The organism is Nodosilinea sp. LEGE 07088, from assembly GCF_015207395.1.
Classification (GTDB): domain Bacteria; phylum Cyanobacteriota; class Cyanobacteriia; order Phormidesmidales; family Phormidesmidaceae; genus Nodosilinea.
This window is the reverse complement of sequence record NZ_JADEWX010000021.1, coordinates 1-55,446: the sequence shown is the minus strand read 5'-3', so window position 1 is coordinate 55,446 and position 55,446 is coordinate 1. Positions and strand designations below refer to the sequence as shown.

At 54.9% G+C, this 55,446-nt stretch carries 47 protein-coding genes; 31 read left to right on the top strand and 16 right to left on the bottom strand.

Translation table 11 applies throughout. The features are described from left to right. From nuoF to IQ254_RS07750, 7 genes are all read left to right on the top strand, one after another. Positions 1-1,254, top strand: a 1,254-nt coding sequence (gene nuoF / locus IQ254_RS07780) for an NADH-quinone oxidoreductase subunit NuoF (RefSeq protein ID WP_193965605.1), incomplete at its 5' end; no start/stop codon positions are given. A 579-nt stretch (positions 1,255-1,833) separates the two neighbouring features. Beyond that, positions 1,834-4,530, top strand: coding sequence for a PAS domain S-box protein (locus tag IQ254_RS07775; protein WP_193965604.1), 2,697 nt, complete (start codon positions 1,834-1,836; stop codon positions 4,528-4,530). Positions 4,531-4,676: 146 nt separating this feature from the next. Continuing rightward, positions 4,677-5,144 (top strand): Hsp20/alpha crystallin family protein, encoded by a 468-nt coding sequence (locus IQ254_RS07770; RefSeq protein ID WP_193965603.1) that lies wholly within the window; start codon positions 4,677-4,679, stop codon positions 5,142-5,144. A 2-nt stretch (positions 5,145-5,146) separates the two neighbouring features. Then, positions 5,147-5,881: a bidirectional hydrogenase complex protein HoxU gene (gene hoxU, locus IQ254_RS07765; RefSeq protein ID WP_193965602.1), complete on the top strand. Its 735-nt coding sequence runs from the start codon at positions 5,147-5,149 to the stop codon at positions 5,879-5,881. A 29-nt stretch (positions 5,882-5,910) separates the two neighbouring features. Then, complete coding sequence (locus tag IQ254_RS07760; protein WP_193965601.1) at positions 5,911-6,453, top strand: oxidoreductase; 543 nt, start codon at positions 5,911-5,913, stop codon at positions 6,451-6,453. A 173-nt stretch (positions 6,454-6,626) separates the two neighbouring features. Beyond that, a complete protein-coding gene (locus IQ254_RS07755) occupies positions 6,627-7,385 on the top strand; it encodes a VOC family protein (RefSeq protein ID WP_193965600.1) in 759 nt (252 codons plus the stop codon). Between the two features lie 123 nt (positions 7,386-7,508). Further along, positions 7,509-8,333 carry a CPBP family intramembrane glutamic endopeptidase gene (locus IQ254_RS07750; RefSeq protein ID WP_193965599.1) on the top strand — a complete coding sequence of 275 codons (825 nt, stop codon included), beginning with the start codon at positions 7,509-7,511 and terminating at the stop codon, positions 8,331-8,333. 14 nt (positions 8,334-8,347) lie between these two features. Here IQ254_RS07750 and IQ254_RS07745 read toward each other — a convergent pair whose 3' ends face one another. The 3 genes from IQ254_RS07745 to IQ254_RS07735 all read right to left on the bottom strand — a co-directional run bounded on the left by IQ254_RS07745 (position 8,348) and on the right by IQ254_RS07735 (position 14,326). Next, complete coding sequence (locus tag IQ254_RS07745; RefSeq protein ID WP_369011296.1) at positions 8,348-11,044, bottom strand: cation-transporting P-type ATPase; 2,697 nt, start codon at positions 11,042-11,044, stop codon at positions 8,348-8,350. 234 nt (positions 11,045-11,278) lie between these two features. Beyond that, positions 11,279-11,440 (bottom strand): hypothetical protein, encoded by a 162-nt coding sequence (locus IQ254_RS07740; RefSeq protein WP_193965598.1) that lies wholly within the window; start codon positions 11,438-11,440, stop codon positions 11,279-11,281. Between the two features lie 48 nt (positions 11,441-11,488). Further along, entirely contained in the window at positions 11,489-14,326 is a 2,838-nt protein-coding gene (locus IQ254_RS07735; RefSeq protein WP_193965597.1) for a hypothetical protein, read from the bottom strand. A gap of 939 nt (positions 14,327-15,265) precedes the next feature. On the opposite strand from IQ254_RS07735, the gene IQ254_RS07730 reads away from it, so the two are divergent. The 8 genes from IQ254_RS07730 to IQ254_RS07695 all read left to right on the top strand — a co-directional run bounded on the left by IQ254_RS07730 (position 15,266) and on the right by IQ254_RS07695 (position 22,272). Then, positions 15,266-15,796 (top strand): CBS domain-containing protein, encoded by a 531-nt coding sequence (locus IQ254_RS07730; protein ID WP_193965596.1) that lies wholly within the window; start codon positions 15,266-15,268, stop codon positions 15,794-15,796. Between the two features lie 32 nt (positions 15,797-15,828). After that, positions 15,829-17,271 (top strand): Ni/Fe hydrogenase subunit alpha, encoded by a 1,443-nt coding sequence (locus IQ254_RS07725; RefSeq protein WP_193965595.1) that lies wholly within the window; start codon positions 15,829-15,831, stop codon positions 17,269-17,271. Positions 17,272-17,359: 88 nt separating this feature from the next. Continuing rightward, positions 17,360-17,899, top strand: a complete 540-nt coding sequence (locus IQ254_RS07720) for a hydrogenase maturation protease (protein ID WP_313887396.1) — start codon at positions 17,360-17,362, stop codon at positions 17,897-17,899. After that, the gene (gene hypA, locus IQ254_RS07715) at positions 17,881-18,222 is read left to right on the top strand and encodes a hydrogenase maturation nickel metallochaperone HypA (RefSeq protein ID WP_193965593.1); all 342 of its coding nucleotides are present in this window, start codon (positions 17,881-17,883) and stop codon (positions 18,220-18,222) included. The genes IQ254_RS07720 and hypA overlap by 19 nt, the downstream gene beginning before the upstream one ends. A gap of 2 nt (positions 18,223-18,224) precedes the next feature. Continuing rightward, positions 18,225-18,995: a hydrogenase nickel incorporation protein HypB gene (hypB, locus tag IQ254_RS07710; protein ID WP_193965592.1), complete on the top strand. Its 771-nt coding sequence runs from the start codon at positions 18,225-18,227 to the stop codon at positions 18,993-18,995. Positions 18,996-19,086: 91 nt separating this feature from the next. Next, a complete protein-coding gene (locus IQ254_RS07705; protein WP_193965591.1) occupies positions 19,087-19,572 on the top strand; it encodes an adenosine-specific kinase in 486 nt (161 codons plus the stop codon). 20 nt (positions 19,573-19,592) lie between these two features. Continuing rightward, complete coding sequence (gene hypF / locus IQ254_RS07700; RefSeq protein WP_193965590.1) at positions 19,593-22,022, top strand: carbamoyltransferase HypF; 2,430 nt, start codon at positions 19,593-19,595, stop codon at positions 22,020-22,022. Positions 22,023-22,032: 10 nt separating this feature from the next. After that, entirely contained in the window at positions 22,033-22,272 is a 240-nt protein-coding gene (locus IQ254_RS07695; protein ID WP_193965589.1) for a HypC/HybG/HupF family hydrogenase formation chaperone, read from the top strand. A gap of 215 nt (positions 22,273-22,487) precedes the next feature. Here IQ254_RS07695 and IQ254_RS07690 read toward each other — a convergent pair whose 3' ends face one another. The 3 genes from IQ254_RS07690 to IQ254_RS07680 all read right to left on the bottom strand — a co-directional run bounded on the left by IQ254_RS07690 (position 22,488) and on the right by IQ254_RS07680 (position 25,949). Then, positions 22,488-23,084, bottom strand: coding sequence for an HNH endonuclease (locus IQ254_RS07690; RefSeq protein WP_193965588.1), 597 nt, complete (start codon positions 23,082-23,084; stop codon positions 22,488-22,490). Between the two features lie 12 nt (positions 23,085-23,096). Further along, positions 23,097-24,056, bottom strand: coding sequence for a DNA cytosine methyltransferase (locus tag IQ254_RS07685; RefSeq protein ID WP_193965587.1), 960 nt, complete (start codon positions 24,054-24,056; stop codon positions 23,097-23,099). A 330-nt stretch (positions 24,057-24,386) separates the two neighbouring features. Beyond that, a complete protein-coding gene (locus IQ254_RS07680) occupies positions 24,387-25,949 on the bottom strand; it encodes an NAD(P)/FAD-dependent oxidoreductase (RefSeq protein WP_193965586.1) in 1,563 nt (520 codons plus the stop codon). 222 nt (positions 25,950-26,171) lie between these two features. Here IQ254_RS07680 and IQ254_RS07675 point away from each other — a divergent pair, with 222 nt between their 5' ends. Continuing rightward, complete coding sequence (locus IQ254_RS07675) at positions 26,172-26,405, top strand: DUF4327 family protein (RefSeq protein WP_193965585.1); 234 nt, start codon at positions 26,172-26,174, stop codon at positions 26,403-26,405. On the opposite strand, the gene pta is transcribed toward IQ254_RS07675, so the two are convergent. Together pta and IQ254_RS07665 are read right to left on the bottom strand one after the other, a co-directional pair. Beyond that, complete coding sequence (gene pta / locus IQ254_RS07670) at positions 26,365-28,536, bottom strand: phosphate acetyltransferase (RefSeq protein WP_193965584.1); 2,172 nt, start codon at positions 28,534-28,536, stop codon at positions 26,365-26,367. The genes IQ254_RS07675 and pta overlap by 41 nt on opposite strands. Before the next feature lie 227 nt (positions 28,537-28,763). Continuing rightward, positions 28,764-30,956 carry a tetratricopeptide repeat protein gene (locus IQ254_RS07665; protein ID WP_193965583.1) on the bottom strand — a complete coding sequence of 731 codons (2,193 nt, stop codon included), beginning with the start codon at positions 30,954-30,956 and terminating at the stop codon, positions 28,764-28,766. Positions 30,957-31,139: 183 nt separating this feature from the next. On the opposite strand from IQ254_RS07665, the gene IQ254_RS07660 reads away from it, so the two are divergent. The 4 genes from IQ254_RS07660 to IQ254_RS07645 all read left to right on the top strand — a co-directional run bounded on the left by IQ254_RS07660 (position 31,140) and on the right by IQ254_RS07645 (position 33,255). After that, positions 31,140-31,511 carry a DUF4342 domain-containing protein gene (locus tag IQ254_RS07660; RefSeq protein WP_193965582.1) on the top strand — a complete coding sequence of 124 codons (372 nt, stop codon included), beginning with the start codon at positions 31,140-31,142 and terminating at the stop codon, positions 31,509-31,511. A gap of 31 nt (positions 31,512-31,542) precedes the next feature. Further along, positions 31,543-32,016 (top strand): hypothetical protein, encoded by a 474-nt coding sequence (locus IQ254_RS07655; RefSeq protein ID WP_193965581.1) that lies wholly within the window; start codon positions 31,543-31,545, stop codon positions 32,014-32,016. A gap of 69 nt (positions 32,017-32,085) precedes the next feature. Next, entirely contained in the window at positions 32,086-32,904 is an 819-nt protein-coding gene (locus IQ254_RS07650) for a linear amide C-N hydrolase (RefSeq protein WP_193965580.1), read from the top strand. Between the two features lie 21 nt (positions 32,905-32,925). Beyond that, positions 32,926-33,255 (top strand): hypothetical protein, encoded by a 330-nt coding sequence (locus IQ254_RS07645; RefSeq protein WP_193965579.1) that lies wholly within the window; start codon positions 32,926-32,928, stop codon positions 33,253-33,255. A gap of 19 nt (positions 33,256-33,274) precedes the next feature. Here the strand turns inward: IQ254_RS07645 and IQ254_RS07640 are convergent, their stop codons facing one another. The 4 genes from IQ254_RS07640 to IQ254_RS07625 all read right to left on the bottom strand — a co-directional run bounded on the left by IQ254_RS07640 (position 33,275) and on the right by IQ254_RS07625 (position 36,943). After that, a complete protein-coding gene (locus IQ254_RS07640) occupies positions 33,275-34,237 on the bottom strand; it encodes a M23 family metallopeptidase (RefSeq protein WP_193965578.1) in 963 nt (320 codons plus the stop codon). A gap of 197 nt (positions 34,238-34,434) precedes the next feature. Further along, a complete protein-coding gene (locus IQ254_RS07635) occupies positions 34,435-35,304 on the bottom strand; it encodes a CPBP family intramembrane glutamic endopeptidase (RefSeq protein ID WP_193965577.1) in 870 nt (289 codons plus the stop codon). 189 nt (positions 35,305-35,493) lie between these two features. Beyond that, positions 35,494-36,270, bottom strand: coding sequence for a ComEC/Rec2 family competence protein (locus IQ254_RS07630; protein ID WP_193965576.1), 777 nt, complete (start codon positions 36,268-36,270; stop codon positions 35,494-35,496). 22 nt (positions 36,271-36,292) lie between these two features. Next, a complete protein-coding gene (locus IQ254_RS07625) occupies positions 36,293-36,943 on the bottom strand; it encodes a hypothetical protein (protein ID WP_193965575.1) in 651 nt (216 codons plus the stop codon). A 1,234-nt stretch (positions 36,944-38,177) separates the two neighbouring features. On the opposite strand from IQ254_RS07625, the gene IQ254_RS07620 reads away from it, so the two are divergent. The 7 genes from IQ254_RS07620 (at position 38,178) to IQ254_RS33510 (ending at position 46,332) form a co-directional block, all read left to right on the top strand. Further along, positions 38,178-38,846 (top strand): isoprenylcysteine carboxylmethyltransferase family protein, encoded by a 669-nt coding sequence (locus IQ254_RS07620; RefSeq protein WP_193965574.1) that lies wholly within the window; start codon positions 38,178-38,180, stop codon positions 38,844-38,846. A gap of 12 nt (positions 38,847-38,858) precedes the next feature. Next, positions 38,859-41,549, top strand: coding sequence for an HAD-IC family P-type ATPase (locus IQ254_RS07615; protein WP_193965573.1), 2,691 nt, complete (start codon positions 38,859-38,861; stop codon positions 41,547-41,549). A gap of 293 nt (positions 41,550-41,842) precedes the next feature. Further along, on the top strand, positions 41,843-42,883 hold the full coding sequence (locus IQ254_RS07610; RefSeq protein WP_313887395.1) for a nitroreductase family protein: 1,041 nt from the start codon (positions 41,843-41,845) through the stop codon (positions 42,881-42,883). Positions 42,884-42,931: 48 nt separating this feature from the next. Continuing rightward, positions 42,932-43,141, top strand: a complete 210-nt coding sequence (locus IQ254_RS07605; protein WP_193965571.1) for a hypothetical protein — start codon at positions 42,932-42,934, stop codon at positions 43,139-43,141. Positions 43,142-43,481: 340 nt separating this feature from the next. Continuing rightward, positions 43,482-44,855, top strand: coding sequence for an AAA family ATPase (locus IQ254_RS07600; protein ID WP_193965570.1), 1,374 nt, complete (start codon positions 43,482-43,484; stop codon positions 44,853-44,855). Then, positions 44,852-45,721 (top strand): DUF4435 domain-containing protein, encoded by an 870-nt coding sequence (locus IQ254_RS07595; protein ID WP_193965569.1) that lies wholly within the window; start codon positions 44,852-44,854, stop codon positions 45,719-45,721. The genes IQ254_RS07600 and IQ254_RS07595 overlap by 4 nt, the downstream gene beginning before the upstream one ends. 281 nt (positions 45,722-46,002) lie before the next feature. After that, positions 46,003-46,332, top strand: coding sequence for a site-specific integrase (locus tag IQ254_RS33510; protein ID WP_193965606.1), 330 nt, complete (start codon positions 46,003-46,005; stop codon positions 46,330-46,332). Here the strand turns inward: IQ254_RS33510 and IQ254_RS07585 are convergent. After that, on the bottom strand, positions 46,326-46,652 hold the full coding sequence (locus tag IQ254_RS07585; RefSeq protein WP_193965568.1) for a hypothetical protein: 327 nt from the start codon (positions 46,650-46,652) through the stop codon (positions 46,326-46,328). The genes IQ254_RS33510 and IQ254_RS07585 overlap by 7 nt on opposite strands. Next, the gene (locus IQ254_RS07580; RefSeq protein ID WP_193965567.1) at positions 46,639-46,863 is read right to left on the bottom strand and encodes a hypothetical protein; all 225 of its coding nucleotides are present in this window, start codon (positions 46,861-46,863) and stop codon (positions 46,639-46,641) included. The genes IQ254_RS07585 and IQ254_RS07580 overlap by 14 nt, the downstream gene beginning before the upstream one ends. A 328-nt stretch (positions 46,864-47,191) precedes the next feature. Here IQ254_RS07580 and IQ254_RS07575 point away from each other — a divergent pair, with 328 nt between their 5' ends. Then, on the top strand, positions 47,192-48,226 hold the full coding sequence (locus tag IQ254_RS07575; protein ID WP_193965566.1) for an aldo/keto reductase: 1,035 nt from the start codon (positions 47,192-47,194) through the stop codon (positions 48,224-48,226). 28 nt (positions 48,227-48,254) lie between these two features. On the opposite strand, the gene IQ254_RS07570 is transcribed toward IQ254_RS07575, so the two are convergent. Beyond that, positions 48,255-48,791 (bottom strand): hypothetical protein, encoded by a 537-nt coding sequence (locus tag IQ254_RS07570; RefSeq protein ID WP_193965565.1) that lies wholly within the window; start codon positions 48,789-48,791, stop codon positions 48,255-48,257. 134 nt (positions 48,792-48,925) lie between these two features. Continuing rightward, entirely contained in the window at positions 48,926-49,474 is a 549-nt protein-coding gene (locus IQ254_RS07565; RefSeq protein ID WP_193965564.1) for a hypothetical protein, read from the bottom strand. On the opposite strand from IQ254_RS07565, the gene nifJ reads away from it, so the two are divergent. The 3 genes from nifJ (at position 49,461) to IQ254_RS07550 (ending at position 55,412) form a co-directional block, all read left to right on the top strand. Then, positions 49,461-53,165, top strand: coding sequence for a pyruvate:ferredoxin (flavodoxin) oxidoreductase (gene nifJ / locus IQ254_RS07560; RefSeq protein WP_193965563.1), 3,705 nt, complete (start codon positions 49,461-49,463; stop codon positions 53,163-53,165). The genes IQ254_RS07565 and nifJ overlap by 14 nt on opposite strands. A gap of 255 nt (positions 53,166-53,420) precedes the next feature. Next, a complete protein-coding gene (locus IQ254_RS07555) occupies positions 53,421-54,323 on the top strand; it encodes a hypothetical protein (protein ID WP_193965562.1) in 903 nt (300 codons plus the stop codon). Positions 54,324-54,380: 57 nt separating this feature from the next. Then, complete coding sequence (locus IQ254_RS07550) at positions 54,381-55,412, top strand: dihydroorotate dehydrogenase-like protein (protein WP_193965561.1); 1,032 nt, start codon at positions 54,381-54,383, stop codon at positions 55,410-55,412. Positions 55,413-55,446 lie beyond the last annotated feature (34 nt).

Genomic DNA, 55,446 nt, shown 5'->3' with positions numbered 1-55,446 from the left:
CGCCAGTACCGCATCGTGCTCGAAAACAGCGGTCTGATCGATCCAGAAAAGATTGAGGACTACCTGGCTGCCCAGGGCTACGAGGCGCTGCGCCAGAGCCTGCGCGACATGCAGCCAGAGGCGGTGATCGATGTGATTACCCGCAGCGGCTTGCGGGGGCGGGGGGGCGCAGGCTACCCCACCGGCCTGAAATGGGCCACCGTGGGTAAAATGCCGCCGGGCCAAAAATACGTGGTGTGCAATGCCGATGAGGGCGATCCGGGGGCTTACATGGATCGCAGCGTGTTGGAGAGCGACCCCCACCGGGTGCTGGAGGGAATGGCGATCGCGGCCTATGCGATCGGGGCCAACCAGGGCTACATCTACGTTCGCGGCGAATATCCCCTGGCCATTAGCCACCTGCAAACCGCCATCCATCAGGCCAAGCGCCACGGCGTGCTGGGCAGCCAAATTTTTGACTCTCCCTTCGACTTTCGGGTCGATCTTCGCATTGGGGCGGGGGCGTTTGTCTGCGGCGAAGAAACCGCCTTGATGGCCTCCATCGAAGGTAAGCGCGGCATTCCCCGACCGCGACCGCCCTACCCGGCGGAGTCTGGCCTGTGGGGTTGCCCAACCCTGATCAACAACGTCGAAACCTTTGCCAACATTGCCCCCATCATCCGCAATGGAGCCGACTGGTTCGCCGCCATCGGCACCGAACACAGTAAAGGAACTAAGGTTTTCTCGCTCACCGGCAAGGTGCAGAATGCTGGATTAATCGAAGTGCCCATGGGCATAACCCTGCGCGACATTATCGAAGACATGGGCCAGGGAGCCCCCGATGGCGCTCAAGTAAAAGCCGTGCAAACCGGTGGCCCGTCTGGCGGCTGCGTGCCAACTGCTGCCTTTGACACCCCGGTAGATTACGAATCGTTGAAAGCCCTCGGCTCGGTCATGGGCTCTGGCGGCATGATTGTGATGGATGAACACACCCGCATGGTCGATGTGGCCCAGTTTTTCATGGAGTTTTGCATGGACGAATCCTGCGGCAAGTGCATTCCCTGCCGGGCCGGTACCGTTCAGCTCTACCAACTGCTGGCCAAGTTCAAGCACCACCAGGCGACCGCCAGCGATCTCGAGCAGCTCGAAACCCTCTGCGATATGGTTAAGCACACCAGCCTTTGCGGTCTCGGCCAGGCGGCTCCAAATCCGGTGTTAAGCACCCTCCGCTACTTCCGCGATGAGTACTTAGCCGCTATGGTTGAGCCGACTTAAAAAATCGCGCTGCAATCATCCTTGGGTGCCGAATGATGCCCTCAAGACTACGGGCTAACTACAAAGAACTCGTGAGGTACCTTTGGCGGTTGGCGACGGGTTCATCCTGACAGATAGCCATTGATCAAGCGATTTTTATTTTGAAATCAAAGTTAACACTACGACATGATTCCCTAGACATAGGTATACAATCAGGTAATATTCTGAGAATAACAATTCGACTACGGGTTTTACGTCAGTAAAATCTTAGATCGTATATAAACAACTTTACACCTCTGTTGAGGCACAGTCTCAGGGCTTGACACTTCAGAGATTCCTTTAAATGTAGGATTTTCGAAAACGGTTTGACCTGGCTTCCCAGCCCTCTTTCAAATGGTGTGGGTCGGCTTAGAAATTCCTCAGCATAGTGAGGCTAAAAGACTGTCGGGCAGGCCAAGCAAAAGGAACTTTGCATCAATTCTGAGCTAGTTAGCTATTGATTTGATGCGGCTTGGCTGACGGAACCTGTTGTTCCAACCCACCCACGTACGGAATTTTTGTCAGTCATTCAGGTCCTGCACTCATTAGGTGAATGCTATAGTGACTTACCCGTGCTGCAATATCAGCGATCGCGATCATAGCCCCACCAGTGCCAATGGTAATGAGGCACAGCTCAGAACCATCGTCGATGCTCTGCCCGCCTGCATTTCCTACGTTGACGCAGACCTGCGCTATCGATTTGTCAATCGAACCTATGAGTCGTGGTTCCATCTCGATCGCCGGGCGATTGATGGCCGCTACGTTTGGGATGTCATCGGTCAGGCCGCCTATCAAAAAGCCAAGCCCTACATTGAGCGGGTTTTTCAAGAGGGTATACAGGTTGCCTTTGAGATGATCATCCCCTACGCCCAGGGCAGCCGTCACGTTAGCGGCACGCTGATACCCGACATCAACGGCCATTCCCAAGTCCAGGGCTATTACGCCCTCATCGTCGATATCAGCGACTACAAGCGCACCGAGATGCAGCTTCGCCGCAGCGAAGCCGCCCTGGCCAAAGCCCAGGAAATTGCCCAGATCGGCAGCTGGGAGTTTGATGTGACCACCCAAACCTTTGACTGCTCTGCCGAGATGTTCCGGCTGTTTGGCCTCGACCCCAGTGCCCCACCCCCCAGCCTGAGCCAGATCGCTCAGTTTTTCCCGACTGACGACTGGGCTCAGGTGCAGCGGGCGGCTCGACAGCTCATGGCCACCGGAGAGCCCCAGCCCTTTGCTGGACACATCACGCTACCCAATGGCGAGAGCCGCTACCTAGAAGGCAGCAGCGAAGCCTTTAAAGATGACCAGGGCGCGGTGGTGAGACTGCTGGGCACGGCCATGGACGCGACCGAGCACAAGCAGCGCATCGATCAGCTGCGGCTGCTGGAGTCCGTCATTCTCCACGCCAACGACGCCGTGTTAATTACCGCAGCCGACCCCATCGACTCCCCCGGCCCGCGCATTATCTATGCCAACCCGGCCTTTACCAAAATGACAGGCTACAGTAGTGCCGAGGTGATTGGCCAAACCCCTCGAATTTTGCAAGGCCCCAAAACCAGTCGCCTTAGCCTCGACCGAATTCGGACTGCGCTTAAAACCAAACGGCAAATCCGAATTGAGTTGCTCAACTATCGCAAAGACGGCAGCGAGTTTTGGGTTGAGATGGAGCTGGTGCCGGTGACCAATGCAACTGGGCAGGTAACGCATTTTGTCGCGTTTCAGCGGGATGTCAGCCGTCGCAAACGCGATGAGCACAAGTTAAAGGAGCAGGCCAAACTGATCGACATTGCCACCGATGCCTTTCTGGTGCGCGATCTCAACAGTCAGCTGCTGTTTTGGAGTCGAGGGGCTGAGCAAATCTACGGCTGGCGGGCTGAGGAGGTGCTGGGGCAAAACGTCGATCGACTGCTCAACCCCGAGCCCTCGCCCCAGGTACAAACCGCCTGGCAGACCGTTTTAAGCCAGGGAGAATGGCAAGGGGAACTGCTCAAGTACACCAAAGCCAGCGAGATGCTGACGATCGAGAGCCGTTGGACCCTGGTTCGCGACCCGACAGGGCGGCCCAAGGCGGTGCTTTCGGTCGATACCGACATCACCGAGCGCAAACAGCTCGAAGCTCAGTTTCTGCGCGCCCAGCGTTTAGAGAGTCTGGGCACGCTGGCCAGCGGCATCGCCCACGATCTCAACAACATTTTGACCCCCATTTTGGGGATTGCTCAGATTTTGCCCCACAAGCTACCTGGGGCTGAGCCGCTAACCCTAGAGCTGGTTGATATCTTGGCTAAATCGGCCAAACGGGGAGCTGCTCTGTCCAAGCAGATTTTAACCTTTGCCCAGGGATCGGCCAGTGACTTCACGGCCCTTAATATCCGTTATTTGCTGGCGGAGGTGAGGCGCTTTACACAGCAAACCTTTCCCAAATCGATCGCCATCCGCGTTGATGTTCCCTCAGACCTGTGGATGATCATGGGGGATGCGACCCATCTCTATCAGGTCTTAATGAATCTCTGCGTCAACGCCCGAGACGCAATGCCTGATGGGGGTGTGCTGTCCCTCACGGCCCAAAACCTCTATCTGGACGAAAGCATGGCCAACATTAAACCCCATCTGGGTCTAAACAGCGGCTCCTACGTAGTGGTTGAGGTGGCCGATACCGGCGTGGGCATGCCGCCCGAGCTGATCGACAAAATCTTTGATCCGTTTTTTACGACCAAAGAACCTGGCCTGGGAACTGGCCTGGGCCTCTCGACGGTGGCAGGCATCATCCAGAGCCACAGGGGGCAGTTACAAGTTGCCAGCCAGGTCAATCAGGGGACTCGCTTTACGATTTCGCTGCCTGCGGCCCAAATCACCTCCCCCCTACCAGAGGATGCTGTGACCCTGCTACCAGGATCTGGAGAGCTGATTTTGGTCGTAGACGATGAGCCGCAAATTCGCTACGTGACCCAGGCTTTGCTAGAAAGCCACAACTACCGGGTGCTGACGGCCTGTGATGGAGTTGAGGCGATCGCTGTGTATCAGGCCCATGCCGCCGACATCGACGGCGTGCTGATGGATATGCGGATGCCGAACATGTCAGGGGCGATCGCCCTGGCGGAGCTCCAGCAGCTCAACCCCCAGCTCAAAGCCGTCATGACCAGCGGCGTTGTTTCGGTCAACGAGTTGCCAAACCGAGAGGGCCTGACGATTCACGCCTTTCTACCTAAGCCCTACGACGTTGAGGAGTTATTAAAGGCTCTGCACACCGCTCTGCACGCCTGAGTGCATCCCAGTTTTGCCGCCCTCATAATTTCCTCAAGTTGTTTTCCTACTCTAATAGTAGAGAGCTCTGACCGGTGGGGAGAAAGTCACTCGCCACCGAATCAGAGCCAACCAGGTTGTTTTTAGATCTGTACGGAGGTATAGGGATGGCACTTATTCGCTGGAAACCTTTTCACGATCTCAAACATTGGGAGCCGTTTGGCGAAGTCGATACGCTCAAAAAAGAAATGGACACCCTGCTCGAACGATTTGTCCCTGAATTCGGTCGCAGCATGGACGGGGCTGTATTTGTGCCCTCCGCCGAAATCGATGAAACAGAGACTGAATTTCATCTAAAACTAGAAGTTCCGGGCATGAGCGCGGACGATTTAGATATTGAAGTCAGCGACGAAGCTGTTTCAATTACTGGCGAGCGCAAGTCTGAAACTAAGTCTGAGGAAGGCGATACCCTCCGCTCTGAGTTTTACTATGGCAAGTTCGAGCGCTACGTGCCGCTGCCGAGTCAAATTCAGCGAGACCATGTGACCGCTGAGTACAAGGACGGCATCTTGAACCTGACTCTGCCCAAGGCTAAAGAGCAGAAAGAAAAAGCTGTCAAGGTTAAAGTTGCCTGATAATGTCAGTCCATACGTTAACCATCGATCAACGGCTCGTCAGCGCCCGGCAGGGGGAAACCGTGCTGGATGCGGCCAAAGAGGCTGGCATCTCGATTCCGACCCTCTGCTACCTGGACGGGATATCTACGGTGGGTGCCTGTCGGCTGTGTTTAGTCGAGGTTGAGGGCCAGTCCAAGCTGCTTCCCGCCTGCGTAACGGCGGCGGCAGAGGGGATGGTGGTGCAGACTCACACTGAGCACCTACAGCGCTACCGACGCATGATTGTGGAACTCTTGCTGGCCGAAGGGAACCACATCTGCGCGGTCTGTGTCTCTAATGGCCACTGTGAGCTGCAAGACCTGGCGGTAGACATGGGGGTCGATCATGTGGGGTTGGCCTACCAGTTTCCCGACCGCCAGGTCGATATTTCTCACCAGCGGTTTGGTCTCGACCACAATCGCTGTGTGCTCTGCACCCGCTGTGTGCGGGCCTGCGACGAACTGGAAGGGGTGCACACCTGGGACATGGCCGGTCGCGGTCGCAACTCCCACGTGGTCAGCGACCTCAACCAGCCCTGGGGCGAGGCGTCGAGCTGCACATCGTGCGGCAAGTGCGTCAGTGCCTGCCCCACGGGGGCTCTGTTTGACCGGGGCTCAACGGTGGGGGAAATGCAGCGCGATCGCGATCGCCTCAGCTTCATCGCCAACGCCCGCCAGGAGCGGCAGGTCGCTAGGGGGCCTCACGCACCTAGCTGAGATCCAGCATTCGCCCCATAGGAGGCTCTATGACCCGCATCAAGCTGGCCACGGTTTGGCTGGGCGGCTGCTCGGGCTGCCATATGTCATTTCTCGATTTAGATGAGTGGCTGTTTGAGCTGGCCCAGCAGGTGGAGCTGGTCTACAGCCCCTTTGCCGACGTCAAGACCTATCCCGAAGGGGTGGATGTGGCCCTGGTGGAGGGGGCGGTGGCCAACCAAGACCATTTGGAGATGATTCGCCAGGTGCGCGATCGCAGCCAATTCCTAATCTCCTTTGGCGACTGCGCCGTTACGGGCAACGTCACCGCCATTCGCAACGTGCTGGGCGCGGCGGAACCCGTTCTCACCCGCGCCTACCTGGAGGCGGCCGATGTCCGGCCGCAGCTGCCTGAAGCAGATATTTTGCCGCCGCTGCTAGAGGCGGTGATGCCGGTGCACCAGGTGGTGCCGGTGGACTGCTACCTGCCGGGCTGCCCGCCCAATGCGGAGCGCATTCGAGCCGTTTTAGAGCCGCTGCTGCGGGGCGATCGGCCCGCTTTATCGGGGGCCGATTTCATTCGCTTTGGGTAGTTCCAAAGGGCAGAAGGCAGAAGGCAGAAGGCAGAAGGCAGAAGGCAGAAGGCAGAAGGGGAATTCCAGGTCTCACAAGGGCTTCCGCGTGAGTAAACAGGTAGATTATTTGCGCCTATGAGTATTGGTTCGTATGAGGTTGAGAAAGATCGTTAGTCTCAGGAGGGAAACCCATGCGCAGCAAGTCTCAAGTTGGCCACATTGTTTGGCATGACCTCCTGACCAACGCCGTCGACAAAGCTAAGCAATTCTACGCTGAGCTACTGAGCTGGGACTATCAAGTTGAGCACGCCTCTGACTGTAGTTGGCAGCCGGGTGAGGCAGACTATCCGCTGATTATGTCGCGAGGGATAGCCCACGGCGGGATGATCGACTTTGGCCCCAATGACACCTCTCGCTGGCTAGGCTATGTCAGCGTCGAGGATGTCGATGCGGTCGCTCAAAGGGCGGTACGGCTGGGTGCCACCCTCGATCGCGAGCCCTTCGATGTTCCTGGGGTGGGGCGTAACGCCGTCATTCAAGATCCTCAGGGCGCCCTGATTGGCCTGACCACTCCCACCCACTCCTTTCCGCCTCCTGAGGGTGCGTTTTTGGCGGATGTGCTCATCACCGCAGATGTTGAGCTTGCTAAGCGGTTCTACACTGAGCTGTTTGCCTGGCAAGCCCAGGACAAGGATAAATACATCTTTGTCAGAACCGCTGAGGATGCCCATAGGGTTGGCACGGCCATAGGATCTCCCGCTGATACAGGCCCGGCGGGCTGGGTACCGATGATCGCAACCACAGATATCAACCTCACCCTTACCCGAGCCAAGGCGCTAGGTGCCAGCCGGGCAACGCAGGCCGCTGACGAATCCGACACGGTTCCAAACACCATTCTCATTGACCCGACAGGCGCCCTGTTTGGCCTCTCACCGACCAGTACTCCCTGACCCCCTACCATCAGGAACTATAGCGGTGTGCAAGTGAAACAAGTACACCGCTATAGTTCCTGTCACCTATTCCCTGTCACCTACTCCCTGTTCCCTTTGGATAAGCAACATGAATAAGGCTATATGAGCACTTTCATTCGCCGTCGGCCCTTTCTGTCGTTTGCGATCGCGGCCTATTTTTTCTCATGGACGGCCTGGTTGCTCTCGTTTCAGATGGCGGGCAGCCCCGCCGTCTTCCTCTTTCACCTGGCCGGGTTTGGCCCCCTGATCGCCGCCATGGTGGTGGTAAAAGTCCAGCGGCGATCGCTGCGACGATGGCTCGTGGGCCTGTTCAAATGGCGGCTGCATCCGGGCTGGTACCTGTTTGCCTTTGGCTTTCCGGTGCTGCTGGTGGCGATCGCGTCGCTGATCTACAGGCTAATGGGGTATCCGCTGGATTTTTCGCCCCTGCCGAATCGACTGGGTGCCTATCTACCCTCTCTTTTGCTTTTAGCGCTCGTGGGCGGCGGCAACGAAGAGCCGGGCTGGCGAGGGCTAGGACTGCCCACGCTACAGCAGCAGCATAGCCCGGTCGTGGCCACCGGCCTTTTGGGACTTGTCTGGGCGCTTTGGCATCTGCCGCTGCTGGCGACCAACCCTGACGTGGCCAGCGGTGCCATTGGCCTGGGGCAAATTCTGTTCATCGCGATCGTGACGCTGGTCAGCATTGCCACCCACGCCTTTTGGTACACCTGGCTGATCAACTGCACCGGCAGCGTGTTGCTGTGCATCATTCTGCACGCCAGCTACAACGCCGCCAATGGCCTGCTGCTGCTGGTGCCCGAGGAGGCCCTGCGGGGCAGCTCGTACCAGACCCTGCTGGTGTTGATGACGCTGGTTTTGATAGCGTCCGTTGGGGCTCTGTTAGTACAAACAAAAGGACAGCTGGGAGCGCAGTATCCCAGGTAGATGAACCTGGCGACTCAGATCGCCACGGCCCGAGGGCTATTTGGATCAACGCGATTGACCCAGATGGCGAAGGGCACCATCGGCAGCATCGGCAGTAGGCAAATCAGCCACTGGTTCCAGGTGAGGGGAGCCGTCTCAAATAAGGTATTCATGACAGACCACTGGCTGAACAGAATCTGAAGTGCGATCGCCCCCCCAATTCCCATCAGCAAAAAGGGCGCGTTTGCTACCGGGGTAGACCGATGTCGCAGACGACCCAGCAGACTCTTGCCCAGCTGACTAATGCTCAGCAAATAGACAATTCGAGCCGCCACCAGGGCCTGAATCGCCATCGTCCGCGACACCGCCACATCCCCCGTCGCCACTTCCGCCCATTCAAACAGCCCAAAAATAAGCACCCAGTTAAACAGAGACACCAGCAGAATGCGATGCAGCAACGGTCGGGTAATCAGAGGCTCTTGAGGATAGCGGGGTGGCTGTTGCATAATCCCTGGAGACTTGGGCTCAAAGGCCAATGGCACCGTCATGGTGAGGGAGTTGATCATGTTGAGCCAGAGAACCTGCAGCGACAGAATGGGCAGATCCCTGGCCAGCAGCGCGCTGATTAAAATGGTCATCGACTCCCCGCCGTTGACTGGCAACAGAAAGGCGATCGCCTTACGCAGGTTTTGGTAAACTGTTCGCCCTTCCTCCACCGCTGCCTCGATCGAGGCAAAGTTGTCGTCCGTCAGCAGCATATCCGCTGCTTCTCGGGCCACTTCCGTACCGCCTTTCCCCATAGCAATGCCAATGTCCGCCTGTTTGAGCGCAGGGGCATCATTCACCCCATCCCCCGTCATCGCCACAATGTCGCCCTTAGCCTGGAGTGCTTCCACCAGGCGCAGCTTTTGAGCTGGGGCTACCCGGGCAAATACATCGCCCGATTCGACGGCCTGGGTCAGCTGGGCATCGTCCATAGCTATCAGCGCCCGACCCTCAAAGGCCACCACGTCCTCTGCCTGCTGCAGATTTATCCGCTGGGCAATGGCCCGAGCCGTTGCCACATGGTCACCCGTGATCATCTTGATGCGAATACCGGCATGACGGCAGACATGGACCGCCGCGATCGCCTCGGGGCGGGGTGGGTCAATCATGCCCTGGAGCCCTAAAAACACCAGCCCGGTCTCAATATCGGCGTGATCGAGGGCGTGCTGATGGGGGCCGACCGCTTTACAGGCAAACGCCAGCACCCGCAGAGCCTGGGCCGTCATTGCCTCAACGGCCTGCTCAATCGACTCGCGCTCCAGCGGCATCACCTGGCTCTGGAGATTCATCATCTGGGTACAGCGGCTCAGAACCGCCTCAACCGAGCCTTTAACGTAGATGACTCGCGACCCCGCATTGTGCAGAGTGGCCATGTACTGATATTGAGACTCAAAGGGAATGGAATCGAGGCGAGGGTTAGCCGCCGTCAGCCCCGTCTGACTTAAGTCGGCCTTAGTGGCGGCGGCTAGCAACGCCCCCTCAGTTGGATCCCCCACCACCGACCATTGCTCTCCCTCGTGTTTGAGTTGGGCATCGTTGCACAGCACCCCCGCCGTCAGACATTCCCGCAGGGCATCGGGCAAACCATCTTCAAAGGAGCTTTCTATTTGATCATCATGCCGTTGAACAATCTCACCCTTGGGACTATAGCCACCGCCCCTGACCTGATAGGGCTGCCCCCCTGCATAGATCACCTGCACCGTCATTTGATTTTCGGTCAGCGTCCCGGTCTTGTCAGAACAGATCACCGTTGCACTACCCAGCGCTTCGACCGCCGGTAGCTTGCGAATAATCGCGTGGCGCTGAGCCATGCGGTTGACTCCAATCGCCAGGGTAATCGTTACCACCGCCGGTAAGCCTTCAGGGATAGCACTGACCGCCAGGGCCACCGCCGCTTCAAACATATAGTCCCAGGATTCCCCCTGTCTCAGACCAATGGCGAAGGTGAGGGTAGCCAGGGACAAAATGGCGTAGAGCAAAATGCGGCTGAATTTGGCAAACTTACGGGTCAGCGGTGTGCTCAGGCTGACCCGCTGTTCCATCGACCGAGAAATTTTGCCCACTTCGGTGGCCTCAGCGGTGGCCACCACCAGCCCTCGGCCCTGGCCAAAGGTGACGAAGCTACCCGTATAGGCCATATTGGCGCGCTCCGCCAGGGGCGTCTCGACCGGCAGGGGGTGAACCGACTTGTCTACGGGGAGTGATTCTCCGGTTAGGGCCGACTCATCCACCTGCAAATTTCGAGTTTTGAAGAGTCTCAGGTCTGCTGGTACCTTGTCCCCCGAAACCAGCAGTACGATATCCCCCAGCACCAGATCGCGAGACGGTACCTGTAGCGTTTGCCCATCCCGCAGCACAGTTGTCTCGGTGGTAACAGCTTTGGCTAGCGAAGCGATCGCCCCCTCGGCTTTGGCTTCTTGTACGTAGCCGATGATGGCGTTGAGAAACGTGACGCCCCAAATCACGGCGGCATTGGTCCAGGAACCTAGAGAGGCTTTGACCGCCCCGGCAATCAACAAAATGTAGAGCAGCGGCTGATGGAACTGCAGCAGAAATCTGAGCCAGGCAGGCTTGCCTGGTTTGACGGGTAGCTCATTCCAGCCATCGGTTTCATAGCGCTTTGCGACGGCCTCAGCGGTCAACCCCTGCTCCAGGTCGCCACCCATATCGCTGACGGCTTCAGCAATATCTACACTATGGAAACAACGGGCCTGCGACTGATTTCCCACCAAAACATTGGGCACAAAAAATCACCTTTTGCTGACCTCTTATGGTGTCAACCTAACAAAAAGGGATCGCAGCTTGTATAGAAACCTTCCATCGCAGCGATAGAAATTTGACGATATCTCGCAGATCGCCACAACCCAATCCTGTAGCGATATGGGGCTGCTCCAGCCGTCAATCATTAGCAAAACGTGGCCTCAGTCACCTGATGCCGACTGATGGCGGTCAAACACGATGCCCAATAGCAGAAACGCAATGGAGGCTACGCCACAATATCCCAAAATTCCGATATTGCAGACGCCCCAGGCGGCGGCTTTTCCAGTGGCGCGATGCTGACGTGTGAAGCTGTCGTAGAACACGGTTCGGTTCCTTGGGTGCTTATGTTACTCATGAGTAAACTACCCTGATTAAAAGTCAAACTGGATGCCCCCGAGCAGTCTAGTGCCGTCGTCGCCGCTGAACAGGTCCTCTACCCGCAGGTAAAAACCTGGGCCAATGGGCAGGCCGGTGCCGACGGTTTGAGGCAGGCGATCGCCCGCTTCATCCAGGGCAAATTGGTTTACCGCCACGGTTGCCGTTGCGCCATCGTCATCGGTCAGGGTCTGCATGAGCGGTTGGTTATCGGCATCTAGCATCGGCAGGGTTTGGTACACCGGCACCAGTTGACCCGCCTCGTCGTACTGAAAGGCCGGGCGCTGCCTCTCGCCGAACGGGTGCACCACCAGCCCGGCCCGCCAGCCGGTTTCTGAGCCACTGCCGCGCCCCAGGATCACATCCCGAACGAAGACTTCAGCCCGCAGAGTGTTGGCCGCAGGGGTCCAGGGCGTATGGCCAAAGTTCAGCACGCCGCCCAGGGCGAGTTCCCCCTGTACCGGGGCCAGGTTTGGGTACGACTCGGTTTCGGTAGAGGTATGCTGCTCCACCAGGGTCGTTCGGGAATCTCCTCGCTGGATGGCTACCTCAGAGACAGAATCTAGCAGCAACTCCTCGCCGTGCCGCAGCTGGCGCGTGTGCTCTACCACCTGATGGCTGATCTCATGATCGGCTATGCCGCCAGGAAGAAACGTAACGTCGCTGAGCTGGCCCTGGCTAGTGATGTCAAAGCTGGCGGTGCCGTGTTCTGCAGTCGTTTCCGTCGTTTCGATCAAAAACGTATCTAGCTGGGTTCGGGGTGTGGCAAAGGTGTGGGTCGTTCGCAGTCTATGCACCTCATCGACGGACTGATTCAGCGTTGAGGTGACGCGGGTGACGGTATCGCGTTGGTTACCCACCCCCCCGGTGAACGCACCGCTGACGTAAAATCCGGCAGCTACCGTGGTTTGGGCATAGGGACGCTGACCGGGCTCAAAGGGAACGGTGTCTACCGGGAAAAGCACATTCCCCACCCGGGCATCGACCTCAGCCGGCAGGCTTACGTCTACCGTGGGTAGAGGAGCGCCACCGCTGACTTCTACATAGTTACCTCGAATGCCGTTAAACAAAGGGGTAACGGCGTTGCGGCCTGGCAGGGTGTCTTCGACAGCGTAGACTGCCATACTTTCCTCAAGAAAGTTTTGGGGCTGGCGATCGGCTGAAATAATCGTGAAGCCGCCGTCTGCAATTTGATAGCCCGCTGGGGTGTCTGTCACCGCGTAGCGCTGGCCTAGCCGCAAAGACTGGCCCGGCTGCTGGGGCACCAGAGCATAGATCACCCGCTGAACCCGATTGGGTGCTAGGGAAATGGGCTCCTCGACGTAGCCAGCGGCGGTCCACTGGGGAATAAATTCGATGTTGCCGTCCCTATCTTCAACTAGCAGTCCCCCCACATTCTCGGTGTAGGCGGCGTTGCCCGGCCCCACCCGCTGCGGATCGGGCGGCGCGATCTGGATGGTTTGCTCAGCCGGGATCTCAAAGACATTGTCTACGGCGATGATTGGATCGCCCAGGATAGCTTCACTGGGTCGGGGCGGCACGTAGCCGACCCAGTGGCGGTTAGCCAACAGCCCCGTTGGCTCGAGCAAGGGGGGGCCACCAGCCGCGACAATTTGATTGCCAAAAACATCTTGCGCAACCCGGTGGGTGGGCTGCAAAAACTGAGTCACGCCCAGCGTCACCGTTAATCCGGCCTCGTTATCGGCCACCGTTGGATCAAAGCGAAGGCTGCCGGTCAGCAGGGTGGGCGGCACGTCGGGATTGCTGACCAGGGGAGGCAGCTGCCCGGTGAGCCCCAGACCATCGGTGCCCAAGCTCACCTGCCCGGTGCCTGAGTAGCGATCGTAGACCAGCAGATCGCCCTGCTCAGAGTAAGCCGCTCGAGCGTGGCCCAGCCGCGTCGCCACGGTATCTGGGGTAGCAATTTGACCCCAATCTCTCGCAGTTTCGGTGACGGTATTAATCTGCACGCTCCGTTCCACTACCTCGGTAGCTTCGCTCACTGCTTGCCGCGTATCTGGCTCAAGGGGTATTTCTACGACCTGGGTTTCGTAGGTGATAGAGCTGTGTTCGGCCAGGGTCTGGGCCTCGCCGTGGCCACCAAACAGCTGAAAGTAGTCACCGTCGTTAAAGTCTAAGTCGCCGCCGTTGGGCAGATCTTCAACGACAAATCCGCCGCTGTGCGAGAAGTAAATGCCCGACTCGACCGGAGCCGCCCCATCGCTGCGAAGATTGAGTACCCGCAGTTCTACGGTGTCGTCTGCGCCATAGGTCACGCTGAGGTTAGCGTTTGCCGGTAGCGTGTCACCGTTGGGGCCAATGGTCACACTGCCGCCGCTGATAAACACTGTTTCGCGGCTGCGTACAGCGCCATTAGCGTCAAATACTGTCACTTCGATGCCTTCTCCAAAGGCGTGGGCTCCGGCTCGGTGGCCGAGGTTAAACTGAGTCACCAGTTGTAGAGAGTCTCTTTCCAGAGTGTGGGTGACCGCCTCATTGCCTGGGTTGAGCTGGTGATCTAATGAGTTATTGATGAAGTGCACGTCGGGAGTGATGTCAATGCGGCTGGGCGCCAGTCGATCACGGGTGACCGGCTGAGCCACACCCTCATGGGTTTCTCCCACCAGCTCAGACGGCAGCGGAATCGAGGAGTCGTTATGCAGCGGGCCGGTTTGCAGATCAAAGGCGTTGTGGTCGACGTGAACCGCGCCCGTGTCGCGATCGCGAATGACGGTTTGCGCAGCGGCCTTCTCTGACAGACCGAACCCCGTAGCTGTGAGTAATAGAGCTAGATAAATCAGATTAGAGAGACGATTTTCAGGTGTAGCGTTCATAGTAAAATCTCCTACGCAAACGTCGTAGGTGACAGACAGGCGATCGAGAAACCTGCGGTCATGTCTGCCGAAACTGTTGCCAACCGATAACTTTTTGGAGAGCTATCGACAACCGCAATCGGACTTGTCCACAAAAAATAATCCCGCCAAAAACCAGGCCAACCAGCCTGTAGAGCAGTCGCTGATGGAGCTAGAGAGACTAAAACTGCAAAATCAAAATAGGCAATGCCTTATTGACAGCTCCCTGATGTGGTGGAGTGTCGTGGCTAGCCCAATCGACAGGTTCACAGTCCTATTTTTAAAGAACTGCGATCGCGACGGTTCTTTGAAGAAATACTTCGCAAAAAGGGGCGATTGATAACCTTTCTCTGATTTAATTATACCAAATTTTTAGGTTTTGGGACTTAATACTCTTGACGTAATAGCTTAAGAGAATAGTTTGTACAGATTTCTTAAGCTATTACGTCAGCATCAACACGTCAGCATCAACACGTCAGCATCAACACGTCAGGATTAATCAGGCCAGATTGATTTGTTTGCCATCTGCTTAAAACGCCTTTAGGTTTATTTAAAACTGTGAACGCAGGTTCACAATTCCTGCAAAACCGCTCGGCGCTATTTAATCTCAATTTGCAGAAAAACTTGTCGTCCACATTACCTTGATTATTTACCTATAGCGGTTCCTGAGCGGATGAAGTACTGTAGGGGTCTTGCTGAATAAGCGTTACAGGCATCTGTACGAACCTCACGCCAGCGAGAACCGCCATATCACAGGCAGCCTTTTGATTTCAATACGATTTTGAGAATCTGGGCTCAGGAGATGTTGTCTGCGTTGTTCTATGCCTGGTCTCAACGCAGACAGTATTTCGTTTCCTCACAAGTTCCTCAAAGTGTTGATCTAAAAAGGACATATTGCTGAGCTGGGTAGGGAGAGCCATCATGCTGACCGTCAGAGATATTATGACCAAGCCCGTGGTCGTTATTCGCAGTTCTGCTACCGTGCAAAATGCCATTTTGTTGATGCGGGCCAAGCGACTGCGATCGCTGATTGTCGAACCGACAGAAGAGACGCCCTACGGCATCGTGACCGAAAAAGACATTGTCTTTAAGGTGATCGCCCGGCGGAAAAACCCAGATTTTGTGCGCGTCCACGATATCATGCGGCAGCCCTGCATCCGAATATCGGCCCACGCCACGGTCCTAGAGGCAGCCCAGGTCTTAGCTGACGCAGGAATTCACCGCGCCCCGGTGATGGAGAACGATGAGCTGCTGGGGATTGTTTCTGTGACCGATATTTTGCGCAAAGGGCATCCAGATTCCCCTCCCCGTGATGAGCTAGCCAAGCGCATTCAAGACGCCTTGCAGCACACCCGCATCATTGACGATGAGGAGGCTCAGATGCGCCAGGACTGTGACCTGGCCTGGCAAATCTTCGAAGAGATGCATCAAAGCTCAAAAGTTACCGTTTAGAACCTGTTCAGAACTGCCAGAATATCGCCACCATGGCCAACAGAATCGTCATCGATCCGGTCACGCGCATTGAAGGACACGCCAAAATCTCCATCTACCTCGACGACCAGGGTGAAGTCACCGACGCCCGGTTCCACGTCACGGAGTTTCGCGGCTTTGAGAAATTTTGCGAAGGGCGACCCTTTTGGGAAATGCCCGCCATCACCGCCCGCGTCTGCGGGATTTGCCCGGTCAGCCATCTGCTCGCTTCGGCCAAGGCGGGCGATCGCCTGCTGGCCGTTCAAATTCCCCCAGCGGCTGAAAAGCTGCGGCGACTGATGAATCTGGGCCAAATTATCCAGTCCCACGCCCTCAGCTTTTTTCACCTCAGCAGCCCCGATTTGCTTCTGGGCTGGGAAAGCGACCCCGCCCAGCGCAACGTCTTTGGCCTGATGGCAGCAGAGCCAGAGCTGGCGCGGGGCGGCATTCGGCTGCGTCAGTTTGGGCAGGTGGTGATCGAGCAGCTGGGCGGGCGCAAAATTCACCCCTCCTGGGCGGTGCCTGGCGGGGTGCGCTCTGGTCTTTCAGAGCCGGGTAAAACCGAGATTCGGGAGCGCTTGCCCGAGGCTAAAACCACCATTCTCAAAGCCCTGGAGCGTTTCAAACGTCTGCTGGCAGACCTTCAAGAGGAAGCCCACATCTTCGGCAACTTCCCCAGCCTGTTTATGGGGCTGGTCGCCCCCGACGGCACCTGGGAGCACTACGACGGCCACCTCCGCTTTGTCGATAGCGGCGGCAACATTATTGCCGATCGCCTAGACCCCAGCCGCTATCGGGAGTTTATTGGCGAAGCGGTACAGCCCGATTCCTACCTTAAATCTCCCTACTACAAGCCCCTGGGCTACCCCGACCAGACCGGGCACTGTCGCATCGAAAATGGCCTGTATCGGGTAGGCCCCCTGGCGCGGCTGAACGTGTGCGATCGCATCGGCACCCCCCTGGCAGAGCAAGAGCTACAGCACTTTCGTCAGCACGGCACCGTCAACAGCTCTTTTTTCTACCACTACGCCCGCCTGATTGAAATCTTGGCCTGCGTCGAGCGCATCGAGATTGCCCTAGACGATCCCGACTTGCAAAGCGACCAGCTGCGAGCGCGGGCTGACGTGAACCAACGAGAGGCGATCGGCGTGGGTGAAGCCCCCCGAGGTACGCTGTTTCATCACTACAAAATTGATCAAACGGGGTTGCTTACCCAGGTCAATCTAATCATCGCCACAGGCCAAAACAACCTGGCCATGAATCGCACCATCAGCCAAATCGCTCGCCACTACATCCATAGCCCCGAGATTCCAGAGCCACTGCTCAATCGCGTCGAGGCGGGGATTCGCGCCTTCGACCCCTGCCTGAGCTGCTCCACCCACGCCGCCGGGCAAATGCCCCTGCACCTACAGCTGATCGGTGCTGAGGGGAACGTGCTGCATCAGCTGTATCGATAAATTGGGTTGCCCCCCTCTCCTCACAAGATCCTCACGTCCATTCTCTATGCTCAACCTGAAGACACTCTATACCTCAGGAGTTGAAGCCGTGAATCTTAAGACATCCTCTACTCCAGCTGCCAGTTCCTGTTCTCTTCTGATTGTGGGTTACGGCAACGAACTGCGGGGGGATGACGGTGTCGGCCCCCAGGTCGCCATGACGGTGGCCGACTGGCATTTGCCCTCGGTCAAATCGCTACATGTTCAACAGCTCTTGCCAGAACTCGTCGCCGACATGGCCGAGGCCGACTATGTCATCTTTGTGGATGCCTGTGGCAAAAGCCGCACTCATAACGTTCAGCTTGACCCGATTGTGACCAACAAAGACGCCCTAGCCCACTGCACCGTACCGTTAATGAACCATGCCTGCGAGCCCTCGGGTCTCGTGGCCCTAACTCAAGTGCTGTATGGTGACCATCCCCAGGCCTGGCTATTGCAAGTGCCGATTGAACACTGTGGCCTGGGTCAAGCGCTCTCAAAGACGGCCCGGCGGGGGGCCGATAGTGCGTTGAGAACCATTGAACAGTTTTTCACCACCTACCTACGACAGCCTTTTGCGGGTGCTGAACCATGCATGAAGTCAGCTTAATGCAGGCGGCCCTGGCGATTGCCCTCGACCATGCCAAAGCCCAGGGAACTCACAAAATACATGCTCTAGAGCTGCATGTGGGTATGCAATCGGGGGTCGTACCCGAGGCGCTGGCCTTTGCCTTTGATATCGTCAGCGCGGGTACGGCGGCCCAAGGGGCTGAACTGAGGCTAGAAACTATTCCGACCCGGTGCTACTGTCCCCACTGCCAGCACGACTTTCAGCCCGCGGACTGGGTCTATGAATGCCCAACCTGCCACGGCATCAGCACCGACGTTCGTCAGGGTCAGGACTTAGAACTCGCATCGCTGGAGGTGTCGTAACGATGTGTGGAACCTGTGGTTGTGGCGCTAGTCAACAGGAGGCCGTAGATGCAGGTAATCAACAGGTCTTACACCTGCACCAAAGCCTGCTGGCCAAGAACGATCGCTATGCCGAGCAAAATCGAGCCCTGTTTCGGCACTTGCTGGCGATCAACCTGCTCTCATCGCCGGGGGCCGGTAAAACAACGCTGGTGCAGCGTCTGCTGGGCGATCGCGACCTGATTGCGGCGACCTCTCCCCTGAGCCAGCACCAAGGACCGGTAAAGGCCGGAGTGATTGTGGGCGATCTGGCCACTGATCGCGATGCTGAACGGCTGCGCCAAACCGGTGCCCCCGTGGTGCAGATCACCACCGGCACCCTCTGCCATTTAGAAGCGGACATGGTGGCCCGAGCCGCTCAAGCGCTCACCCTAGCCGACCTCAATCTGCTGATCATTGAGAATGTGGGCAACCTGGTCTGCCCTGCCGCCTACGACCTGGGAGAAGATCTGCGCCTGGTGCTGATGTCTGTCACCGAAGGAGAAGATAAACCGCTGAAATATCCCACCATGTTTAAGTCGGCCCACGCCGTCATCATCAGCAAGATCGACCTGGCTGAAGTGGTGGGTTTCAAGCGGGCTGAGGCCCTGCATTACCTGCATTTAATCGCTCCCCAGGCGTTGGTCTTCGAGCTATCTGCCACTACGGGCGAGGGGCTGGCCAGTTTCTATGCCTACCTGGAGCAGGCCATCTTTCAGTGCCACCGCAAGGTCAGCTCTGTTCAGGCGTCATAACTTCCTCATAGTCTTTTTTTACAGTTGAAGTTGAGCATCTTTTTCACCAGAAGGAAATTGCTCCTGCTATTGCTGAATAAGGCCTGCAACGATGGACTTGCATTTAGTTGATTTAGAACTGCCCCCTGAGAGCAATCTGATCCTAGGGCAGAGTCATTTCATCAAAACGGTAGAAGACCTCTACGAGGCGATGATCGGTGCCTCTGCCCAAATCCAGTTTGGGCTGGCGTTTTGCGAAGCCTCGGGGCCCTGCCTGATTCGGGCGGCAGGCAATGACGAGACGCTACAGAACGTCGCGATCAAAAACGCCGGGGCGATCGCGGCGGGACACAGCTTCATCATTCTGATGCAGCATGGATTCCCGATCAGCGTGCTGAATGCGATCAAGCAGTGTCCGGAGGTCTGTCGTATCTACTGCGCTACGGCAAACCCGGTGCAGGTGGTGATTGCCGCCAGTGAGCAGGGGCGCGGCATTTTAGGCGTGATCGATGGCTTTGCGCCCAGGGGCATTGAAGGGCCGGCGGATGTGCGCGATCGCCAGCAGCTCCTGCGGCAAATTGGCTACAAACTGGGGTAAACGCCGAGTCTTAACCTGTCATGACGACAACCAGCCTAATTCAGCGTCGAATCTGTTTAACCCTGCGGGGACGAGTGCAGGGCGTCGGCTTTCGTCCGTTTGTGTACCAGCTGGCCACAGCGCTAGGGTTGAGGGGCGGCGTCACGAATACTCCCCAGGGCGTGGTGATCGATATTGAAGGCCCCGAATCTGCTCTGGAACAGTTTGTGGGGCGACTCCAGCGAGAGCTTCCCCCCCACGCCACCATTCAGTCCCTGACGCAGCAGTCACTCCCGGTTCAGGGCGCAAATAGGTTTCAGATCTGGCCTTCTGAAGCAGCTGGGGATGCAGCCACCGCGCAAATTTTGCCAGACCTGGCCACCTGTCCTGCCTGTCTGGCAGATATATTCGACCCTCACAATCGTCGCTACCGCTATCCCTTCACCAACTGCACCCACTGCGGCCCCCGCTTTAGCATCCTCACGGCGCTGCCCTACGATCGCCGACACACCACCATGACAGGCTTTACGATGTGTCCAGCCTGCGAGGCGGAGTACACCAATCCGAGCGATCGCCGCTTTCACGCCCAGCCCAATGCCTGCCCTGACTGCGGGCCGCAGCTAGAGTTTTGGGTCGCTGGGAAACCTCAGGTGGGAGAGCCGCTTCAGGCGGCGATCGCGGCCCTGCGGCGAGGCGAAATTCTCGCCCTCAAAGGGCTGGGCGGATTTCAGCTGCTGGTCGATGCCCAGAACCCGGCCGCCGTAGAGCGGCTGCGCCAGCGCAAACAGCGCCCGGACAAACCCCTGGCGCTGATGTATGCCACGCTGGAGCAGATTCGCCGCGACTGTGAGGTATCCGAGGCAGCGGCAGCGTTACTCACCGCTGCCCAGGCCCCGATTGTGCTGCTGCCCAAACGGCTGAGTGGCGCAGAACTTGCCGAGGCAGTCGCGCCTGACAACCTATACCTGGGCGTCATGCTGCCGACAACCCCGCTGCATCACCTACTGTTGCAGCAGTACGGCTCTCCCCTGGTGGCCACCAGCGGCAACCGCTCGGGCGAGCCGATCTGTGCCGATGAACAGTTAGCCCATCATCAGCTGGGGGCGATCGCCGACGGGTTTTTAATTCACGATCGCCCCATCCGGCACCCCGTGGACGACTCGGTCGTGCAGATCGTGCAGGAGCGGCCCCAGATCTTGCGCCATGCCCGAGGCTATGCGCCGCAGGTCGTTCAGCTCGCAGATTCGGTTGATTCAGACACCCGCATTCTCGCTGTCGGGGCTCACCTCAAAAATGCGATCGCCCTGTCCCTTGGCTCCCAGGTCATGCTGAGCCAGTACATCGGTGACTTAGAAACACCCCAGGCGATGGCGCGATCGCGGCAGACCGTAGCTGATTTTTTGGGGCTCTACCGCTGTCAGCCCACCGCGATCGCCTGCGACCTGCACCCCGACTATGGCTCGACTCGCCTGGCCCAGACCCTGGCCCAGCAGTGGCAGGTGCCGCTGATTCCAGTGCAGCACCACTACGCCCACGGGCTGTCAGCCATGGCCGAACACCAGCTCCAGGCTCCGGTACTCGGCGTCGCCTGGGATGGAACCGGCTACGGCCCCGACCAGACAATTTGGGGGGGAGAGTTTCTGCAAATTACAGACTGTGGCTTTGAGCGGGTTGCCTACCTGCTGCCGTTTCCCCTGCCGGGAGGTAACCTGTGCAGCCGAGAACCCCGGCGATCGGCGCTTGGATTGCTCTACGGCTGCTACGGAGAAGCGGCTTTTGAGCTGACGGATTTGGCCCCAGTTCAAGCCTTTGCGGCATCTGAGCGCAATATTCTGCGACAAATGCTGGCAGGCAGCATCAACGCGCCCATGACCTCCAGTATGGGGCGGCTATTCGACGGCATGGCCGCCCTGCTCGATCTGCACCAAACCGTCAGCTTTGAGGGTCAGGCGGCCATGGCCCTGGAGTTTGCCGCCAATCACACCCTGGAGGTCGAGGCCTATCCCTTTACCGTTTCGACCACCCTACCGGGCGTGATCGACTGGCGGCCCCTGGTGCGAGCGGTTATCCGTGACCAGCTGCGAGGGGTGCCCGCTGCTGTGATCTCGACGAAGTTCCACCAGGCGCTGGTGGAGATGATTGGCGCGATCGCCCAGCGGGTCGGCCTTGCTCAGGTGGTGCTGACCGGGGGCTGCTTTCAGAACCGTCTGCTGAGTCAGCAGGCCATCCGTCGTCTCTGCCATGATGGGTTTACCCCCTACTGGCACCAGCGAGTTCCCCCCAACGACGGCGGTATTGCCCTAGGGCAGATGGTCGCCGCGCTACGCCATCTCTCTTGTATAGCTAGAGCCAAGCAAATTAGGACGCCTGCCAGTAGCCCTGATGCTCTAGCTATACGCCATGGCGCTACCCCAGTTGCTACCTGTGACCATAACTCGTGTTCTAAGCGCTGTGGCCATCGCTATACTTAGGAGCCGAACCATGTGCCTGGCCGTACCGGGAAAAATCATCAGCACTACAGGGGAGAACCTGGACCGCATGGGGCGAGTCAGCTTTAGCGGCGTGATCAAAGCCGTTAGTCTGGCCTACGTGCCCGAAGCCCAGGTGGGTGATTACGTGGTGGTTCATGTGGGGTTTGCGATCGGCAAGCTCGACATTCAAGAAGCAGAACAGACGTTGCAATATCTGGAGCAGATCAACGCGACGGCTGATTCAATATAGTTAATGCCTATCCTGCCATCGCCCCCCGACGTTTTTTAGCAAGAGAAGTAGTGATCCCTGAATGCCTGCGATCGCCGCAGCGACGTAACCCAATGGATGCCGCCGCCACAGTAAGGTGTCTCCCGAGATGAGCGCCGACCCACATAACGTCGAGTTGTGCAGCGACTGATAACCTCCGTTCCGTCCGCACCAACACAGTCCGCACCAACGCAGTATCAGGTGTCTTCCTCACCTAGAAACTCCTTAGTTTTTTGTGGATATTTCCGAACAAGCCACTTTAGAAGCTCAACTTGGTCACTTCCTTTTGCTCGTCTAACCTGTGCCAGAAGTTTTAAGTTTGAAGGTCTTTCCAGGGTTAAATTTGAAGCGCCTTCATTACATACAGAGCAAATTGCACGGAGATTGGAGGGGTCATCCGTTCCTCCTTGAGACTTATCCACGATATGACCGATATGCAACCGAGTTTTCCTTGTGAGATCATAGGAATGTGGTTCTCCTGCTACAGCACCACACATTTGACACGTAAATCCATTTCTATCAAGAACGTACGCACGAGTCTCCTTTGAAATTGCCCTTTCAAAAGCAGCGATCGGCTTCGGATCTTCAAGCATATACTGTCCAGGTCTTAGGTCTCCCCTATCATTATGGGTTTGAATTTGATACCCTTCCTCTGAACGCAGTTCTCTCACTCGTCTTGCCCATTCTGTGATACCTCCGGCTACCTCTCTAAGTTCATCAGAGCCCATAACTCTTCCGATGTTGTCAAGGAAGTGTTCTCTGAGTTTTGCCCTGGCACCTTTCTTGGCTGACATAAGTCATTTTTTTCAACTAGCAATTGCAAATATCTTTTTAGAGGTCAAACAATCGAAGATTTCTCGTGCGACAGCCTGAGCTACAGGCGGTGGAAAAGCATTCCCCACCTGGCGATATGCTGGGGTCTTTTTACCAGTGAAATGCCACTCATCAGGAAAACCCTGAATTTTGGCAACCATTTCAACTGTCAGTTTGGGCATCCCTACGAAATCTTTGTTAGGTGGTTCATTGGCTATTCCCATGCCATCCACGCCTAAACTTGCCCAAGCCCGCTTAGCACGAGTAGGGCCTAAATCAGGCCCACCATGCTTCTTTGAGCCTCCAACAATGGTAGGAGCAATATCATCAGCTTGCTGTTTCCATTTATCAACGCCTTTCCAGCCTCTTGATGCCATTTGCTCATATAAAAGCTCTCCGACTGTTGGTGGATTTTGGCTATGGGATTTAGGCCATGAGAAACTACCTGATAAATCCTTTTGTATAGCTACTATCACCACGCGGGGTCTTAGCTGTGATACACCAAAATCAGAGGCATTTAACAGCCTCCAGTCAGCCACATACCCCATCTTTTCAAGCTGTCGCTTTAAGTTACCTCGGTAGTCTTCAAAAACAGCATCCAAAAATCCTCGAACATTTTCTAGCATGACAGCACGAGGTCTGCATTCATCCACTAACCGGAGTGCTTCGGGAAACAGATCCCGATCATCTTCTTTGCCTAACTGCTTACCTGCTTTTGAAAATGGTGGACAAGGTACGCCGCCTGCTAGCAAATCAATATCTGCAAAAGATTTACCTTCAAATCCTCTCAAATCGCCTTCTACGATATTCCAGTGGGGTCGATTGAACCGGAGAGTATTACAACAAGCACTGTCAATCTCAACCAGTGCTTGAGGTTCAAATCCGCTCTGCTCAAGACCTAAGGCTTGACCACCAGCACCAGCACAGATTTCTAAGCATGTCACTTGAGCCATTGAGTTTCTTTCGACTGCTCCCCAGGTTGTAGTACAAGTTTACAGGAAGAGGTCTTAAACAGATGAGTAGAGAGCGACAGACACCTAACAACCTATACCAGCGCTAACCCAGCCCCGACAAAAATTAAGTAGCCGCCGATGGGCCGGACAGGCGTTTTAGTGCAGAAACTCGCGGCGATCGCGCCAATATCACTGTGCAGAGGCACAAGTATCAGAGCCGCAACAGCCAGGAGAAACGCCGCGACATAGATTCGGAAAGAACGCGTTTAGCGCTGCGCCAAGCAGATAAAAGACTGTAGGGCACCCTCATCAGATCCGCCCCTTGCGGGTTTATGAACTGAGAGCGACCTGCGGCATCTGCACGGTTGGCTGCCGCACCGACTGCCCGGTGAGCAACTCCGCTACGTTCATGCCGTTGCCAATCACCCCTGGCACGCTGGGATACCCGGCGCTGGCACCCACCAGGAAAAGATTGGGCAGCTCTGTGCGGTAGCCGATCCGCCTCAGCCCCACCTGGCGGGGAATCAGATTGGCCCCGTAGATGTTGCCTTCTGGCTGACCCAAATAGTACTCGCTGGTGGTGGGGGTGCCGTACAGCTTCATGCGGGTGTAGGCGTCTACATCTGGAATCAGGTCGCGCACACTCTCCATAACGGATTGATACACCGCGCGCTTTTTCTGCTTGTAGGCTTTGCGATCGCTCTCGTGGAGCTGCTTAAAGGGCTCGTAAGCACACACGGTCGCAATTTCAAGCACATGGTGCCCCGCAGGAGCCATACCGGGTGCCGTTGACTTCAGCGTTGGGCAGGACAAAAAGATCCAGGGATGGTCTAAATTCCCTTCGATCTGCTGCTGGTAGGCTTCGTTGAGATTGCCGGTCGGATAATACCAGATATTCCAGTTGCCAAGGCCGTAGCGAGCTGGGTTAAATCGACTGTCCAGGCCGAGATAAATGTTGAAGGCACTGACGGAGTAGTCATAGTCCGTCAGGCGCTGTCGTTCCTGGGGGCCTAGGGCTGTCTCACTGTGCATGAGCGCAACGGTGCGCTTTGGGTCCAAATCGCTGATGTAGGCTCGCTCAGCCCGGTAGCGCTCTCCCCCAGCCGTCACAAACTGCACCTCACCATCGTTGACTTCGATATGGTCTACCGGAGTCGAGAGCTGTACCACGCCGCCTCGGGCGGTGATGGCATCCACCACAGTGTTGACTAAATGCCGGAAGTGATGCCGAGGGTAGTAGGCTCCCTCGGCGTAGTCTGACACCAAGCTCGTATGAACAATTAGAGCAATCTCCTTAGGCGGTAGGGCGTAGTCGCCGCTTTGGCCCGCCAGTAGGGTCTGGAGCTTAGGGGACAACCCGACTTGATCGTAGAGGTCCTGGAGGGTTTGCAGCCGTTTCGAAAACAGGTGCCAGTGTTTAGGCAGCTTCAGCCAGTCAGACCATTTTGAGTCGTACCAATTGACGTCTTCACCGAGGTTAACAATGTCTTGGTGCAGACGACTGATTTCGTCGCAGTAGCGATTGATGGCGCTGGCCTCGTCAGGAAATGTGGCGAGCAGGCGATCGCGGAAATTTTCCCAACCCAGCGGCATGCGAAAGTCCACCTCGGGCGTGATGACGCGATCGATACAGTCTGGGTCTAACGAATTAAACGGCACCTCTCTACCGATGTAGTTGAGAAATTGATCGACCGTCTGCCCTTTGCCGCACTGGTAGATGTAGTGCACATCGGCGCAAAAGGAGTAGTCCCCATAGTCAAAGGTATGACAGCAGCCCCCAGGCAGATAGTGCTGCTCTAGCACAGCCACCCGATAACCCTGACGGCTAAGGCAGGCGGCGGCCGATAATCCACCCAACCCTGCACCTAAGATGACGTAGTCGAAATATTTCATGGCGACTCCTATGGGCTGATCCTAAGCAGCAAGCCAAAATTACGATGTCCTCACCCTAGGGCTTAAACATGAGGAACTTATGACGGCGGATCAGGCCCTGGCGGTGCCCCAGGGCAAAATGTATGAACGGATACGGTTTGGCTCATAACTTCCTTACAATCACTCCCTATTGTGGAAGTGGGGAGGGGAATATCTCCCTGCCTGTACTTACCTGGGGTTCGAATGATGGTCACTACGCTACAGAGCAAAATCTACAACCTCGACATGCTGCGCGATGAGGTGCGGGAACTGGTCAATCAGGGCGTCGTGCATCGTCAGCAGCCGATCTATACCCTGTGTCGCTATATTCCCGAGCGGGAGTGGGAATGTATCGAAGTCGATCTGGACAACAGCGAATATCTGCTGCGCGATCGCATCATTGATCTGCTGGCCCAGGAGCGGTGGGAGGAGGACTAACCGCAGCCTCCCTGGCTGCCTGAGCTTGAATAGCCGTAATGACAACTGTGTTCACAATGTCGTTCACCGTGCAGCCCCGGCTCAGATCGTTCACGGGTTTCTTTAGCCCTTGCAGAATAGGGCCGATGGCGATCGCGCCCGTTTCGCGCTGCACGGCCTTGTAGGTGTTGTTGCCCGTATTCAAATCTGGAAACACCAGCACCGTCGCCTGTCCGCCGCCCGCCGTGCCCGGGAATTTGTGGGCGGCCACCTCTGGATCGACGGCAGCATCGTACTGAATCGGCCCTTCAATGGGTAAATCGGGGCGTCGCTGGCGGGCCAGGTGTGTCGCCTGCCGCACCTTCTCGACATCCTCCCCCTGCGCTGAGTCGCCAGAAGAGTAGGAGAGCAGGGCAACCCGGGGCTCAATGCCAAACGCCTGGGCGGTGTCTGCCGAGGCGATGGCAATGTCTGCCAGCTGAGCCGCATCGGGGTTGGCGTTCACCGCACAGTCGCCGTAAACCCGGACATGCTCTCCCAGGTACATCAAAAATACTGAAGACACCAGAGCAACCCCTGGTTTGGCCTTGATCAGCTGTAGCGCGGGGCGAATGGTGTGCTGGGTCGTGTGGGCTGCGCCCGAAACCATGCCGTCGGCGTCGCCACGATAGACCATCATCGTGCCGTAGTAGGTGGCATCCAGCATGTAGTCGTAGGCGATGTCGAGGGTCGCTCCCTTGTGCTTTCTGAGCCTATAGAAGGTGTGGGCATAGTCATCTAAATGGGGGCTCTCTGACGGGTTGACAATGGTTAGATCCTCCAGGTCGAGCTGAATGCTGTGTCGTTTGATCACGCGCTCGATATCTTCTCGTTTGCCCAGCAGGGTCAGGGTAGCGAGCTTTCGCGATCGCAGCACCGCCGCCGCTTTCAAGATGCGCAGGTCGGTACTCTCTGGCAAGACAATATGCCGTGGGTCGGCTTTGGCCTGCTGCATCAGCTGGTAGGTAAACAGTTGAGGGGTCAGCTCTGGCTGTTGGACTAGACTGACCTGTTCTTCCAGGCGGGCCAGGTCAACGTGCTGCTCAAAGGCTCGAAGGCTGAGGTCAATCTTCTCGTGATCCTCCGGGTTAAGGCTGCTGTGAACGGCTTGGATCTGAGATGCCGTGGTGTAGGTATCGGTCTTGACCGACAGAATGGGCAGGGGTGCTGGCAGCCCCTCAAATAGTTTTGCGATCGCAGGCTCTGGCTTTAGGCCCGTCGATAGCAACATACCGGCCAGGTTGGGATAATTGATCGATAGATGCGCCTGCAATACACCAACAATCATGTCACCGCGATCGCCAGGGGTAATAATCAGGCTGTCTTCCCTCAGCCAGGTGAGAGCGTGCTGCATCTGCATGGCCGCTACTAAAACATTCGTTGCCAAATGGCCCAGTAGCTCGTGGCCGTAGAGCACCTCCGCCTGCAGCTGCTGAGCAATATCTCGCATGCGGGGGCTCAACAGTCTGCGGTCATAGGGAATCACGGCCAAGACATAATCCGCCTCACCGTAGCAGGCTTCCAGGGCGGTCTTGAGGCGATCGACCTGCTCAGGAGCGGCTTTATTGAGCACAATACCGGCAATCTGGCAGTGGTGCTTGCGATAGGCATCAACCGCGATTTGAACCAGGCGAATGCTCTCGTCCACGCTTCTATGATCGGCATTGCCTAACACCAGTATGGGGCAGCCTAAATTTTTGGCAATTTCCTGGTTGAGATTAAATTCAAAGGCCGTTCCTTCGTCTAAATAGTCTGATCCTTCGCAGAGCACAAAGTCGCCGCGATGCTCCAGGACTTTAAATTTGTCGAGAATACCGGCGATCGCCTGGTCAATCTGATGCCGCCCTCTCAGGTTGTTGATTTGGTGCGATCGCAGGCCAAAGGATTCTTCATCGGTCTGCTGTAAACCAAAGTGCTGCAAAATCAGGGCAATGTCTTCATCCTGCCCAGGTGAAGATTTTCCCGGCGCTGGGGATGGGTGGGCCGACTGAATGACGGGCTTAAAGAAGTTGACCTTTGTGGTCTTTCGCAGGAACAGATTAATAATGCCAAGGGCCACCAGAGCCTTGCCGCTGCCTGCCTCGATCGTGCTGATGTAGAGTGAGTTTCCCATCGAAAGTTCCTTTTCCTATAGGCTTTTAGGCCCTGACAAATCTATATCTCCAAAGCAGAAAAACAAGGGGCTAGTGAGGTCTCAAATCTCGATCTTGCAGTTATGGATCTAACCTTTCACAGGCTTATTTCACTCTAAAAGCTTGATGGTAGCCAGAATTAATAAGTTGCATACAGAAATTTATCTGTATCTCAAGAAACACTCGTAAACCCTCAGGCATCGCAATCTCAAACCGCACTCTCTAAAATTTCTTTAAATAAAGCAAGTGGTGATTCTTGCCCATTATCAAAATCGATTACAGAGGATTGCATAATAGTATTAACGTCTTCCAGTAAACTATTAATTAATCCGGGATACATATATTTTGATCCTTCTGGATTTTTCAGGTACTGATCAAGTTGATCAAAAATTACCTGTTCAGAATTAATGTGTCCCAGTGTGGCTTCGTAGAGACAATTCGACAATACTTCATAGGGCTTATCTAGATTCGAAAAGATGTTGCTATTCAGTTCAGGAGAATCATGTTTGGGTTTATTTTCACTGCCATCCTGATTGGAACCGAGGATACCATTCAGAACTTCTACAGCTAACGAAAATGATTCCTTGGCGCGATCTAAACGGTTTATACAATCTTCCTCCTCAATATAAAGATATGTAATACCCATGTTGCCGTAGGCCAGAAATCTCTTGCTATCCATAGCAACTGCTTCTTCAAACTCTTCAATTGCGCTGAAATAGCAAATTCCCTCTTTGCTCTTCGGCTCGTAGTCTCCTTTAAGCTTGTTAATTCCTCTCTTGATTTTTACATTTTGGGATTTTTGGTGCTCTTGCTTAAGCTTATCGCTTCCCTCCTTACCTAAAATGAAGTATATCCAGCCCAAAGCAGTATAGATAGCAGCATTTTCCTTGGTAAGAGGAGCTAATTCCTTGGAGTTTTCTCGATATCGGATTGACTTTCGCAAACTATCTTCTATAAGATCATCGTTTGACCTATTGTTCTCATTGCCTTTGTAATTCTGCCGTAGTGCTTTATATTTCTTATAATATAAAAGACCTAAATTGTAATAGGGAGTAGCAAGTCTTGGCGCTCTAACGATGGCCTCCAAATAATTCTCTTTGGCCTCGTTGTAATTTTCCTCAGCCCTTTTAGGTTCCTTAATCTTAATAAATTTTGAGTATAGTTCCGAATGCAAATTGCCTAAACCATTGTAAGGATAGGGAGCATAAGGATTTTTTCTTTTGGCTATCATATAGTGAACTTCCGCATGGTAGTAATGATGACATTTGACATAGATATTCCCCAGTCCTATATGTGCATTTGCGTTTCCTGGATCTAGGCTTAAAGCTTTATTAAAGATATCTTCCGCATGGCTTAAATAGTCTTTTCCAATCCGAAAATCACGAAAATAGGCATAGCCAATACTGCAAAGCAGATTTGCTAATTTTTGGTAGTCTTTTTGGAACTCTAAACTCTCTTTGCATAGCTCATAGGCCCGTCTTAAATTTTCTATATCCTGTTTTTGCTGATAGCGATGAAACTCTAGGATGGCGTCTGTAAATTTCCCAAAAGCCTGCCAGCTTTCCGCAGATAAATTAGGTTCTAGATGAATGACAAGTTTTAAGGCAATCTCTCGAATTAGCTTATGCCAATCTGCCTGCGACTCTACTGTATTTACTGCTTCCCAGGCCCTTACCTGGTAATCTTCAATGCGAGCTACTATTTCTAAAGAAGTGCTTCTATACCGATGGATGCTTCCAGTAATCAAACGCCCTGAGTGGCCGAAGATCCAAAATCGTTGAAGCAACATTAGTATAGGACCAACGGCTATCTGTGACTCTCCAATGCCGATTGTGCCAATGTTATTCAAGCTATTTTCTAAATTTTCATGACTCGGCATTATTGATGGAATGTTCTGGACTACTGCTTCTACCCTGGGATCTGCCTTACCCAAATAGCTATGAATGTGGCGAATTCGATGCAGCTCCGCCACTAATGCATCCGCAACAACAGGGCTGTCATACCGCTTATCGTCAGTCACATTTTTAAACGGCAAGACTAAAGTGCCCGTGCCTCTACCAGATAGCCATCGCATAACTGAGAGCAAAGCCCCAACCGCTAAAAACAGTAAAAGAGCCTGGGCTAAGTGAACCAATAGCATGCTAGTGATTTCGGCGTAGAAGCTCCAAGCGACAAGATTATGCCACCGAAAATTCAATAGAGAATGCCCTATCTCTAAGATTCTGGCTCGCTGAATAAATAGCAATGCGGCCAGAACCAGCAGCCCTAAATATTTCCAGAATTTAGAATCGAATGTTGAAAAATTTAAATACGTGACTTGCCTGAAAGCTAAAGAGAAACACTTTCTCAGCGCATTTAGCCTAAAGCCTAGCCACCGGATAAGAAAAATAATAGGCCTCATCTTTTGCCTCGCCTTTGACTCCAAGCCGTGGTGGTCTACATAAGGCTAAATCAACAATATGAGCAAGTTGTGGGGATTAAGTGGGCACAGCCATAACCGTCTCAGGATGTACCCTCCTATCGTCATAAGTTCCTCATAAGTTGTCGGTACCGTTGAGGCATAGTCCATCGAGGAGATAGCGCTATGGCTGTTCATGCCGAAGAAACCACTCAAACAGTTGATATTACTGCCCCTGAATCGATCACCCCTGAAACTGAAGACGGCACCGAAGAACCCGTCACGGTAGAGGAGTTTAAGATTTCCGGTGACACGCTGGTAGCCAATATCAAGGGTCTCATTCGCCAAGGCAACATTCGCCGCATCATCATCCAGAACGAAACCGGCCATACCCTGATTGAAATTCCGCTGACGGTCGGCGTTATTGGCGGGGCAGTAGGTGCCGCCTTCTTCCCCGTGGTGGCGGCGCTGGGCGTTATCGGTGCCATGGTGGCCCACTTGACCGTCGTCGTCGAACGTCAGGCATCTTCTGAAACCGATGACGCTGACGTCACCTAAACCAGCTATTCACCTCGCGTTTACAAATGCCATGTCTACCCAAGATTCTGCTGAACCGCAACCGTTTTCTCCAGAGGCTGCGCCCAGGCAGTGGCTAATTCTCAAGGCTGGGCTGCTCTACTTCGCGATCGTGTTTGGTGTCGGCTTTATCCTTGGCCCCATTCGCGTCCTGTGGGCCGTGCCTCGCTTTGGCACCCGCGTCGCCGAGCTGATGGAAATGCCGTTCATGCTCGTGGCGATCGTGCTGGCCGCCCTTTGGGTGGTGCGACGACTGGCCGTGCCCCCTGGCCTCTGGACGAGGCTCTGCATGGGAGGCGTGGCGCTGGGGGTTTTGCTTTTGGCTGAGTTTGGGGCCGTGCTCCAGCTGCGTGGATTGTCGGTTGCCGAGTATTTGAGCGATCGCGATCCGGTATCGGGCACGGTCTACCTGCTAATGCTCGGCCTGTTTGCGGCGATGCCCTGGCTCATTGCTCAGAAGGCCGAGAACCCCGAACCTTCTCCATGAGGCTTTTGACGGCAACAGACGTTGTTAGCAAAGATTTGCAGCTTGCCGGATTAAAACGGGAGCCAAGTCATGTGTTCCATTTTCTCGCGACTCATTAACGGACACAGCATTGTCGGTCGCAACTTCGATTGGATCCAGCTGGGCGGCAATATTCACTTTATGAGACCCACTCGCCAGTATGGTCTGACGACCTATGGTCTGTGCGTCATCGAGCAGTTGGGCCGCGATCGCCCCTTCGAGGGCCTCAATTCCCAAGGCCTATTCATGGGCATGGCTGGCATTCACGCAGACGATTTTCCCGCCAGAAAACCGCTCGACGCGGCCATCAAGCTCGATGAATTTGGGGTGATTCGCTTTGTGCTGGAGCGAGCCGCGACCACCCGACAGGCCTGGGCCATTCTCGATCAGGTTCAGATTGTGCCCCACGGCATTGAGCCCTACATCCGGCTGCAATACCTCATCGCCGACCGGCAGGGCGATGTTTGCATCATCGCTGGGCCAGAAAAAACGGCGATTCAACGATTAGACGCGACGACCTTTGCCGCGGCGACTAACTTTCCTCTCTCGCTCAGAGGCCAGATCGTCTGCGATCGCTTTGAACTGCTGGCTCAGCGCTTGCCGACAGTGACGAACGAACCGGCCGCGATCGCCCTCATCGAGGCGGTATCGCAGCCGTCAACTGTCTATTCCTGTCTCTACTCGCTAACGCAGAAGACGGTAAGCCTGTGGATTGAAAGAGATTTTCAAACTCCTCTCAGGTTCAATCTGGACCAGGAATTAGCTCAGGGCTCCAGTTTCTACAATTTTGGGCAACTCAAACTCCTGTCGGCTGAGGGGCAAGACCGCTTTAAAGAGGCGCCCTACAACGTTCAGTGCGGATTTGCGTAGTCATTAAACGCTATTAATGTGATGCTGATTTTGGTTCAACTCTTTCATTTGGCGGTCACGCTGTACATGTTTACCTGCCTGTTTTACATGATCTACTGTCATGTCTACGGCAAGCAGACTCGGTGGCTTGCGATCGCCTATCTATCGGTTTTGGTTGAAACGGTTGTGTTTTTTGTCTACGGCTGGGTGTGCCCGCTGCGAGTTTGGGTGAGCAGTCAGTACTCGCCGGATACAGCGGATATTTTGCTGCCGTCAACTCTATCTCAGCACATTACCGAGGCTGGGATTGGGCTACTTGCGATCGCGATACTGACCAAGATTTATCCCTTCAAGTCGCGCCCAGCTCGCTAAGGGCCACAGGATAACTGAATTACCACTCCTGTCCGGTAAGGCGATCGTTGCGTACAAGAAAGCGCCCGTCGATCCGGAGGGCCAGTGGATCGCCTGAGATGGGTGGCTGGCCCTCCGGCGGGGGGCGTTGAGCGTGAATGTGCAGGTGCGGCTCGGTGCTAGCGCCTGAATTGCCCACCTCACCTATCAGATCGCCGGTCGTTAAGGTGTCACCCGGCGCAACGCTCACGCTGCCCTGTTGCATGTGCGCGAGCACGATATAGGCTCCATCACAGCGCAAAATGACATGGTTGCCGAGGCGGTTGACCCGATCCTCTTTCGGCACGCGGAAGTCTGGCATACTGCTCTCGGTTGAAATCACCTCACCATTACACGGTGCGTGTAACCGAGCCCCGAAAATTGCATACGCGCTCGGATCCGCTGGACGCCAACCGCTGGCCCGCAATCCCCACGGTCCGATCCCGGAGAAATCCACGGCATAGGATTGTCCGCGCCACGGTCGAAAGCGCTCGACGCTCGTATCCAGCGTGCGCATGTGACCATTCACAAGCGGATCAGACCCGCCATGGCCAACGATATACTGGCCTGGGCCAAAGGGATTGGCAATGTCAATGACCGGCACCGGTGGTAGAGATTGTCCGGCCAGCGCCAGCACCCCATACCGACTACCGATCACAAGCAGGCAGATCGACACAAGCATCGTAACCCAACCCCTGACCCGCCGAGGAATCAGCGATCGCGCCGACGGCCCCCGGCGCACTGCAAGCACAACGACAGCAGCCAGCCAAAGCGCCCCATAGAGCCACGGCAGCCACCATGCTGGCAAGGCCCACTGCGACACCCGCGCCAGGGCAAAGAGAAACGCACCAATCCCGAGCGACTGAAGAAGAAATCCAAGCAGGTTCCTGGCAGGCAGCAGAGCCAGCCACAGGAGTAAGGCCAACGGCAGCGCGATCTGGACGGCAATGATAAGAATCATCATTATTGTGCTCAATCTCCGAAGACTGAATTTAATTCAACAACCGAGAGAACGCTCTTAGCCAAACGAATTTCGAGATCCTGCATCACGGGTGTGGTGTCATCGATAATACCGACGATCGCTCAACCATTGGGATATCGGCGCATCCAGATTCCAGATTAGATCCGTGGCGGCAATGGTGCGGGTTAGAGTTGGCCGACTCATGGGTTAGTCTCCCCAGTAAGATCCTGCGGCAGCCCTCCCCTGGCAACGGCAGGAACAACCTGGGTTACCGCTCTAGCTTTCCGAAACATGGCTTTGCGGTTGAGCACGACAATCACCAGGGCCGCCACCCAAAAGAAAACGATGTCGTAGGGTTGAGCATCGGGCCAAATCGGGTTAATAAGCTGCCAGTGAAATAGGAATGGCAGCAAGATGCTCCCCCGCGATGCATTGAATAGAGGAGTCACAATCAGGCTCAAAGCAACGGAGCCCAGCAAAAAAGGGGTAAATGACCAGGCGCTTTGGGGCGTGCCGCTCAACAGAAAGGCGGGCAAATGCCAAATACCCCAGATGCCCCCCAAAATGAGACTGGCCCAGATAGGGGCAAACCGCCGTTGCAGCAGCGGCAACGCCAACCCCCGCCAGCCAAATTCTTCCATTGGCCCTAGGATCAGGGTAAAGGCGATCGCTGACATCAGGGCTGGCAACGAGGCAAATGGAACTGGCTCGGTGAAAAGATTGCCCTTGACCGCCGCCCCAGCATAGAACAGCAGCGGCATCCCCAGTAGAAAGGCATACCAGACCGGAGGGCAACGCCAGAGCAACAGCCGCGATAGGTAACGTCGGAGGCCTGCCAGTCCAGCATGGCGGATGATGATGATAAACGCTGCGATCGCGGGGCTCCACACAGCCAAGATAAAAAGCGGATGGTGCCCACTCAGCTGGCCAAACATGGCTGTCATTGCCCCCGGCAGCAGGATATACAGGGCTAAAATCCCCCAGCTCAAACCGAAGGTGATCAGCAGAAAGGGAACCAGTGCAATCAAGGGAACCGGGTATCGATGGGCACCTGCTGAGTCAATGTCCATGAGTTCCCTCCAATTTCCAGAAATACTAGCTACAAAAACTTGCGAGAATTTCCTTTGGACATCAATTCTTACTTTGGTGTAGAAAGCATGATCTCCCAGCTAACGTTCCGGTTGAGCGGCGACAGGTGATCTCTTGTATAAATCGACCAACTTTGTAAGTCCGCTCCAACCGGGTTGTTATGCAGCGTCTCATAAATCCCACCACAATGTTCCATCGGTGCGAGTTGTCAATACGTAGCGTGTCTTTCCATTGAACTGGATTCCTTTAGCATGTTGTGCATAAGTGCTTACCATTTCTTGAGTTGCATGTTTTTTGGGGCCGTCAGACATAATCACAGCTAGGGGGGTGCAGTAATCGAAAACTTGTTTACAATAACCATTCTCTCGTCCATGATGTGATGCTATCAAATAATCAACTTCTCCTAATGCTTGCCTAAAGGTTGGCTTGTGAAGAAGCTTCTCCCAGCCAGGTTTTTCCAGATCGCCAGGAATCAGAAAAGTTGTATTCTTGAGTTTAAGAAATATAACCAAACTAATATTATTAGTGTCTTCAAATTCAGGATAGTTGTTGTGGAATATTTGCCAGGTAATATTTGGAAATTCGGGAGCATTGGTTACTGTTGCTGTATAAGATGTCATCATGCTTAGTAAAACTTTCATCGCATCACTAAGAGAACCTGATTGAAGCTTCAGCCTCCTCAATTCCTCTGCTGAAATGGACTTATTCCTATATAGAGTCTGAATTGTCAACTTAGAGTATAGATTAGGTAGATCACTTATGTGATCCTGATCGTAGTTGGTAACAAAAAAGCTTTCAATAGATCGATGTCCTCTCTTTAAGAGATAATTTGATGGCAAAAACTTATTGACTCCGTGATGTCCACAATCAAACACCATCAGATTGTTATTATCTGCTTCAGCATATGCACAAAAACCATGCTCGACATCCATAATTTGAAATCTCATTGCAAACAATCCTCCTTTCAAATTATTCTTCAGCAACACTTTCAATAGCTAAAACATTTGTGACAAGGCGTGTTCCATAGTTTTGAGCAGCCTGCGAAGAGCAAAGAAACAGAGTCAATAGTGCGAGAATGTAAAATAATGAAGTCTTATGATCGCTGAAAACAAGAAGACTAGAACATCCCAGAACAAATAGGAATAGAAAGCTAAGTCCAGTCAGTTCTCTCAAAAGAAGAAAGTTCTTATGTGTATCATTGACAATCTTGTCTTCTTCTCGTTTTTTGTAAATCTTATACCACAACCGATTCTGTTCTATTGGATCTGAAGGGATGTCACCAAATTTATAACATAAATTCGCTTGATTTATCCTTGGATCATTTTGCATATAGTGAGAAAATGCTCGATGCCCTGGCAGCGTATGTTTTAATCGCCTGAAAATTAAAATATATTTGAAGTCCGAGCTTAACTGACCACATATAACAACTGTAAAAATACAAATTAGGAGTGATATAGTTCCTGATTCAATAATTTTATCTATGCTTGGTTCAGCAGTTTTGAAAGCTTCAGTTAATTTAGTGCCAGTAGATAAAGCCCAGAAAATAATTAAGTTGGCAGCTACATAAGCTCTAATTAGTAAACTGTTCTCTTGTTTAAGAGTCTTATTTGTATCAGGCATAACAATTAAGTTGAGGCTTGAACTAGGAAAATTTTATTGATTCAATATTGTGGCGTCGGGTAAAGGAAGGGGTTTTAGATATAGCCCCCTCCCTCCCCTCAGAACCGTGCATACGACTTTCACCGTACACGGCTCAAGCAATGCCTTGAGATTCAGTGTCTCCGATGCTTAACAACCCTTGCGAATTGTCCTGACGGTTACGTTTGCAAACCGAAGCCTGCACCTAACTTTTCCCGCCAGTTAAGTCTCATCTCACTTGCAATCAAGACGATCACCTGTCCCACGTCAGCACCCTTTCGGGTTGGGTATTGCCCTATCTGCCCCGTTATGGATTCCGGTTCCCTTTCGGTTGGCAGCCTTCGCGTCTTGGGACATCCTGTTTCCGCTAGAGGATTCGACCGCAGTTGCCTTTGGCTTACCGAATTCTGAAGGCAGGATTCGGACTCTATCGGGGTTTCCTCGTTCCGCACGGGGTGGAGATACGGTTGCCTTAGGACTCCTCTTTACTCCGGGGGCGGGGTGTTCGCGATGGATATTTAGACGCTATCCATTCCCATGTGCCCCAACATGCTCGTCTCAGCCTTTTCGAGCACCTAAATTAACGAAGCCTCATCAAGGATTCATTTCCATTATCCGTAGCAACCTTGCCCTAGCCCTCTTACCGAGTTTGGCTCTCAGCTTGTTGGACACTTAACCTCGTCTGCTGATACTGCCCTCCCCTTACGGGTTGAACATTCCGAGGCGGACATCTGCCTGAACACTGGCAGGGAAAGGATTTTAGGAGTCCTTTCCAACTCCCCCGAACGACTTCGAGTCGCGCGCATAACTCGTTATTAGAGGGAAAGTTTCCACCTAAGATCCCCATACGGATAAATAGGTGGAAATAATTCAACCTAAGACCCTCTCAGGGGTAAATAGGTGGAAATAATTCAACCTAACGTCCCTATACGGGTGATTAGGTAGACGCGTTCAGTATAATTGTTTCTCCTGCAGGTATTTTTTCCTGCTTCACGTTTATTTATCACCTTTGCCAGTTGACTCAAGGCAGCCTGCCCCTGCGCCAACCTCACAAGTTCCTCATGTCAGGTTTATAGCGTTGAGATGTATCTTGCTCCAGGAATTTTCCTGGGAATGAGGGGCTGATGCTGCACCGACGGCAGTTCGTTCAAACCTTAGCGGCAGCAGCAGTGGATACCCTCGCTGTGCAGTCTTGCTCCTCATGCAGACATCAGCTATGAAACGAGCAAAGATTATTGGCAGTTTGATTACGGCGCTAGTGTTCGTCAGCGTGTTTGGCCTGGTGGGCCGCTGGGACTGGCCCAGGGGATGGGCCTTGATCGGTCTGCTGCTGGTGGGCCGACTGATCGCGGCCCCCTACCTGTGGCGCAAAAATCCGGAGCTGATGAAGCGTCGGGGGCAGATCGGCGAAGGAACAAAAACCTGGGATCTGATCGTGCTAACGCTGTTTGGGGTGACGTTCTTAGCCATTCCCATAGTGGCCGCCCTGGATATTCGCTATCGCTGGTCAGCAATGTCTCTTTGGTTCTGGCTGGTCGGCGCTGCTCTTTACGCCTTTTTTGTGGCGATTGTGACCTGGTCGATGGCCGTCAACCCGTTCTTTGAAAAAACGGTGCGGATACAGGGCGATCGCGGCCATCAGGTGATCGACTCTGGCCCCTACGGCATGGTTCGTCATCCCGGCTATCTCGCGATCATTCTGGGTTTAGTGCTGGCGATGCCTCTGCTGCTCGGTTCCTGGTGGGCGTTTGTGCCAGCGGTGCTTTGCACCCTGACTCTCATCCTCCGCACCGCGCTAGAGGATCGAACTTTGCAGAAAGAACTGCCGGGGTACGAAGCCTACACCCAGAAAGTGCGCTACAAACTAATCCCAGGGCTATGGTAAAGCGCGATCGCCATGAACCAACCTATTTCACCAGCATGGCACGCGATCGCTCTAGAAGCGGTCTTTGACGATCTTCAGACCACCCCCTACGGTCTCACCACCCTGGAAAGCCAGCGGCGCTTTGAGCAGGTCGGCGCCAACTGCCTACCCCAACGGGTGCCTCCCAGCCGTTGGCAAATTGTGCTGCGACAATTTCACAGCCCGCTGATCTACATCCTGGGCCTGGCAGCGGCGGTATCGATCGCGATCGGCGACGTCAAAGATGCCGGATTCATCCTCGCCGTTTTGGGCATCAATGCCGCCATTGGCAGCTATCAAGAATGGCGGGCAGAGCAGAGCAGTCGGGCGCTGCAGCAGCTGCTAAAAATTCGGGCCTCGGTTCTGCGCGATGGCGAAGTCTGCGAAATTGATGCCGAAGACCTCGTACCGGGGGATGTGGTTTGGTTAGAGTCCGGCAATCGGGTGCCCGCGGATTTACGCCTGATGTGGACGCACAACCTGGAAATTGACGAATCGCTGCTGACCGGAGAATCGCTGAGCGTCCTCAAGCAGTCCCCCTGGCAGGCCTCGGCCTCTACTCCCCTGGCCGATCGATTGAATATGGTCTATGCCGGGTCAATCGTGGCACGAGGTCGAGGCCGAGGCGTGGTGGTTGCCACGGGTACAGCTACCGCCGTCGGTCAGTTGGCCTTAGATATGATGGCCACGATTGGCGGCAAGCCCCCGTTGTTGAGGCGCATGGAGCGGTTTAGCCGGGTAATCGCCCTGGGGGTAGCGGTTGCCGCCGTCGGGGTGGCCCTACTGGGCATTTTCAGCCAGGGCTATCGGTTGATCGAGATGGTTATGTTTGCCGTGGCCCTGGCGGTTTCGGCCATTCCAGAGGGGTTGCCCGTGGCGTTGACGGTGGCCCTGGCCGTGGCCACCCACCGCATGGCGCAGCGCGGGGTGATTGTGCGCCAGCTCCCGGCGGTTGAAGGCCTGGGCAGCTGCACCCTGATTGCCAGCGATAAAACCGGCACCTTAACCTGCAATGAACTCACCGTGCGCCAGATTTGCTTACCCAATGGCGACGAATTTGAGGTGACCGGCGAGGGATTTGCCCCCCACGGTCAGGTGCTGTACCAGGGACAAGTCATTGCCCCAGATCGATTGCCGTTGGACCGCCTGGCGCGCGCCTCGGTACTGTGCAATGAAGCCGACCTGCACCCCAGCGGCGATCGCTGGGTCTGGCGCGGCGACCCTACCGATATTGCGCTGCTGACCCTGGCCCACAAGCTGGGCTGGAACCGGGAGGCCACCCTGAACCTGTACCCGCAGATCAATGAGATTCCCTTTGAGCCAGAGCACCAATTTGCGGCCACCTACCATGTCATTGACAACCAGGTGCATGGCATGGTGAAAGGCGCACCGGAGCGGGTGCTGGCCATGTGCAGTGAGCAATCCCAGGGTTCTTCTGCCGGGGCGATCGCCCAGCGGATGGCCGCCCAGGGCTATCGGGTGCTGGCCTTGGCGGAGAGCCCGGTTACCCTCGACCTCGACCCGACCCAGATTCCTCCCCAGCCCTCAGATCTGACGCTGCTGGGGTTTGTCGGCATGATCGACCCGCTCAGGGCCGGGGTACAGGCCGCGATCGCCGCCTGCCACGCCGCTGGCATTGCCGTGTGGATGATAACCGGCGATCATCCGGCCACGGCCCTGGCGATCGCCCGCGACCTGAAGCTCACCACCACCAGCCAAGTCGTGACCGGGCAAGACCTGGAAGGGTTGCCCCCGGCTGCGATCGCCCACCTGATTCAGACCACCTGTGTCTTTGCCCGCATTGCTCCCCACCAGAAGCTTCAGCTGGTCAATGCCGCCCGCGCCTCTGGCCATTTTGTGGCTGTCACTGGCGACGGCGTCAACGATGCCCCGGCCCTACAGGCCGCCAACATTGGGGTAGCCATGGGCAAAGCTGGCACAGATGTGGCGCGGGAAGCCGCAGAACTCGTGATCAGCGACGATAATTTTGCCACGATTGTAGCGGGGGTAGAAGAAGGCCGCATTGCCTACGACAACGTCCGCAAGGTGATTTACCTGCTGGTCTCTACCGGGGCCGCCGAGATTGTTTTGATTGGGCTGGCGGTGAGCACCGGGTTGCCCCTGCCGTTGCTGCCGGTGCAGCTGCTCTGGCTGAACTTGGTGACCAACGGCATTCAGGATGTGGCCCTGGCGTTTGAGCCGGGGGAAGGAGATGCCCTCAACCGCCGACCGCGATCGCCCCGCGAACCCATCTTCAACCGTCTCATGATCGAACGCACCATCATCGCCGCCATGGTAATGGGCGGAGTCGGGTTTGGTACATTCCATTGGCTGCTCAGCACCGGGCAAAGCGCATTTTCGGCCCGCAATACGCTGCTATTGCTGATGGTTTTGTTTGAAAATATCCACATTGGCAACTGCCGTTCTGAGCACAAATCGGTGTTTCAGCTATCGCCCCTGCGCAGTCCTATTCTTTTGATTGGGACGCTGACGGCCTTTGCGCTGCATGTCGTGATGATGCATGTGCCGATTGGCCATATTTTGCTGTCTACGGAGCCCGTCGATCTTAAGACCTGGGGCAGCCTAATTTTGCTCAGCCTGAGCGTGCTGGGGGCGATGGAGATTTACAAGTTCAGTCAATCTCACCCGTTTAGACCTAAACGCAAAAATAGGTCGTTTAGCTGAGGGCATCCCAGCTTTGCAATCCCCTAAGAGGATTTTCTCAGCGTCTATACCCTCAATTTCTCCCTCAACGGGCTATGACTGATTCAAATTTCTTCCTGTGCTAAATCCTCAGGGTAATCCCCCAGAGGCACCCCTTTGGGAGAGGACTGTGGGGTCGAGGGCAGCAACACTGGAATACCCACTCTCATAACTTCCTCACAAGCGGTTTGTAGTCTGTAGGTAGCGCCAATCTAGGTGCTATACAGAGGAAACTATCCATGCTGTACCACTCGCCCCTGTTAGCTGCAAGTGCCGTGGCTGCTCCGACTGCCGCTTCGGCTGATACCCGCTATGAAGCCGCCGTCCGCCAGATCTGGCGACATACCGGCGCACCGCCAACCCAGAAAACAGCCCTACAGCGCGAGCTGGTGCGCTATGCCACCCTGGCCGCCTCCAGCCACAACACCCAGTGCTGGAAATTTAGGCTGGAGGGCGATCGCATCTCGATTCTGCCCGATCTGGAACGACGCACGCCCGTTGTTGACCCAGACGACCACCACCTCTACGCCAGCCTGGGGTGTGCCACAGAAAATCTATTGCAGGCGGCTCTGGCCCATGGCCTGCAAGGGCTGGTTGAGGTCCAGACCGATGGCTCAATCCAGATTGATTTAGAACCGACCCAGGCGATCGCCACCCCCCTCTTCAACGCCATTCCCCAGCGCCAGTCAACCCGCGCCGACTATGACGGGCAAACCCTCAGTACTGGCGAGCTAGCGCAGCTAGAGCAGGCCGCCGCTGGCAACGGCGTCAACCTGCTGCTGCTGACGGAAAAACCGGCAATGGAGCAGGTTTTGGCCTATGTGATCGAGGGCAGCAACGCCCAGACCAGCGATCCCGACTTCGTTCAGGAGCTGAAATCCTGGATTCGCTTTAGTGAGAGAGAGGCGGTGCGTCGGGGCGACGGCCTGTTTGCCAGATGTTCCGGCAACCCGACTATTCCTCGCTGGTTGGGCAATCTGCTATTTGATCAATTGCTGACGCCCAAAGCCGAAGCCCAAAAATGCACGCACCACATTCGCAGCTCCGCCGGAATTGCCATCTTCGTTGCTGACCACGACAGGCCCGCAGACTGGATCAATGCCGGACGCGCCTACCAGCGCTTTGCCCTCCAGGCCACGGCGATGGGGGTTCGCACCGCTTTTTTGAACCAGCCGGTGGAAGTGGCGACCCTGCGGCCCCAGTTTGCTCAGTATCTCGGTGTTAGCGACCGTCGGCCTGACCTGGTGGTGCGGTTTGGGCGCGGCCCCGAGATGCCGCGATCGCTCCGGCGACCCGTTGCCGCCGTTCTGGTCTAGACGCTGCCGTTGAGTAGAACATCGGGGGCATACCCGAAGGCAAAGTCGATGGATATCTCAATCATTTTCACCCAGGGCATGATTCCGCTCGGGCTGTTGCTCTGGCAGGGCGCGGCGCGATTGTCCTCCGGGCACCCTACGGGAACGCAGAGTCAGCTGGGCTGGCTGCTCAAAACGCTGCTGGTGGCCGCCTACCTGGGCGGGGTTTCTCTGAGTTTAAAGAAACGGTGGGTTGGGAATAAATTGCACGAGGATTGATGGGTTTTCTTCGTTTACCTGACTTGCAAGGGAGCTGTGATCGCTCTACAAAGGATCTGCGATCGCTCTCCTTCATCTAGATGGGGCGCAAGATAACTTTCCCAACCAGCGGAGGCAAATGGCTTTGAACTCAACACCAGCAGCTTTCGCCCGTCCGCTGCGTTTGGGTTGTTATGCAGCGAGTTCTATCACAGCATTTAGTACTTCTGTTTTACTTCCAGGGAAATGTAATACACAGGTGACTAACCTATGGTAAGGCAGTTTTAGATTTCTATGCTGCTACTGCATGATCAAGGTTAAAATTGAGAAATTAGGCCAAGGGCTGTAGGACTCAGCAAAGATGAGAATCAAGCAAATTTCCGTCTATGGTTTATTTGGGATTTTTGACCATGTAATCCCCTTGAAAACTAATGAGAGGATTACTATTATCCATGGTCCTAACGGTTTTGGCAAAACGGCAATGTTAAGGATATTAAATGGTTTTTTCAACTCTCGATATTCAGAGTTGAGATCAATTCCGTTTGACAAATTTCAGGTGGAGTTAGACAACGGTGAAATCATTGAAGTTGTAAGAGATTCGAAAGAACTTCAGGATGCAGGAAGGGTTGATATAACCTTCCATTTTCAGAAAGCTAAATCTAAGAAACTCTCTTTCTCTTTAGGTCAGGTTAAATTTTCTCCTGACATAGGTTTTCCAATTGGTATCTTAGATGAGGTGATACCAGGCTTGGAAAGGATGGATACTAGAAAGTGGATATATCTTCCTACTGATGAAGTTTTATCCTTGGAAGAAGTTGTTGAGCGTTTTGGAGACTCTTTGCCTGATTCTTTGTCTACAAAATTAAGGGGTTCTTATTCAAAAGAAGAGCCTGAGTGGTTGAAGGATCTAAAAAATGCTACTCATATTCGCCTTATTGAATCACAGCGTCTACTCAATCTCGTTCCTAGCCGTTCTTCTAGAACATATCGTGGAACACCTTCAATGCTATCTACTGTCTCCGCCTATTCTGATGAGCTTGCAAAACTTATGCAGGATAAATTCAAAGAATATGGCACAACATCACAATCTCTTGATAGAACATTTCCATTAAGGGTCGTAAAGCAGCAGCCATCTGCGGATGTGGCAGATGAACAACTTCGTGACCAGTTGAATGAGCTTGAGTCAACTCGTTCCCGCCTCATAGAAGTAGGGCTGCTAGATAAAGAAGAAGATTCAGAATTTCAAATTCAACCTCAAGATATAGACGAAAGCACTAAAAATGCCTTGTCGGTTTATGTCGAAGATGTAGAAAAAAAACTGAATGTATTTTCTGAAACTGCAAGAAAGATTGATCTTTTAAGGAGAATTATTAACAACAAATTTGCTTATTCCTACAAGGAAATAAACTTTAGCAAGGAAAAGGGATTTGTTTTTTCGACGCGCTATAAATCCTCCTCTGATTCAAAGAAGCTGTCGCCAACGGATCTGTCATCTGGTGAACAGCATGAATTAGTTCTTTTGTACGAGTTGTTGTTTAAGGTTGAGCCTAACTCATTGGTTCTAATTGATGAGCCTGAGCTTTCTCTACATGTAGGCTGGCAAATTCAATTCTTAAAGGATTTACAAGAAATTATACAGCTTGCTGACTTAGATATCTTAATGGCTACTCACTCACCTGATATTATTCAAGATAGATGGGATTTGACGGTTGAATTGGAAGGGCCAGAGAAGTGAGAGATTTACTTTCAGTAGACCGTGTTGCAAACCAGATCCGATTGCGACGAAGCACGTATCAAGGAACATTTTTATTAGTAGAGGGTGGCTCAGATAAAATTTTTTATGAACGCTTTATTAACAAGGCAGAGTGCGAATTGGCAACTGTTTCAGGCAAGCCCTCTAGCAAGTTACGTGTTATTGCTGTGCTAAAAATCTTGGAGCAGGAATCAGGTTTCAAGGGGATTTTAGCAATTGTTGATGCAGATTTTGATCGACTTACTATTCCGCTATACTACAGTTCCAATCTTCTTTGCACGGATACTCATGATCTTGAGTCAATGCTCATCAATTCTCCAGCTTTTGACAAGGTTCTCACCGAGTTTGGTTCTGAAGAGAAAGTGCTTCAGTTTAATAGAGACATAAGGTTAGCAATACTTGAAAGTAGTATTTCAGTAGGCTATCTGCTTTGGATTTCTCAATGTGATGGGTTGAACCTAACTTTTGACGGCATTACATTCAGTAAGTTTGTCGATGAACAAAATTTACAGATAGATGAACTCAAACTAATTCGTGAGGTTAAGAATAAATCTCAGGCTTTCTCATTAAAAGATGAGGATTTGCAACTTAAGATGAGCAGTCAGCAAAGCAATAATTATGATCCTTGGCAGATTTGTTGCGGTCATCACTTAGTTGAAATTTTATCGCTTGGCTTACGAAAAACTATTGGTTCTAACAAACCATCTGATATTGAAGCTGACAAACTTGAACTTTGCTTAAGGCTTGCCTATGAGGAAAGCTATTTCCGTGATACACAACTATATGCAAATATTCACGACTGGGAAGCTAATAATAAGCCCTTTAAAGTCCTACGAAGCGATTTGTAAACCCTGAGCGGCAAAGAATTTCTTTAAGGTCAGGGTTGCGCGGCATAACTATGTATTCAGCGTCAGATCTGACCGATAAGATCCCCTGTTTCGCGCATTATCCGACAGTTCTGCGGGATAACACCCAGTATTTAAGGTATTAATCACAATCTTTGGCAGTTAAGTCCGGGATTTCAGGGTGTTATCCGACAGATGTGGTGGTCGATCCTAGGAATCAGGGGGCTTATCCGTCAAAAGCGGTGGATAACACCCCTATTACTGGGATTATCCATCACCTACCTATGCCGTCACCTCAGCCACCGCGACTCCTCGACCAAGTCAGAGAAGCCATTCGGCTCAGACACTTCAGCTTCAAGACTGAAAAGTCCTATGTTCATTACGTTCGAGACTTTATTCTGTTCCACAACAAACGCCGCCCAAAGGAGATAGGGGCTGATGAAATCCGGGCTTACCTGTCCCATTTGGCTATTGAGCGCAATGTAGCTCCTTCAACCCAGACCGTAGCATTGAGTGCAAAGTCCACTTTCCCCCTTATCAAGGGGGGCAGGGGGGATCATCGCGGCGTACTTTGCCCCAGTGAAACTCGCCATAATAACTCAACTCCTCAATGAAGCAGATCGCTCCCGCGATCAAGCAGATCGACCCCGCGATCAGCTTTACTGGCACAGCTGTATAAAGAAGTGGCACCGCTGTAAAGCGTATCGACCCCGCGATCAAACAGATTGACCGTGCGATCAAATAGATCGACCCCACGATCAGCTTTACTGGCACCGCTGTGTAGAGACGTGGCACCGCTGTGTAGCGTATCGACCCCGCGATCAAGCAGATCGACCCCGCGATCAGCTTTACTGGCACAGCTGTGTAGAGAAGTGGCACCGCTGTGTAGCGTTGTCCTGCTGCGGCGAAGTCCTGCATTGCTACTCCGTAGCATTATTGCGGCGTTCGTTGCCAACGCCACGATGGGGGCAGCGAACGCCGTCCTCAATGGTTGCGCCAGCCCGCTCTGCAGCGAACTGTCGATGCCAGGGTCTATGGCTAAGCGCGTCAAAGGCATCAAGTAGTGCTCCATGACCTTGCCCAGCGGTTTCAGCGTTCCTGAAGGGTGTCCAAAAGACAATCGCGATCGCTACCCAAACCCCCATCCCTGCTTGGCTTTTGATGGTGCCAACGCTCCTGCGTTGACACCACTCCCTAACGCTCCTGCGTCTTCCAGACCAAGGCGCTGAAGCGCCCCTTACGCTATCGCCAACCCATCCTAATAATTGAGTCATACCAAATCCGATTTGGGAAACTCCGATTCATAATCAGGAACCTCGTAGGGGCATAGCATGCTATGCCCCTACGAACCGGGGGTATACAGATAGGATTTGGTATCAAGCACAAATGGTGAATTCGCACCGATCGCCCCCTTTAGGAACCAGCTTGTTAGCATAAGGCCAGTCAAGTCTTTGACGCGATCGCCCTTCTCCGATGACTCCCTCTCCCCACAACCGCCGTCAGTTTTTGGCCTCGGCCCTGGGTGCCCTGGGCGGTGCCTTCGGCATGTCTGCCTGCCAGCGAGCGATGACGTCTTCTCAGGCGATCCTCCCCAGCGGCTCAACGGCGCTGCCCACCGAGCCGTTCAGCCCGGCTACAGAGGCTTCGGCCTCCCTGGATGCCATGCCCGAGCGGCCTTTAGGCCAGACGGGTCTGGTGCTGCCGGTGCTGGGGTTGGGGGGTTCGGCCTCACCGCTGTCCCGCACTCAAGACGAAGCCGAGGCCCTGGCCATTATCGAGCGAGCCCTGGCCCTGGGTGTGCGCTATTTCGATACGGCGGCTAACTATGGCCCCAGCGAGGCCTTTTTGGGGCAGGTGCTCCCGGCTCACCGGGCTGAGGTGGCGATCGCCACCAAAACCAGCCAGCGCGGGTATGACGGGGCCTGGCGCGACTTAGAGCAATCCCTCAAACGTCTCCAGACCGATCGCATCGACCTCTGGCAGTTCCATGCCCTCACCCACGCTTGGGACTTAGACACGATCTTGCAGCCCCAGACGGGTGCGATCAAAGCGGCCCAAGAGGCCCAGGCCCAGGGGCTGGTGGGCCATGTGGGGGTGACGGGCCACCACAACCCAGACATTATTGTGGCCGCCCTCCAGCGCTACCCCTTCGACACCGCTCTGGTGCCCATCAACGCGGCGGATCGGCATACCCAACGGCCCTTTATTACCACCGTGCTGCCCGTGGCCCAGCAGCAGCAGGTGGGGATCATCGCGATGAAAGTCCCCGCCTACGGTCGGTTGTTTAAGCCGGGCGTGCTTTCCGGCATGCCGGAAGCCATGGGCTATGCGCTCTCTCAAGCGGGGGTACACACCGCCATTATTGCCGCCGAGACGCTGGCCCACCTAGAAGAAAATGTCGCCACCGCTCGGGCCTTTCAGTCTCTCAGTGCTGAGGCGCTGGCCGACATGGAACACCGCACGGCCAGCGTCTGGCAAGAAAACTCCTTTTTCCGGCGCTGGGGATAGCAGAGAGTTTTCAAGATTTCAGCTTGAATTATCGATAATTGACAAAGTACATCACGTAATCACTAAGCAATTGATGGTTCTTAGAATTTTTATTGGTAGCTTTTAATTCAGCGAGGCCAAGACAGAACGCTTTACCATCCGACTTACGTCGAACGTGAGCTGCTAAGTCTTCACCTGCAAAAAGCATCCACTTTGACACAACACCCTGCTCGATTGACAGAAGCTCAAAGGTATCCCGAAACGACGGCTGTTTCTCTCTTAGTCTCGCATACTCCTTAGGCTTAGGCGGCCCGAGGACATAGCGCTCTTCCCACCGAAAATCTTCAATACCCGTAACCTCACAAGGCAGTTCTAAAGAACTACGCAAATGATCGTAAAACTTTGACATAGCCTTGCCAAAGGGGCACTCATCAAGGTCACCAATCAGCTCGGCGATGCGAGATTCTTGCTCAACCCAGGGCTCGCGTTCAGCTTGGGGTTCAAAATCTGATATCACAATACTCTCAGCTTCAGGTTTTTGTACATTCCCAAAGCCTATGCCTCCCCCTTTTCTCTTTTTCTTCATGTCTCCTCATTCCTCAAAACTAGGCTTACATTCTATCGTAAGCGTCTGAGCCAACTTGCTCAACAGATACATCTGTTCGAATTTAGGACTTCGACGATGACGAATTAGTTAATTTATACAAATCATGAAAAAAGCTAGTCAGTCAAACCCAGTTGCTTTGTATAATTATGTATTTTTCTCCAAGTCGATCTATATGAATCCATTGCATACTTGGAATCGCTAACTTTTCTATTGAATTCATACTCATAGTTTGCTTCTGGGCTAGAGAACACTACTCCCGGGGAAAACCCATCCCGATATCCATAGCCACACTCAAATGCTCCTATAAGCGAACAGTTGCTTGTATGCTTTCGTATCGTTTTCTCTGTAAGGTGTTGCTGTTTTAGGCTATCTAGAAATTGAAATAAAAATCTGCACAATTCTTGTGCGTACTTATGAGATCTATCATCCCAATGCCAATCTTCTATAAATTCTTCAATTTCTTGGATGGCTTTAGCATCATTCGACATGATTCTCTTAGTCAATCTTAAAGCAAGTATGTTCATCGTATCGCCTTCACGTGGAGCGATCGCCCCCAACACCTTCACAACTTCCTCAAACTCTCTCTCTAAGCTGAAGTCCAGAGGCCAGCAAAAGCTACCTAACGACAGCTGTTTGAGGATTACCGCTATGACGGTCTCCACCTTGCTCCAGACGACGACGGCCACCCTAGACGGCAACGAAGCCGTAGCGCGGGTAGCCTATGCCCTGAATGAAGTAATTGCCATTTATCCGATTACCCCGGCCTCGCCGATGGGGGAATGGGCCGATGCCTGGGCCGCCAGCGGCAGGCCCAACCTATGGGGCACCGTACCCGCGATCGTAGAGATGCAGAGCGAGGGGGGCGTGGCCGGAGCGGTGCATGGTGCCTTGCAAACGGGGGCGCTGACCACCACTTTCACTGCTTCCCAGGGTTTGCTGCTGATGCTGCCCAATCTGTACAAGATTGCCGGGGAGCTGACCCCCTGCGTGATTCACGTGGCGGCCCGCTCGGTGGCGGCCCAGGCACTGTCGATCTTTGGCGACCACAGCGATGTGATGGCGGCGCGGGGGACGGGCTTTGGCCTGCTGTGCTCGGCCTCGGTGCAGGAGGCCCAGGATATGGCCGCGATCGCCACCGCCGCCACCTTCGCCAGCCGCATTCCCTTCATTCACTTTTTTGACGGCTTTCGCACCTCCCACGAAATCCAAAAAATTGAGCTGCTGCCCGAGGATGTGCTGCGATCGCTGACGGACGACGCGCTGATTGCCCAGCATCGCCAGCGCGCCCTCAGCCCCGATCATCCCGTTATTCGCGGCACGGCCCAAAATCCGGACGTGTTTTTCCAGGCGCGGGAAACGGTGAACCCCTACTATCAGGGCTGCATCGGTATTGTAGAGCAGGTGATGGATACCTTTGCCCAGCTCACCGGACGGCGGTATCGGCCCTTTGAGTACTACGGCAGCCCCACTGCTGAGCGGGTTGCCGTGCTGATGGGCTCGGGGTGTGAAACCGTTCGCGCCACGGTCGATGCCCTCAACGACCAGGGCGAAAATGTGGGCGTGGTAGTGGTGCGGCTCTACCGTCCCTTTGACCCGCAGCGCTTCGTCGCCGCCCTGCCCCCCACCGTCAAGGCGATCAGCGTGCTCGATCGCACCAAAGAGCCCGGCAGTACTGGCGAACCCCTCTACCTGGACGTGCTCAGTGCCCTGCTAGAGCAGCGGTTCGCCCCCGTTGGCCAAGGCTTTCCGGTGGTGGTTGGCGGGCGCTACGGCCTGTCGTCTAAGGAATTTACCCCGGCGATGGTGAAGGCCGTTTTCGACAATTTATTGCTCGATGGGTTTCAGGGCAATCGGCCTGGCCCCAAGAATCACTTCACCATCGGCATCCACGACGATGTCACCCACACCAGCCTGGCCTACGACCCCACCTTCTCGATTGAGTCAGCGCAGACGGTGCGAGCGGTCTTTTACGGCCTGGGGGCAGATGGCACCGTGGGGGCCAACAAAAACACGATTAAAATTATTGGCGAAGCCACCAAAAACTACGCCCAGGGTTACTTCGTTTACGACTCGAAGAAATCGGGCTCAGTCACTACCTCCCACCTCAGGTTTGGCCCTGCCCCCATTCATGCGCCCTACCTGATTGACCAGGCAAATCTGGTCGCCTGCCACCAGTGGATGCTGCTGGAGCAGCTGGATATTTTGGCGCCCGCGATCGCTGGGGCGACCTTTCTGGTCAACTCGCCCTACGCCCCTGAGGAAACCTGGCATCAGTTCCCCGATCGCATTCAGGCCCAGATTCTGCAAAAGCAGTTGCGGGTCTATGCCATCAACGCCTATCAGGTGGCCCGAGCAGCCGGAATGGGCAACCACATCAACACCGTGATGCAGACCTGCTTTTTTGCCCTGTCGCAGATTTTGCCTGAGGTCGAGGCGGTCGCGGCCATTAAAGACTCGATTCGCAAGACCTATGCCAAAAAGGGCGACGCGATCGTCGCCATGAACCTGCAAGCGGTAGATCAAACCCTCCAGCACCTATACGACGTTCCCTATGGTTCAGCGGCTCAAGACGCGACGATGCCGCCGCTGACGTCTCCGGTCAGCGATCGCGCCCCGGCCTTTGTGCAAACCGTGCTGGCCCCGATGATGCAGCGCCAGGGCGACGCCATTCCGGTCAGCGCCCTGCCCTGCGACGGCACCTACCCCACCGGCACCACCCAGTGGGAAAAGCGCAACATTGCCCAGACCATTCCCGTGTGGGACCCGGCGGTGTGTGTGCAGTGCGGCAAATGCGTGATGGTTTGCCCCCACGCCGTGATTCGCAGCAAAGTGTACGAGCCCGAGCGGCTCGCTGCGGCCCCCGATGGCTTCAAGCACACCCCGGCCCGCGAGTGGGCCAACCAGGAATTTACGATTCAGGTGGCGGCGGAAGACTGCACCGGCTGCGGCATCTGCGTGGATGTGTGCCCAGCTAAAAATAAGGCCATCCCCCGACTCAAAGCGATCAATATGACGCCGGTTTATCAAGCCGTCTCTGGGCAAGCCGTCTCTGGGGATGACTCGCCTGAGCCAGACAGCATTGACGACACCCGGGCTGACGAAACCATCGACCTGCGGCAGCAGGAAAAGCCCAACTGGGAGTTCTTCCTCCAGCTGCCCAACCCCGATCGCGCCTCGCTGAACCTGCACAAGGTCAGCCAGCAGCAGATGCAGGAACCGCTGTTTGAATTTTCCGGGGCCTGCGCGGGCTGCGGCGAAACCCCCTACCTGAAGCTGCTGACCCAGCTGTTTGGCGATCGCCTGCTGGTGGCCAACGCCACCGGCTGCTCCTCGATCTACGGCGGCAACTTGCCCACCACTCCCTGGAGCCACAACGCTGAGGGCCGCGGCCCGGCCTGGTCGAACTCCCTGTTTGAAGACAACGCCGAATTTGGTCTCGGCTTCCGGGTTGCCATCGACAAGCAGGCGGACTATGCTGCCGAGCTTCTAGAGCAGGTCGCCGCCTCAGACCCATTCCGGGAGACGGCCCTGCCCGCCCTGGCCCAGCCCATTCTCCAGGCCCAGCAGCGTGACGAAGCCGACATCGTGGAGCAGCGCGAGCGGGTTGGCCAGCTCAAAGCCTTACTCACAGAGATGCCCCAGGCCTCTGAATCCTTGCAAACTACCCTCCAGCGGCTGCTGTCCCTGGCCGACTACCTGGTGAAAAAGAGCGTGTGGATTGTGGGCGGCGACGGCTGGGCCTACGACATTGGCTACGGCGGGTTAGACCATGTGCTGGCGAGCAACCGCAACGTCAACATCCTCGTCCTCGACACCGAGGTCTACTCCAACACCGGCGGCCAGCAGTCCAAAGCCACCCCCAAAGCCGCCGTCGCCAAGTTCGCCGCCGCCGGCAAAGCCACCGCCAAAAAAGACCTGGGCCTGATGGCCATGACCTACGGCACCGCCTACGTCGCCAGCGTCGCCCTGGGCGCCCGCGACGAACACACCCTCAAAGCCTTCCTGGAAGCCGAAGCCTACGACGGCCCCTCGCTGATCATCGCCTACAGCCACTGCATCGCCCACGGCATCGACATGGCCACGGCCATGCACCACCAAAAGGCGATCGTCGAGTCGGGTCGCTGGCTGCTCTACCGCTACGACCCCCGCCGCCGTGCCGAGGGCCTCAACCCGCTCCGGGTAGACAGCCGCGCCCCCAAACTGCCCGTAGAGCAGTCGATGTACGCCGAAAATCGGTTCAAAATGCTGGCCCACAGCCATCCCGAAGCCGCGAAAGCCCTGCTTCAGGAGGTGGGGCAGGATGTGCAGACGCGGTGGCGGCTGTATGAGGCGCTGGCGGAGATGGGGGAGTAGGGAGTAGGGAGTAGGGAGTAGGGAGTAGGGAGTAGGGAGTGGGGAGTAGGGAGTAGGGGAGTTGGATCTTGGATTGGTAGCTGAGCTCGTCAAAGCCTAAATTTTGCCCTTCGCCCTTCGCCCTTCGCCCTTCGCCCTTCGCCTTCCGCCCTCTGCCTATTCCCTCTTCCCCCTATTCCCTATTCCCTCTTCCCCCTACTCCCTATTCCCTCTATTCCCATTCAATTTTCAAACTCTAACCAAGGAGACAAACCCATGAAATGGAAAATCGCGAAATGGTGGCTGATCGGCTTTCTGGCCCTGCTCTGGGCGCTGTGGGTGGGCGGTGGCTACATGCCCGCTCAGGCCAACTCCACCTACCAAGACACCTTCAAAATTGGCGGTGATGTCGTTGTGGCTGAATCCCAGACGGTGAATGATGCCTTTGTCATCGGCGGCGACCTCACCGTGCAGCCGGGGGCGATCGTGCAGGGCGACGCCTTCGCTATTGGCGGCAACCTCCGGCTCGAAGACAACGCTCAGGTGGCCGGGGATGCCTTTGCCGTTGGAGGCCAGGTGATTCGCTCCGAGAGTGCTGTGGTCAACGGCAGCGAGTTTACCGTACTAGAAAATTTTGGTGGCATGTTTGATCGCTTTGGCGTGCTCGGCACCCTCTACCTGGGCAACGTGGCGATCTGGGCGGTGACCTTTGTGGTGGCTGCGATCGCCGGTTGTCTACTGCTATTGCTGCTGCCCGGCCATGTCGATGCGATCGCCGCTGCGGTCCAGGCCCGTCCGTTTATGAGCCTGGTCTACGGCATTGGCGGATTCATCGGCCTGATTGTTCTCACCGTGCTGGTTTCGGGCAGCGTGGTGGGGGCGATCGTGATTCCATTGGCCAATATTGCTATCTTGCTCACCTGGCTCTTAGGCGGTATCTCCATGAGCGTCTGGCTGGGCAGGCGGCTGCGCGCGCGCCAGCCAGACGCCCGCTTCCAGCACTTCTGGCTGGGGTTGTTTTTGCTGTTTGTAATCAGCCTGATTCCGATCGCGGGCGGGCTGTTGGTCAGTTTGATTACCCTGTTTGGCTTTGGGGCCACCCTGCTGTCCCGCTTTGGTGTTCAAACCGCGAACACCCTGCCGATTGGCCTCGATCGCCTCGAGCACCAGCCTGAGTAACCACAACTGGGGGAGATAGACTCCCCCTCTGTTTACCCCCCTTCTCCGTGCCTGACCATGCTTACCACTCATTACCTCGGCCTCACCCTGAGGTCTCCCCTGGTGGTGGGGGCCTGTGCTCCCCTGAGCGAAGATCTCAGCCACCTGCGGCAGCTAGAAGATGCCGGAGCCAGCGCTATCGTGCTGCACTCCCTGTTTGAAGAACAGATCCAAACAGACCGCCTGGCGCTGAACTATTACCTCAACCAGGGCACTGAAAGCTATGCCGAGGCCCTGACCTACTTCCCCCAGCAGTCCCTTTTTCACGTCAGTGCCGAGGCCTATTTGGACCATGTTCGTCAGGCTAAAGCCATGGTGGATATTCCCATCATGGCCAGCCTCAATGGCGATAGCCCCGGCGGCTGGACCAGCTATGCTCAGCTGATCGAAGCCGCCGGGGCCGATGCCCTGGAACTCAACCTCTACGCTGTACCAACAGACCCCAACCAAACGGCGGCCCAGCTCGAAGCGGCCTATCTCGACATCGTGCGATCGGTGACTGAGGCGGTCACGATTCCTGTGGCAGTCAAGCTCAGCCCTTACTTTACCAATCTGGCCAATTTTGCCCAGCGGCTGTCTCAAACGGGGGTTGACGGCCTGGTGTTGTTCAATCGGTTTTATCAGCCCGACCTCGACATCGACGCCCTGGAAGCCTATCCCCATGTGCTGCTCAGCACTCCCCAGGATCTGCGTCTGCCCCTGCGCTGGATTGCCATTCTGTATGGCACAGTGCCGATGGATTTTGCTGCAACAGGGGGAGTGCATCAGGCCCAGGATGCGCTCAAACTGCTGATGGCCGGTGCCAATGTCACGATGATGGTCAGCGCTCTGCTGCGCCACGGCATCGATCACCTGCGCACCGTAGAGCAGGACATGCGCACCTGGCTGCAAGACAACGAATACGAATCGATTCAGCAGCTCCAGGGCAGCATGAGCCAGATCAACTGCCCAGACCCCAGCGCCTACGAGCGGGCTCAATATATCAAATCGATTCAAACCTATCGGCCAATCTCAGGTCAGACGCATCAGCCTTCTCGGTATTTTGGGTGATAGGGAATAGGGGGGAGGGAATAGGGAATAGGGG

Coding starts and splice junctions, on each gene's coding strand:
- IQ254_RS07770 (WP_193965603.1), top strand. CDS start 4,677: ATGGCACTTATTCGCTGGAAACCTTTTCACGATCTCAAACATTGGGAG.
- hoxU (WP_193965602.1), top strand. CDS start 5,147: ATGTCAGTCCATACGTTAACCATCGATCAACGGCTCGTCAGCGCCCGG.
- IQ254_RS07760 (WP_193965601.1), top strand. CDS start 5,911: ATGACCCGCATCAAGCTGGCCACGGTTTGGCTGGGCGGCTGCTCGGGC.
- IQ254_RS07755 (WP_193965600.1), top strand. CDS start 6,627: ATGCGCAGCAAGTCTCAAGTTGGCCACATTGTTTGGCATGACCTCCTG.
- IQ254_RS07750 (WP_193965599.1), top strand. CDS start 7,509: ATGAGCACTTTCATTCGCCGTCGGCCCTTTCTGTCGTTTGCGATCGCG.
- IQ254_RS07735 (WP_193965597.1), bottom strand. CDS start 14,326: ATGAACGCTACACCTGAAAATCGTCTCTCTAATCTGATTTATCTAGCT.
- IQ254_RS07730 (WP_193965596.1), top strand. CDS start 15,266: ATGCTGACCGTCAGAGATATTATGACCAAGCCCGTGGTCGTTATTCGC.
- IQ254_RS07725 (WP_193965595.1), top strand. CDS start 15,829: ATGGCCAACAGAATCGTCATCGATCCGGTCACGCGCATTGAAGGACAC.
- hypA (WP_193965593.1), top strand. CDS start 17,881: ATGCATGAAGTCAGCTTAATGCAGGCGGCCCTGGCGATTGCCCTCGAC.
- hypB (WP_193965592.1), top strand. CDS start 18,225: ATGTGTGGAACCTGTGGTTGTGGCGCTAGTCAACAGGAGGCCGTAGAT.
- IQ254_RS07705 (WP_193965591.1), top strand. CDS start 19,087: ATGGACTTGCATTTAGTTGATTTAGAACTGCCCCCTGAGAGCAATCTG.
- hypF (WP_193965590.1), top strand. CDS start 19,593: ATGACGACAACCAGCCTAATTCAGCGTCGAATCTGTTTAACCCTGCGG.
- IQ254_RS07695 (WP_193965589.1), top strand. CDS start 22,033: ATGTGCCTGGCCGTACCGGGAAAAATCATCAGCACTACAGGGGAGAAC.
- IQ254_RS07690 (WP_193965588.1), bottom strand. CDS start 23,084: ATGTCAGCCAAGAAAGGTGCCAGGGCAAAACTCAGAGAACACTTCCTT.
- IQ254_RS07685 (WP_193965587.1), bottom strand. CDS start 24,056: ATGGCTCAAGTGACATGCTTAGAAATCTGTGCTGGTGCTGGTGGTCAA.
- IQ254_RS07680 (WP_193965586.1), bottom strand. CDS start 25,949: ATGAAATATTTCGACTACGTCATCTTAGGTGCAGGGTTGGGTGGATTA.
- IQ254_RS07675 (WP_193965585.1), top strand. CDS start 26,172: ATGATGGTCACTACGCTACAGAGCAAAATCTACAACCTCGACATGCTG.
- pta (WP_193965584.1), bottom strand. CDS start 28,536: ATGGGAAACTCACTCTACATCAGCACGATCGAGGCAGGCAGCGGCAAG.
- IQ254_RS07665 (WP_193965583.1), bottom strand. CDS start 30,956: ATGAGGCCTATTATTTTTCTTATCCGGTGGCTAGGCTTTAGGCTAAAT.
- IQ254_RS07660 (WP_193965582.1), top strand. CDS start 31,140: ATGGCTGTTCATGCCGAAGAAACCACTCAAACAGTTGATATTACTGCC.
- IQ254_RS07655 (WP_193965581.1), top strand. CDS start 31,543: ATGTCTACCCAAGATTCTGCTGAACCGCAACCGTTTTCTCCAGAGGCT.
- IQ254_RS07650 (WP_193965580.1), top strand. CDS start 32,086: ATGTGTTCCATTTTCTCGCGACTCATTAACGGACACAGCATTGTCGGT.
- IQ254_RS07645 (WP_193965579.1), top strand. CDS start 32,926: ATGCTGATTTTGGTTCAACTCTTTCATTTGGCGGTCACGCTGTACATG.
- IQ254_RS07640 (WP_193965578.1), bottom strand. CDS start 34,237: ATGATGATTCTTATCATTGCCGTCCAGATCGCGCTGCCGTTGGCCTTA.
- IQ254_RS07635 (WP_193965577.1), bottom strand. CDS start 35,304: ATGGACATTGACTCAGCAGGTGCCCATCGATACCCGGTTCCCTTGATT.
- IQ254_RS07630 (WP_193965576.1), bottom strand. CDS start 36,270: ATGAGATTTCAAATTATGGATGTCGAGCATGGTTTTTGTGCATATGCT.
- IQ254_RS07625 (WP_193965575.1), bottom strand. CDS start 36,943: ATGCCTGATACAAATAAGACTCTTAAACAAGAGAACAGTTTACTAATT.
- IQ254_RS07620 (WP_193965574.1), top strand. CDS start 38,178: ATGAAACGAGCAAAGATTATTGGCAGTTTGATTACGGCGCTAGTGTTC.
- IQ254_RS07615 (WP_193965573.1), top strand. CDS start 38,859: ATGAACCAACCTATTTCACCAGCATGGCACGCGATCGCTCTAGAAGCG.
- IQ254_RS07605 (WP_193965571.1), top strand. CDS start 42,932: ATGGATATCTCAATCATTTTCACCCAGGGCATGATTCCGCTCGGGCTG.
- IQ254_RS07600 (WP_193965570.1), top strand. CDS start 43,482: ATGAGAATCAAGCAAATTTCCGTCTATGGTTTATTTGGGATTTTTGAC.
- IQ254_RS33510 (WP_193965606.1), top strand. CDS start 46,003: ATGCCGTCACCTCAGCCACCGCGACTCCTCGACCAAGTCAGAGAAGCC.
- IQ254_RS07585 (WP_193965568.1), bottom strand. CDS start 46,652: ATGCTACGGAGTAGCAATGCAGGACTTCGCCGCAGCAGGACAACGCTA.
- IQ254_RS07580 (WP_193965567.1), bottom strand. CDS start 46,863: ATGGGGGTTTGGGTAGCGATCGCGATTGTCTTTTGGACACCCTTCAGG.
- IQ254_RS07575 (WP_193965566.1), top strand. CDS start 47,192: ATGACTCCCTCTCCCCACAACCGCCGTCAGTTTTTGGCCTCGGCCCTG.
- IQ254_RS07570 (WP_193965565.1), bottom strand. CDS start 48,791: ATGAAGAAAAAGAGAAAAGGGGGAGGCATAGGCTTTGGGAATGTACAA.
- nifJ (WP_193965563.1), top strand. CDS start 49,461: ATGACGGTCTCCACCTTGCTCCAGACGACGACGGCCACCCTAGACGGC.
- IQ254_RS07555 (WP_193965562.1), top strand. CDS start 53,421: ATGAAATGGAAAATCGCGAAATGGTGGCTGATCGGCTTTCTGGCCCTG.
- IQ254_RS07550 (WP_193965561.1), top strand. CDS start 54,381: ATGCTTACCACTCATTACCTCGGCCTCACCCTGAGGTCTCCCCTGGTG.